Here is a 43,649-nt window from a genome sequence, read left to right on the forward strand (position 1 = left end):
TAGCTCTTTAAAAATGACGAAGCTTGCGCTTCATTCAAAAATTGTAAAACTTATTTTTGCCTCATCGTTCAGTTTTCAAAGTTCGTCTGTCGCTCATTGGCGACTCTTAAAATAATACAAGTCATCGACACAGTTGTCAACCACTTTTTTTATTCTTTTCCGCTGCCATCAGCGGCAACGTTTATTACTTTACCGCATCCCTAAATAGAACGCAAGAGTTTTTGCAAAAGTTTTTCTAAAAAAGTTTTTAGCCTCTTTAAACCGGCAACATTCTCCATAGAAAAACCTCTCGCCCGTAAGAGCGAGAGGTTAAAACGATTCTTTACTGTTGGTGTCTCATCGTCGGGAACAATAGAACATCACGAATCGATGGTGCATTCGTCAACAACATGACGAGGCGATCGATTCCGATTCCAAGACCACCCGTTGGTGGCATTCCGTATTCGAGCGCCTCAAGGAAATCGTTGTCCAATTCATGGGCTTCGTCATTCCCTGCTTCTTTCTCAAGAAGTTGAGCTTCGAAACGCTCACGCTGATCAATCGGATCATTCAATTCCGTGAAGGCGTTCGCATGTTCACGACGAACGATGAACAATTCAAATCGATCCGTGAAGCGTGGATCTGTATCGTTCTTTTTCGCCAATGGCGATACTTCGACAGGGTGACCTGTCACAAACGTCGGTTGTAACAATGTTTCTTCGACTTTCTGCTCAAAGAATTCATTGACGATGTGACCGAATGTCATGTGGTCTTGAATCTCGACACCGTGCTCTTTTGCAAGCGCACGTGCATCTTCATCAGACATCTGTTGCCAGAAATCGACGCCTGTTTCTTCTTTAACCAAGTCGACCATGTGCGCACGTTTCCAACCGATAGCCAAATGAATCGTATCTTCTCCATATTGAACGTCCGTCGTGCCAAGCACTTCTTGGGCTACGTGAGCTACGAGTTCTTCCGTCAAATCCATGATGTCATTATAGTCCGCATACGCTTCATACAATTCAATCATCGTGAACTCTGGGTTATGACGTGTTGAGATCCCCTCATTACGGAAGACACGGCCAATCTCATACACGCGCTCGAGACCACCGACAATCAAGCGCTTCAAATGAAGCTCGATGGCGATCCGCATATATAATTCCATATCAAGTGCATTATGGTGCGTCAAGAACGGACGGGCCGCCGCTCCACCTGCGATTGTATGCAACATCGGCGTTTCGACTTCCAAGTAACCGCGATGGTTCAAGAAATTCCGAATTTCCGAGATGATGCGGCTACGCAGAATAAACGTTTGACGCGAATCGTTATTCGTAATTAAATCCAAATAACGTTGACGATAGCGTTGCTCAACATCTTTTAAGCCATGGTATTTATCAGGAAGCGGACGAAGTGCTTTTGTTAAGAGTTCGAACTCTTCAACATGAATCGACAATTCGCCGACGTTCGTCTTGAACAACTTCCCTTTCACACCGACGATGTCACCAAGGTCAGATGATTTGAATAAATCGAACGGTTCGTCACCTACGTCATTTTTACGAACGTAAATTTGGATTTGTCCTGTGACGTCTTGGATGTGGGCAAAAAAGACTTTCCCTTTTCCACGTTTCGTCATGATTCGTCCGGCAAGCGTCACTTCGACGTCTTGTTCGGCCAAGGCTTCTTTTTCAATCGCCTCATATTGTTCATGTAATTCACCGGCGTGGGCAGAACGTTCGAACCGACGTCCGAACGGGTCAAGCCCTTGTTCACGCATCTCGGTCATTTTTTCAAACCGAACCTGCATTTGGTCGTTCATTTCCAACTCGTGACTCACTACTCCATTCACTCCTCTATACGTATTGGGGATGTCTAATAAAAAACTGTCAGCCTCACGGCCAACAGCACAGCCTAAACCGTTTGCTTGTGTGGTTCACTTTTTCGCCAAACAAGCTTACCACAAATCAATTTTTTTCACTAGTTCACACTTCTTGCATTTGTCGCTCGAGCTGTTCCACAAAATGATACAACACGATGCCAAAAGCATCTCGCGATTCCGTTTCGTTGATTTGCTTCCGAACCGGGCCGCTGCCTTTCAACCCTTTCAAGTACCACGCCGCATGTTGACGCATCTCGCGAACGGCCGTCACTTCTCCTTTGATGGCAATCAAGCGATCGAGGTGCAACATACAGATGTCGATTTTTTCACGCGCCGCTGGTTCTGGCGGAAGTTCACCCGTTTCCAAATACTGCACCGTTTGATACAGCATCCATGGGTTACCAAGTGCTGCCCGCCCGATCATGACGGCATCGACACCGTAGTGATCAATCGCATGTTTTGCTTCTTGAGGTGTCGAGATATCGCCGTTACCGATAATCGGAACCGTCGCAATCTTCTTGGCTTCGCCAATCCAATCCCAATTCGCTGTTCCTTCATATTGTTGAGACCGCGTACGACCATGAATCGCAATCGCCGCCGCTCCTCCAGATTGAGCCGCCCGAACATTGTCGAGAATATAAATATGGTCTTCGTCCCAACCGAGGCGCATTTTGACCGTGACCGGCTTATCGACCGCTTGCGACACGGCGTTCACCATCTCATAAACTTTATCCGGGTCAAGCAACCATTTGGCACCCGCCTCACACTTCGTGACTTTCGGGACTGGGCAACCCATATTGATATCAATGATGTCCGCATTCGTGTTTTGATCCACGTACTGGGCCGCTCTGACGAGTGTGTCTTTCGAACCACCAAAAATCTGAAGGCTGAGCGGTTTTTCCCGTTCATCGACGTAGAGCATCCGGAGCGTTCTTGCGTTCTCCAATAAAATCCCTTTATCGCTGACCATTTCAGCACAGACGAGTCCCGCGCCAAATTCTTTAGCGATCAAACGAAACGCAGGGTTTGTCACTCCGGCCATCGGGGCAAGGACGGCGCGGTTCTTTATATCGATATTACCAATTTTGAACCCTGACACTTCTCCACTTCCTTTGCTAACGTTAAACCGAGTTGACCAATGATTGTAACGGTCCGAGACGGACGACATCTTGCCGTTCCGACTCAGGGAGGGCTTCAAGTAATGCCCGCACCGTCATTCCCTTTACCTCGACCACCGGAGCAATCTCCGCGAACGGGGCAAGTACAAAAGCGCGTTCATGCATCCGTGGATGCGGAACAGTTAACTGCTTCGATTGTATATCTTCGCTGTTATAGACCAAGATGTCAAGGTCGATTGTACGCGGTCCGTTTTTAAATAACCGCTCTCTCCCTAGGTCCCGTTCAATCTGTTGGAGTTGAAGCAAGGCCGCTTCCGCAGAAAAGGACGGCTCGACTTCGACGACCATATTGTAGAAAGATGGCTGATCTGTGTATCCGACCGGAGCCGTCTCATATACGGACGACTCTTTCATCACCTGAAGACCGTTTGCCGCCATTGCTTGAATCGCTTCTGCCAGATAGTTGGCACGCTCCCCAATGTTCGATCCCAGCGCTACGTACATCATACGTTCCGTCTCCGTGTCATCTCGATTGCGACTGAGTCATAATGACCCGGGATGGGCGGGTCCGGCTTGATCACTTTGACGGTGACGCTTTGAATCTTGTCGCTGTGGGCCAAGACAGCCGTCGTGATGCGCTCGCCCAGCGTCTCGAGCAGATTGACCGGCTCCCCAGTGACGATGTCTTCCGTCAATTGATAGAGTCCCGCGTAACTGACGCCGTCTGCCAAATCGTCCGATTGTCCGGCCGGCGCCAAATCCAACTCACACATTAAATCGATGTTGAACCGTTGACCGAGTCGATTCTCTTCTGCAAACACACCGTGATAGCCATAAAAACGCATCCCATCCACAAACATCTTATCCAATTTGTCCGCCTCCCAGCATCGCGTCCATCATGAGTGACGCTCGTTTATTCTCTCGTACGTCATGGACCCGAATCCACGCACAGCCTTTCATGATACCTAGACACGTCGTCGCCAGTGTCCCTTCCAGTCGTTCTTCGGTCGGTAGATCAAGCGCTTGCCCGATGAATGATTTCCGCGACGTCCCGAGTAACACCGGATAACCGAGGTTCGTGATCACGTCGAGTCGATTCATCAGTTCCATGTTTTGCGCATAGTCTTTCGCAAAGCCGATTCCCGGGTCTAACCAAATCATCTCATCCGGCACACCTGCCGCTTGAGCGATTTCAATCGATTCATACAAGTCACCGACGACCTCCTCGATGAAATGTCCATAATTTCGATTGTCGCGATTGTGCATCAAAATGATAGGAACATTAAACGCCCGTGCCACTTGTGCCATCGATTGATCACCCCACTTCGAGCCCCAGACGTCATTGATGATATCGGCCCCGGCTTCTAATGCTGCCTTTGCCACCACCGGTTTGTACGTATCGATCGAGATGAGCACGTCGAGCTCTTGCTTCAGTTGACGAATGACAGGAATGACTCGCTCGATTTCTTCTTCCGCCGAGACGAACCGGGCTCCCGGCCGTGTCGATTCCCCGCCGATATCAATCGCGTCCGCTCCGTCTTGAACGAGTTGCTTGGCGTGAGCGACCGCCTGTTCGAGCGCCGTATACCGTCCTCCGTCCGAAAACGAATCCGGTGTCACATTTAAAATTCCCATGATTTTTGTCATCGCGTTCCTTCCCTTTCAATCGCATGCAACAAGACAGACCAACATGCTTTAAATTTTACTCCGTCTTTTCCTGGATAACTGTTCCCGGCATAGTCTGTGACCGGAGCAATCTGTTGAACCGAATTGGTCAACCAAATCTCGTCTGCCTGTGTAAGTTCAGCAAACGTCACATCACGTTCCTTCACATCAAACGTATCCATCACCCAACGTCGCGTGACCCCAGCCAGAGGTCCCGTCGCGAGCGGCGTCGTCCAAAGTTGGTCAGCTTCGACCCAAAAGACGTTCGAAACGAGCCCTTCTACGACATGTCCTGAGTCATCGGCGAACAGTCCTTCCGCCTCCCGATCAACGAGCATGCGCTTCCCTAATATATTGTTCATATAATGATGGGATTTTAAGCGGAATGCTGCTTCGGGCCGACTTCTCGGAAACGGGATGGCTTCCAGCCGTTTTTCCGTGGGCTGGAACGATTCCGGTAACGGCTTGACGAGCAGTGTCACGTTCGGACGAGTGTAGCGTCCGTCGTAGAGTCCAAGTGGCGCCACCCCCGCGGACACGTTCAAGCGCACATACAGGTTCGGGGTCCCGTTTTGACGAACGACGTCTTGAATCGCCTGCTCCATCTCTTGTTTCGTATACGGTAAATCAATCCATAGTTCCGCTAAGCTCTTTTCGAGACGTTCCCAGTGAAGATCAAACAAGAACGGGATGCCATTGAACGTTCGAAACGTCTCGAACAGGCCCATCCCATATAAAAATCCGTGATCTTCCACCGGAATCGTTACTTCAGAGCTGCCCCGCAGTTCGCCATTATGCCAAAGCCACATGACGATACACCTCGACGAAATTACGAATCATGTCTTTGCCGTGTTCTGTCAAAACCGCTTCCGGATGAAACTGCACCCCTTCAATCGGTAACGTTTCATGCCGGAGTGCCATAATCTCTCCTAGGCCCGTCTCGGCCGTGACTTTCAAGCACGACGGTAACGAATCTCGTTCGACCGCGAGCGAATGGTAGCGTGTCACGATCGTCTGTTGCGGGATGCCGTTAAACAGCGTGTTTCCGTCATGTTGAATCGCTGACGTCTTGCCATGCATGAGCCGCTCGGCATGGACGACTTTTCCGCCGAACGCTTGAGCAATCGCTTGATGTCCGAGACAGACGCCAAGAATTGGGATGCGACCGGCAAACGCCTGAATCGCATCGATGCTGATACCCGCCTCACTCGGTGTGCACGGACCAGGCGAAATGACGAGATAACTTGGGGCGAGCGCTTCAATTTCCTCGATCGTGATGTCATCGTTACGACGGACGACGAGTTGTTCACCGAGCTCCCCAAAGTATTGAACTAAATTGTATGTGAACGAGTCATAGTTATCGATGAGTAAAATCATACCGTCGCCTCCGTCATTTCTTTCGCCGTCCATAGCGCTTTCGCCTTGGAAAGTGATTCGGCGTACTCCGCTTCAGGATCCGAATCAATCACAATCCCGGCACCCGCCTGAACATGGGCGATTCCGTCCTTCGCGACCATCGTCCGAATCGTGATGTTGAACACGAGGTCATCATCCCAACTAAGCCAGCCGTATGAGCCGGTGTAAATCCCACGCCGGACCGGTTCGAGTTCCTCGATGATTTCCATCGTCCGGATTTTCGGCGCCCCGGTGATGGTGCCGCCCGGGAACATCGCGCCGAGTGCTTCGGCTCCCGATACGCCGTCCCGCATCAAACCGCGCACGTTCGAGACAATATGTTGGACGTGCGAGTACTTCTCGATGACCATCAGTTCATCGACATGCACTGTCCCGTAAGCCGCGACTTTGCCCAAGTCGTTTCGTTCAAGGTCGACGAGCATGACGTGTTCGGCCCGCTCTTTCTCATTGTCGAGCAGCGTCCGAGCCAGTTCCAGATCTTCCGCCTCATCCCGGCCTCGCGGTCTCGTTCCGGCGATCGGACGGGTCGAGATGGCGGCGCCATGTTTTTCAATCAACAGTTCTGGTGAAGCCGACACCATCGTGAGCGAGTCGTCAACGAAATAACCCATATACGGTGAAGGGTTCACTTTCCGGAGCGTGTCGTAGATGTGACGCGGGTGTGCGAGCAGCGGTTCCGACTGCCGGACGCTCAAATTCACTTGGAACACATCGCCCTCGACGATGTAGTCTTGAATCTTTTGCACGGCCGCAACGAATTCATCCTGTGACAGCGAACGGGATCGCTCGACCGTTCCGCTCGTAAGCGGCGGAAACGCATAATGTGTTTCTGTTCGCCAAAGGGCGGCAAAGCGCTCGAGCTTCGCCTCCGCTTGCTCATCGGCCGTGACCATCACGTATAAGAGCGATTCTTCTTCATCGAAGACCGCTACTTCATCGAACAGCAAGAATGAAACGTCCGGTGTTGCCAAATCGTCTTCCGCTTGCCGTGGTAAACGTTCGAGGGTACGGGCTACATCATAGCTCACATAACCGATCATCCCGCCGAAAAATGGGGGAGCACCAGCTGGCCGCTCGGTAGCGTAACGGGCTCGTACCGTTTCGACGATGTCGAGCGGCTCACCGTACAGTGTTTCGGTCGCCTCTACTGTGACGAACGTTCCGACCCCATCTTTCACGTGAAGCGTAGCGAACGGTTCGACACCGGCCATCGTATAGCGACCGACTCGTCCACTCTCTAGCCACGCGTAGTTGTTCTTTCCTTCGGTCAATGTCATGTACGTGTCGTACATTTTCTCTTTTGTCATGCGCATGGTTTTGAACGCTGTTTGTCTCACGCCACATTCCCCCGTTCCACTGATTCATGCCTTTAATTGTACACAAGAAAAGGCAGTTACCGAAAGAAGTTGTCTCCCGGTAACTGCCGTTTGTTTACGAGCGTACGCTATCTGATTCTTCATCGAATTGATAGAGCGGTGTGCTGAGGTAGCGTTCTCCGTTTGACGGGATAATCGCCAGCACGTTTTTCCCTTTGCCGAGACGTTTGGCCGTATCGACAGCGGCAGCGATCGCCGCCCCAGACGAGATGCCTCCGAGCACGCCGTTCGTTTTGGCCGCAAGACGTGCGTATTCGAACGCCTGATCGGTCGTGATTTGAAGGACACCTTCATAAATCTCCGTATCGAGAATCGACGGGATGAACCCGGCCCCGATCCCTTGGATTTTATGCGGGCCTGGTTTACCACCCGACAAGACCGGTGAATCGACCGGTTCGACCGCTAGGATTTGAACGTTCGGATAGTGGGCTTTCAACACTTTACCCGCTCCCGTGATTGTTCCACCTGTCCCGACGCCGGCGATGAACGCATCGACTTGAAGACCTGACGCATCGAACGCGTCGACGATTTCAGGTCCCGTCGTCATCTCGTGCACGTTCGGGTTGGCTTCATTGTTAAACTGCTGCGGGAGGAAATAACCGTTTTGTTCAGCCTCTTCCGTCGCACGGCGAATCGCTCCGCCCATCCCTTCAGGACCCGGCGTCAAAATGAGTTCGGCACCGTAGCCACGAAGCAAATTGCGACGTTCCATGCTCATCGTTTCCGGCATGACCAAAATCGCTTTATAGCCTTTGGCCGCACTGACCATGGCGAGACCGATTCCCGTGTTCCCACTGGTCGGTTCGATAATCGTATCTCCTGGTTTCAAGACCCCTTCTCGTTCCGCCGCTTCAATCATAGCGAGCGCAATCCGGTCTTTTACGCTAGAGCCCGGGTTCATATACTCCAATTTCAAGTAAACCGTGGCATCTTCAGCGCCAGTCAATCCATTCAACTTCACAATCGGTGTCTTTCCAATCAAGTCTGTTACTGAATCTACGATACGCATTTCATTTCCTCCTCCATAATTCCGACTATTCCGATATTGTAATCATACCCTATCAGATTCAAAATATGCAATTTGGAGCAAAGCGGTCAACGTGCTTGTTGTTTCATCGTTTCTAATTGTTCCGCCGAGAAGTGGTATTTCTCGCCACAGAAGTGACAAACCGCTTCAGCGCCGCCATCCTCTTCAATCATGTGACGAATCTCTTCGGCACCGAGCCCGATAATCGCGCTTTCCATACGGTCGCGACCACATGTGCAATTGAATTGGACCGGCTTTTGATCCAACACTTCGAGGCTGTCGCCAAGGAGCATATGGAGCATCTCTTCCGGTGTCTTCTCTTCTCCGATGAGCACCGACACTGGCGGGAACGTCTTGAGCGCCTGTTCAAGCGCTTGAATCGTCTCTTCTGACGCATCCGGCATCAATTGAACGATAATGCCACCGGCCGCAAGAATCGATTCATCTTCTGGAAGGACGAGCACACCCGCACCGACGACTGACGGTACTTGTTCTGACGTCGCAAAGTAGTACGTGAAGTCTTCGCTAATCTCACCCGTTTGAATCTCAGACGAGCCGCCGACAAAGTCTTTCAAACCGAGGTCTTTAATGACCGAGATCGTCCCGCGTCCGACGGCTTCACCGACTTTCAACTTCGTCAAACCGTGATCATTCACAAACGTGCCGCCTTCGACACGAGGATGTGACACGTAACCGCGCACGTCTCCCGCCGTATCGGCATCGACGATGATTTTCCCAATCGGTCCATCGCCTTCGACTTTGAGCGTCACGCGAGCGGCGCCTTTTTGCATCGCACCGATCATCGTCCCGATCGTCATCGTGCGACCGAGCGCTGCTGAAGCGACCGGTGTCGTCTGGTGACGGAGTTGCGTTTCAAAGATCGTTTTTGTCGTCCGGACGGCAAACGCGCGGACTTCCCCGTTGAACCCGAGGGCACGGACGAGGTAATCGGCTTTCATTTGGTCAAGTAATGCTTGTTGTTCTGGTTGAATCATATCGAGTAACTCCTTTAAGTTTATTTCTGGTTGCGCTCATAGATGAGACGAAGCCCATCGAGCGTCAAAAATGAATCGACGACATCAATCGTCTCGGCATGCTCGCTAATCAAACGCGCGAGACCGCCCGTGGCGATCACGGTTGCTTCTCCGACTTCACGCTTCATACGACCGACAATCCCGTCGACTTGTGCGACATAGCCGTAATACGTCCCGGACTGCATCGCTTGAATTGTATTTTTCCCAACGACCGTAGGCGGTGTCGCGAGCTCGATGCGCGGCAGCTTGGCCGCCCGTTGATAGAGCGCCTCGACCGAAATCATGATCCCCGGTGAAATGATGCCTCCGTGATAACGGCGGTTCTCATCAATATAGCAGTACGTCGTCGCCGTTCCGAAATCGACGATGATGAGCGGTCCATCATACTTGGCAATTCCAGCAACCGCGTTGACGATGCGGTCCGCTCCGACTTCACGCGGATTATCAACATGAATGTCGAGACCGGTTTTTACGCCGGGACCGACGACAATCGGTCGGACGTTAAAGTAGCGCTGCGACATCTGCTCGAGCGGAAAGATGACCGGCGGAACGACCGAAGACAGAATCACACCGTCAATCTGATCGAATGAGACGTTCGAATGATCGAACAGTGATTTCACGAGCATGCCGTATTCATCGGTCGTTTTCGTGCGGTCTGTCGAGATGCGCCAATGATGGACGAGTGTCTCGCCGTCATACATCCCAAGGACAATATTTGTATTCCCAACATCAATCACTAAAATCATGATAGCGTTCCTCACTTTGTTGTCAATTACAGTTCGCTCGAATTATAACACGAAAAAAGACGAATGCCTTGTTTAGGGCATTCGTCTCTTACACTTACCGTGATTCGTTGTTCGGGCGTTCCGTCGGTGTCGCTTCCGGCTTATCGCCTTCAGGGACAACATCCGGCTTCGCTTCTTGAACGACTCCAGGCTGATCGATGACTTGTCCGTGCTTGACGGCCGCCTCATCTTTCTTCGCTTCGTCGCTTGCATCATCTTTCGATGGTTCAGACGGCTCTTCCGGTTCGTGCGGAAGGTATTCGCGCGTCTTAATCAAGTGACGAATCTGTTTCGAATCGAGCGTCTCGACTTCGAGCAACGTCTTCGCGACGAGTTCGAGATCGTCTCTACGATCCGTCAAGATTTGTTTCGCTTTCGCGTAACAACGGTTGATGATATCACGAATCTCGAGGTCGATGTCTTGTGCAATCGCATCCGAGTAGTTCTGTTCCGTTTGGAAGTCACGGCCAAGGAAGACTTGTCCACCATGGTTTGACCCAAGTTGGAGCGGCCCGAGCTTGTCGCTCATCCCGTAATCCATGACCATCTTCCGGGCGATACCAGTCGCACGTTGGAAGTCATTACTTGCTCCTGTTGACACTTCACCGAAGATGACGTCTTCCGCCACGCGGCCCCCGAGGAGACCGACGATTTTATCTTCAAGCTCAGGTTTCGTCATGAAGTAGCGATCTTCTTTTGGAAGCATGACGACATAGCCGCCTGCGTTACCGCGAGGAACGATCGTCACTTTATGCACTTCATCTGCATTCTCAAGTTCAATCCCGATAATCGTATGACCCGCTTCATGATAGGCGACGATTTGTCGTTCTTTCTCCGAGATGACACGGCTCTTCTTAGAAGGACCGGCGATGACGCGGTCAATCGCTTCCTCAACATCCACGACTGATACCGCTGAACGGTCAGACCGGGCTGCGACGAGCGCTGCTTCGTTCAATAAGTTTTCAAGGTCGGCACCTGAGAATCCAGGTGTCCGCTGCGCGATCGACTTCAAGTCGACAGTCGAATCAAGTGGCTTGTTGCGCGCATGAACTTTGAGTACCGCTTCACGGCCTTTAACATCCGGACGATCAACCGTGATTTGGCGGTCAAAACGGCCTGGACGAAGAAGGGCCGGGTCAAGAATATCCGGACGGTTCGTCGCGGCAATCATGATAATGCCTTCGTTGTCACTGAATCCATCCATCTCGACAAGAAGTTGGTTAAGCGTTTGTTCACGCTCGTCATGGCCACCACCGAGGCCGGCGCCACGTTGACGTCCGACCGCATCGATTTCATCGATAAAGATGATACACGGTGCGTTCTTTTTCGCATTCTCGAACAAGTCACGTACACGTGACGCCCCGACACCGACGAACATTTCGACGAAGTCAGAACCTGAGATTGAGAAGAACGGTACACCGGCTTCTCCTGCAGCTGCACGAGCGAGCAATGTTTTACCTGTTCCCGGAGGACCGACAAGCAAGACACCTTTCGGAATCCGTGCCCCGAGTTTCGAGAACTTACGTGGGTCTTTCAAGAATTCAACGACTTCGATGAGCTCCTGCTTCTCTTCATCCGCTCCGGCAACGTCTTCAAACGTCACACGGCGCTTCTCTTGATCGTATAATTTCGCCTTCGATTTCCCGAAGTTCATCACACGACCACCACCACCGCCACCTTGGGCTTGGTTGAGCAAGAAGAAGAATAAGATGAAGATGATGATGAACGGTAAGATCGCGAATACGATGCTGAACCAGCTACCACTCGACTCTGCTTCTTCGATTTGGATGTCGGTATCCGCGCGAAGTGACGAGAGCACTTCGGCGTATTCGGCCTCGTTGGCCGGGATATTCGTTTCAAAACGCTGATCTTCGTCTCCTGTTAGATCTCCTGTAATTGAGATGGCTCCCGGAATTTCTTGTACGGTTGCCGTTTCAATCCGACCTTCTTCCACATATTCCAAGAACTTCGAATACGTAAGCGTCTCGCTCTGGCTATTCGGGTTTTGTAAATATTGAAGGAACAAGATCAAGGCTAGGAAAATCACACCGAAAACTAAGGTGTTTTTCACTGCACGATTCATTCTCTGCCTCCTATTCCGAGAAACGATGTTCTCGCCCATTCAGTATATGTGTATACTTTGGGTATTTCTTTTATCTTAACACGACGCATTTTCAAAAGAAAAACGTTAGCCCCCGTAAATGCTCGGCTTGAGCACACCGACGTACGGAAGGTTACGATATTTCTCTTCGTAATCGAGACCATAGCCGACAACAAACTCGTGCGGAATAACGAAACCGCTATAATCTGCCGACAATCCGTTCTTGCGGCCCGTCGGTTTATCGAGAAGCGTCACGATTTTAACCGATTTGGCTTTGCGGTACTTGAGCAGGTCGACGAGATAACCGAGCGTGAGTCCACTATCAATGATATCTTCTACAATCAAGATGTCGCGTCCTTCTACAGATGTATTTAAATCTTTTTCAATTTTAACTTCACCCGTCGATGACGTTCCGCCATGGTACGTCGACACGTCCATGAAATCCATTTCTAAATGGATGTCCATTTCTTTGACGAGGTCTGACATGAATGGCATCGCACCTTTTAACACGCAGACGAGGAGTGGAAACTCTTCTTTATATTCTTCGCTAAGTGTTGTAGCGAGTTCTTTCACTTTACCTTGAATCTCTTCGCTTGAAATCAGTACTTTCTCCATATCGTTCATTAATGACATCTTAAAATCCTCCTCTTTCTTATCCGACACAATCATCATTTTACCATTAATCGTGGGCACATCGCACCCGACTTATCCGGAAAATCGGAAACTCTTACCCCTACTATAGCGATAATCCGTCCCGTTGCGTCAACTACCAATGGGACAAAAGGCCGTTTTTCTCGCGGAATCTTCGCGTCAATGAAGATGCGGGCGACTTTTTTCGTCCCGATGGACAGTTTCATTGCATCTCCAGCCTCGACAGAACGGATGATCAACGGCAACTCGATCGCCTCGAGCGGGATGCCATGTGCCTCTTCGACGATTTCAAGTGAAAATCGACTCTCACCGAACGTTACGCATGCCGGGAACGTCGTCACCACTAGTTCAGTCGGGAGAGGCAGCGGTCGATCGGTTGTCTGCAATGACAAGTTTCCACCTTGTTTCCAAAGTTGCCACGGACCTTCTAAATCAAAGTGTCCTGACCCTCGTGGATTCTCAAGAAGACGTTCCATCGCTTCTCCTACCTCTACCCCATATCGAGTAGAGAGCAATCGCCCCACGACGTGTCGCTCAAACCGATCTAAACCGAGCACGTCGTCTAGTTTCACATGAAACGCTTTCATCTCAAAATGAACTGAGGTATCCATCCACATCTCCATCCGTCGATAACGAGCGTCCCATAGTTCGCGCTGGCGCCTTGCCGTCTCGCTCACGACGTAAACGAGATCCGGTCGAGCGGCGAGGAGTTGCGGGACGAGCTGATGCCGCAGCTTGTTTCGTAAGTAATCCGCTTCGGCATTGCTCGCATCTTCTCGCCATTCGAGACGATGTCGATTGGCGTAGGCAATCAGTTCCCGCTTCGGTTCCGATAAGAGCGGACGAACGAGTTCTCCTCCTGCGAACGGACGACGCTCAGGAATCCCCGTCACTTCGACGACGTTACGCTGCAGTTGAATGAGGACGGTCTCGAGTTGGTCATCCGCGTGATGGGCCGTCATCAGTTGTGTATAGTCGAACTTCTGCATAACCTGTTCAAAGAACGCATATCGTGCCGTCCGGTAACTCGCCTGCGAACCGCCGTTCGGGAAAGCGAGCCGTTTGCCATGAAATGGCACGTCGTACTTGTCGGCCAAACGTCGCACAAATTCATACTCTTCATCCGACTCGGGACGCAGTCCATGATGGACATGGGCCACGCCCACTTCCATACCGTTCCGAATGACCCGATCCAACAAGACGACCGAATCGATTCCACCGGACACGGCAACCAATACTCTCGTCATCCGTCCGCCTCCTTGATATAACAAAAGAAGCCATCTCGAGTGAGATGGCTTCTTTTCGCTTAGGTAAGTGACCCGTACGGGATTCGAACCCGTGTTACCGCCGTGAAAGGGCGGTGTCTTAACCGCTTGACCAACGGGCCTAAATAAAATGGTAGCGGCGGAGGGAGTCGAACCCACGACCTCACGGGTATGAACCGTACGCTCTAGCCAGCTGAGCTACACCGCCATGTTATTGTTGTGTCCTAAGCACATTTTCTATAATAACCAGTACCCACGCCAGTGTCAATTCTTTTTTAAAAGTTTTTTCACAAAAAAATCGTGTATAGTGTCGTCTTATCCACTATACACGATTTTCAGTTCGTTGTGCATCACGCTTCTGACGTCGTCAGCCGATATTTTTTCTTCCAAGCGATGCGGAAATATCCCCATAGCAGGAAGAAGCAAGCGGTTGAGACGAACGCCAAATAGATGATTGCTTGTTGCAGGTAGCTCCAGCCGTCCGCTGACAAGATTTCTTTATAGCCCGATACGGTGTATGTCATCGGCAACCAGGCGTTAAACGGTTGGAGGGCGCTCGGAATCAGTTCGAGCGGGAACGTTCCAGCCGACGTCGTCAATTGAAGGATCAATAAGACGATGGCTACGAAACGGCCCGGATTTCCGAGCGTCGTGACGAGTAGCTGCACGATTAAGAGGAACGTGATGCTGACGAGCCAACTGAATCCGAAGAACTGGAGTGGCGCCTCGACTTCAAGTCCGAGCAACATGACCATCGCCACATCCAAGACGAGCGCTTGAATAAATCCGATAACGAGCAACACACCTGATTTTGAGACGAGCCATGACAGGCTGCGTTTCGGTTTTCCAGCCGGATCGTACAGCGGATAGACGATCGAGAGCAAGAGCGCCCCGACGAATAGTCCGAGTGACATGAAGTACGGTGCAAAACCCGTTCCGTAGTTCGGGACCTTGTGAATCGATTCGTTGACGACCGTGACCGGTCCGGCCATCATGTCGACGTTATCGTCTCGGATGTCGATCGCGGCCGCTTCGGCCCCATCGGCGAGCGCGTCCCGTAACTTGCTGTTACCAGCCGCAAGTTCGGACACTCCGTCTGCGAGCTGGTCGCTACCTGACTGGAGGTCTTTACCGCCCTCTGCCAAACGTACAGCCCCGTTCGCGAGTGTATTCGTGCCCGCGCCGGCGCTCTTCGCCCCGTCTGCGAGTTTCGAACTCCCCTCTGACAAGGCGCCCGTCGCCTCGGTCAACTGCGTACTGCCGGACGCGAGTTCGGCGGTCCCGTCTTTCAACGCTCCGACGCCGGCGTTTAAGCGATTGCTTGCCGAAGCCAACTCTTTCGAACTCACGGCTGCCGTTTGCGCCCCTTGTTCCACTTGGGTCGACCCATCCGCCAACGCCTGTGCCCCGCTTGCGAGTTCGGCTTGTCCGTCACGTAACGTCACCAGTCCCGAAGCGAGTTCATTGGCACCAGCCTCTGCTTGCGTCAATCCGTCACCGAGCGCGGCCTGTCCTTCTTTCACACGCGTCGCTCCCGCGGACAGTGCATCGAATCCAGCGGCTGTCGCTGTTTGACCTTCCGCCAATTGGGCCACAATCGCCTGTAGCATCTCTGGTGAAGCAGGTTGCCCTGCCTCGGCGAGTGCTGACAGCTGGGTCATCAACTGATCTTGACTGGCCAACACTTCTGTTTTCATCTGACCGATTCCGGCCACGAGTTCCGTCTCTCCTGCCATCAAGGCGGCATTCCCTTCTTTCGCCGCCGTCATCGCGGCCGCCAATTCATTTGAACCGGCACTCAATTGCTCACTGCCGTCCTTCGAACGCTGAATCCCGGCCGCAAGTTGTTGAACGCCTTGATTGAGAGAAGCCGTCCCGCTGTGCAATTCCTCCAACTTCGAGGCGAACGTGTCTGTCCCTTCGACAAGTTGGCTCGTTCCGTCTTGAAGGGCAGACGCCCCGTCATTCACTTGACGTGCCCCGTCTGATAAGGCGGCGCTACCTGCATAAACTTGCTGGCTTCCCTTCGCCAACTCCGTCGTCCCTGTCTCGAGTTGGGCCACACCTTCATTCAGCCGACTCGCCCCGTCAGCCAATTCTTGTTGTTTTGAAGCGAGCAATGCGGTCCCGTCGGCCAATTGGGTCGCCCCCTGTTCGGCCGTCTGCGATCCATCTGCTAGTTTTCCCGCCCCAGCCGCCGCTTCATCGAGTCCAGCAGCGGCATCTTGAATCCCGTCACGCATCGCACTGACGTACTGTTTCGCGACTTCGGTCGACAGTTCACCTTTCACTTGCTCCATCGCGGAACCGCCGATTTGAGCCGCTAAAAAGTTATACGATTCATTGGCGATATATTTGAGTTCAAGCTTCTCAGGTTGTTCGCTGAGCGCCGTCGTCGCTTTTTCTGAGAAGTTTGCCGGAATCTCAATCGCCATGTAATAGTCATGATCGTTCAACCCTGACTCGGCTTCTTGTTTCGTCGTCTCGATAAATTCGAACGCCTCAGACGTCTTTAACTTCTCAACGAGTTCGTCCCCGACGGCAAGTTGCTCCCCGTCGAACGTCGCTCCCTGGTCTTCGTTCACGATCGCCACCGGCAAGTCTTTCATCTGTCCATACGGATCCCAAAACGCCCATAAGAACATCCCGGCATACATGAGCGGGACGAGTGCGACCGCGAGAATCGGGACCCAGACCCGAGGATTCTTCCCGATGCTTCTCCATTCCGCCAACCACAGTTTCCATCCATTCATTTTCATTCTCACCTTTCACTTATAAAACATAACTATTTTTTCATGTTCCCTATTGTGCTCGCTTCTCCGAAAAAATGCAACCCTTTTTAGTTATTTTTCATAACAAAAAAAGAATCAAAAAAAACCACAGACTATAAAAGTCTGTGGTTCGTCGTCTTCTTGAGGAAGACCGTCTATCGTTACGAGTAGAAGCTGATGGTTTACGAAGGGTTACCCGCGCTTGGCTCCACGTCCACCGCGTTTTGAGTCGGTTTGACGTTTTAACGTTGTCAAGCGCTCGTCGCTATCTTTCAAGAACTTGCTCATCAACGTATCGAACGTTTCTGGTTCACGGCGTACTTCACGACGTCCGCCGCCACCACGTGGACCGCCACCGCGAGGACCGCCGCCACCGCGTGGGCCACCTTGTCCTGGACCACCTGGGCGTGGGCCGCCTTGACCCGGGCCGCCTGGGCGTGGGCCACGAGAGAAACGCTCGCCGGCTGGGCGCTCTGGGCGTTCACTGACAGGACGATCGACGGCCTTTTTGATAGACAACCCGATTTTGCCATCGTTTTCGACGTTCAAGATTTTGACCGTCACTTCTTGACCGACCGTTAGAACCTCATTGATGTCTTTGACGTAAGAATCTGCCACTTCACTGATGTGCACCAAACCCGTTTTGCCATTTGGAAGCTCTACGAACGCTCCGAAATGCGTAATCCCTGTAACCTTACCTTGTACCTTGCTTCCTACTTCAATTGACATAAAATAATGTACTCCTTTTTTGATTGATTCCCTACAATTATACGAGTCGATTCGTCAACGGTCAACGAACCCACTTATTCCTCTGGTGAGAAGTAAAAAATAATCTCGCCATCTTTCGAGAACAACAACTCGTTGCGCGCTAGATTGGCGATGTATTCTTCGTCTTGTAAACGCTCGACCTGCTCTTTTAGTTCTGACTGTTCGTCCTTCGTTTCCCGAAGTTCGACTTGCGCTTCATTTTGTTTCCGTTCTTGCTCGGACACATATCCGACTTTCGAGAAGTAACTCTGACCGATGAAGACAATCATCAACAAAAAGAGAAGCGAGGCTGCAGCCAGGCGGCGTCGAAGATGGATACGTTGCCGGTTCTGTTCTTTTTCCAGCTGTTCTCTTCGTTCATCAAGAGCCCGAATCCGCTGTTTGCGTTCCATCGGGTTACGTCCATTCATCGAATCACCTTCCTCCTGTCCTGTTACGTTCAGTATACCTTTTTTTTACGCTTCCGTACCACTGTTCACCTTTTCTTCTTTGAGCAAGCGGTACATTTCTTTCGCGTCCTCTTTTCGAGCATGCTCGGCAATCGAGTCGATGACAACCGTGACGAGCTTGTTTCCGAAGCGAATTTGCAACTCGTCACCGACTTTGACGTCCGTGCTCGCTTTCGCCACTTGTCCGTTCAACTGAATTCGGCCTTGGTCGGCAACTTCTTTCGCCAATGTGCGCCGTTTAATCAAACGGGATACTTTCAAAAACTTGTCTAATCTCATAATCCCTTCTCCTTCGCTTCATCCCAGAGCCGATCCATCTCGTCGAGCGTCATCTCGTCGAGGGAGCCGTTCGCTTCAATGTATTCGAATCGTCTCTTAAATTTTTGGTTGGTCCGTTCGAGCGCCTGCTCGGCGTTCAACTTGAAATAGCGCGCCACGTTGACGATTGAGAAGAGGACATCCCCAAGTTCTCGTTCATCTTCAGGCTGACTTCTCCACTCGTGGAGTTCTTCTTCCAATTTCTCGAACGCACCTTGAACATCGTCCCATTCGAAACCGACTTGCGCAGCTTTCTTCTGCAATTGCTCGGCCCGCATCAAACCAGGTTGAGTCATGAGAACTCCATCTAGCTGCGATTTTCTCTTTTCCCCTTTTTCCACTTGTTTAATCGCATTCCAATTCGTCACGACGTCATCGGCATCGTTTACTGTCACGTCACCGAACACGTGGGGGTGACGGCGGACCATCTTCTCGCTGACGGCGCCAATGACGTCCCGGATATCAAAATAGCCTTCGTCCGCCCCGATTTGGGCGTGGAGCATGACTTGAAGCAAAACGTCACCGAGCTCTTCGACAATGGCATCATCGTCTTCCGCGTCAATCGCTTCAATCAACTCATATGCTTCTTCAAGCAAATATTTGCGGAGCGACTCGTGCGTCTGCTTCCGATCCCATGGGCACCCGTCCGGTCCGCGGAGCGTCGCAATGATATGCTTCAACGTCGAAAACTCGCGCGCCAAATGCGTCTCATCCATGAGCGGCGGCACATAGAGCGTCGTCAAGTTGTCGACTTCTGCCACGCGGTCCATCTCGTAGAGCGGGATTTCACTGACCCGCTCGCGTTTCGTCCCGGCGGCCGTCACGAGTTTAACGATGTGCTCATCTGGATAACGTTCCATCAACTGGACTTTCACGTCTCCGGCCACGAACCCGTCATACACTTGACCAATCAATACGTGTTGAGTCACTTGAATCCGTTCGACATCGAGCGCGGTCGCATCGAGTAATTGGAAGCCGTTGATGGGATCGATGCGGAGGGCTTGGAACATGGCGTCCAAAAAGCTCTGACCGCCGAGAAACGTGACGTCCGCACCTTGTTCGACGAGCAATTCGACCGTCCGCTCCGCCACGAACGGATGTCCCGGTACGGCATAGGTGATGGCTAGCTCTTCACTCTTTTCAAGCAACGTCTCAACGATTTGTCGGTAGACGTCCTCGAACGTGTCACTCGCTTCGTAAATCGCATCAAACGATTCGAACGTCACGCCTTCCGCCTCAAGTTCGCTGACGACAGGGTGTTCTTTCGTGCGCAACCAAACGAGCGGTTGCTGCTTCAAATGACGATAGACACCGAGCGGTAGTTGATCAAGTTCGCCAGACCCGAGGCCGACGACCGTAATTCCGTAACTCATATCAGTTCTCCTTTTTTTCTAGCAGATTGATGAGACGACCTCCGAACGGGATCATTTCCCACTCGTCTATCGTCAAGATTTGTTCTTTCCATAACCGCCAGACATAAATGCCGGCCCCGAGCACGAGCATGAAGACGAGCCAGATGAGGGCATCGAGACGATTTGGCAGCCAGTTCATTATGATGACATTCAAACCGAACAAGACACCTCCCATTGGCGCCACCGTTTTGATGAGACGCCCATAGTGTCGAAATCGGAGCATGCCAAGCGGAATAATTTGATCGAGCCGATTGAAATTGAAGGCGGCCATCGTTAAAAAGGCAAGGGATGTCCCGAGGGCAGCCCCTTCGATGCCATAGGGAGGGACGAGCCACAGATTGCTGACGAGTTTAACACCGATCGCGAGGATCATACCGACAGTGGCCGTCCGTTCCCGGTCAATCGCCTGTAGGCACGTCATACTCGCCACGGCAAGCGAAGCAGCAAACGTACTTGTCGCCAACAGAACGAGTGCCATTGTCCCAGCGGCATTTTCGAATAAGGCAATGTTTAATGGAAGCATGACACCCATCAAGCCGATTGTGGCCGCAGCGGCGACCGTTGTCGTCACGCGAATCATCGAACTGAGTCCGGAAGAGGTCGCTTCGATACGACCGGCACGATAATGCCGCACCAAGTTCGGGACGTTTGCCATTCCGAGCGCCGTCGTGAAAAGAATCGCGAATTGAACGAGCGGATAGCCTCGGTCAAATACCCCTTTGCCGACTTTCGCGGCGTAGTCCCCACCCATTAGATTGACAATCGTGAACGAGTCGACGAGTTGCATCCATAAAATCCCGAGCGAGGCGAAGCCAACGGCAAAGCCGGTCGTCAGTAAAATACGAAGGACAGACCGCAACGTCGCACGTTGGACCGGGACGACCCGCAGCTTCTTCGTCCACAACGATAAGATGATAATCGCCACCACACCTCCGACGAGCGTCGCCGCGTACGCGTACCGGCTCAGCGTATAGGCGTCTTGTCCAAAGCGGACACCAATCAACAGAGCGACGAGCAGAACTGTGACACGGACAAGGTTCTCGAGCACTTGCGAGATGGCGCTCGGCCTTAAGTCATCGACCGATTGGAACGAACCGCGGAGCACCGCCAACGCGGGCATAAGCAAATAGCTGAGGCTGATCACGCGTAACGTCGGTGCGAGCTGCATGTCACCGAGAAGACGGGCAATCGCCGGTGCGAGCATCCACATCGCGACGACAAGGGCGAAGCCGAGGCCGAGTAAGACATAAAAACTCCCCCACAACACCTCGAGCTTGCGTCTTGGCCCTTGGGCCCCGACACCAATTTTCGCAATCACGACCGGCATCGCATACATGCCGAGCGAGGCGACGATCGCAGCAAACGGGTATACCGTCTGATAGGCGTATAAGCCAAAGTCTCCCGCGATGTTTTGGTACGGGACCCGATAAGCGAAGCTGATGAATTTTGAAAGATAGCCCGCAAGCGCAAATAAGACGACCCCGGTCGCAAATTTACTTGGCGACCGCATGCGCCAACCTCTTCACAAGCTCCTCGAGTACCGTATCGGCATCGTTCAACAGTTCGATGACCGGCATCCTGCCGCTAAGCGACAACTTGAGAGCACCGTTGTCTTGACCGACGCCAAGTTTCCGACCGAGCGGCATCGTCCATTCCATGAACGACGGCACGTCGAGCGCTGTCGTCGATTCGAGCGACAATACCATCTCAATGCGACCCGGCGTCTGTTTGATGCGGGCCACTTTCGCCATTTCCCCATAAATGCGCAGACGCGTCAGTTGGATGAGGAGGGCGACAGGCTCCGGGAATTCCCCGAACCGTTCGATCAACTCGTCTTGGAGGGCGAACAGCGCCTCTGGTGTATCGACATATTTGAAGCGTTTGTACATCTCGATTTTCAATTCGCTGTCTGACAAATACTCGTCCGGGATATACGCGTCCGCTTGGAACGCGATCTCCGGTTTGAAGACGACTTGTTTCGCCTGGCCGCGCATCCGGTCTTTCCGTTCTTCGATGGCTTCGGACAACATTTGCGAGTATAAGTCGAATCCGACCGAATCGATGAACCCGGACTGTTGGGCCCCGAGCAGATTGCCGGCACCGCGAATCGATAAGTCGCGCATCGCAATCTTGAACCCGCTCCCGAGCTCCGTGAACTCCTTGATGGCCTGTAGCCGGCTCTCCGCGACCTCGGTTAAGCGTTTATCTTTCCGATACGTGAAGTAGGCGTAGGCGATTCGGTTGGAACGGCCGACACGACCGCGCAACTGGTACAACTGTGACAGTCCCATCTTGTCCGCATCGTGGACGATGAGCGTGTTCACGTTCGGAATATCGATGCCGGTCTCGATGATCGTCGTCGAGACGAGCACGTCGGCTTCTCCTTCGAGGAAGCTGATAAGCTGGCTCTCGAGTTCGGTCTCGGTCATCCGACCGTGTGCCGTCGCGATCCGTGCTTCCGGTAACAAAGCGCGAATCTCTTCAGCCTTCCGCTCGATACCTTCGACCCGGTTATAGAGGAAGAACGCCTGCCCGCCTCGCGCGAGTTCACGCTCGAGTGCCTCACGCAAGACGATACCGTCGTATTCCATGACGTACGTCTGCACCGGGTAGCGGTTCTCCGGCGGTGTCTCGAGGACCGACAAGTCCCGAATCCCAATCATCGACATGTGGAGCGTCCGCGGGATCGGTGTCGCCGTCAGCGTCAAGACGTCGATATTTGTCTTCAACTGTTTGAGCCGTTCTTTATGTTTGACCCCGAACCGTTGCTCTTCATCGATGATGACGAGTCCGAGGTCGGCGAACGTCACATCTTTCGACAAGACGCGGTGCGTCCCGACGACGACGTCAATCGTCCCTTCCTTTAGACCTTTCTTTGTTGCCGCCATCTCGCTTTTTGAGCGGAAACGGCTCATGACCGAGACGTTGATTGGAAACTCACTGAACCGTTCGAGCATCGTCTCGTAGTGCTGTTGTGCGAGTACGGTCGTCGGCACGAGGAACGCGACTTGCTTCCCAGCGAGCACGGCTTTGAACGCGGCTCGAATCGCCACTTCCGTCTTTCCGTAACCGACATCGCCACAAAGGAGACGGTCCATCGGCCGTGATCGTTCCATATCGGCTTTGATCTCGGCGATGGAACGGACCTGGTCTTCTGTCTCTGCGTACGGGAACGAGCTTTCAAACTGACTCATCTCCTCGTCATCGGGCGGGAACGCATAACCGACGGACGCTTCCCGCGCCGCGTACAGCTTGATCAGCTCGTCGGCGATATCTTCGACCGATTTGGCGACTTTCGATTTGACCTTCTTCCACTCGGTCCCACCGAGTTTATATATCTTAGGCTCTTTGCCTTCCGCCCCGACGTACTTTTGGACGAGATCGATTTGGTCGACCGGGACGTAGAGCGCATCGTCACCGGCATAGACGAGATGTAAGTAGTCTTGATGAATGCCGCCGACTTCAATCGTTTTGATGCCTAGGTACTTCCCGATCCCGTGATGGATGTGGACGACGTGGTCGTTCGGCTTCAACTCTTGATAACTTTTAATCCGTTCGGCGTTCGTCAAATTCTTCGTCTGACGTTTTCGCTTCGTGACGCGTTTGAACAGCTCTTCTTCGGAGACGACGACGAGGCGACTCGTCGAGAGCTCGAATCCGCCCTCGATTTGTCCAATCATGACGTGGACATGACGCGGCAACAACTCGCCGTCCACATTTGTGAACGTTGACGAGATGCCATAGTCTTCAAGTAATGCTACCACCTTGTCGGCCCGCGTTTGATCCCCTGCTAAGAAGACGAGACGATGGTCACCTTGTTGCCAACGTTCGACTTCTTGCTTCAGCAAGTGCATCTGCCCGTGAAACGCCGGGAGCGGACGGCAACTGAGGTGGACCGTGTTCGTTTCCGGAATCCCCGACCGTCTCGACGGGAGGAGCGAGAACGCCACTTGCTTCAAATCACGAAACACTTTATGCATCGGGACGGCAAGCGTATAGTTGCTGACGGATTCCCCGCGTTCGATGAGCGACGAGAACCATTCGGCTTCCTCGCGATCTTGCACGTCGGCGGCGTCTTCAATCCGGGCCACTTCATCTAAAATCAAAACAGCATCCGGTCCGACATAGTCGAGGAGTGTCGAGCTATATAGCAGCGGCGTGTACTTTCCAACTTTTTCGGGCGCCTCACCTCGGCCGAACTGTTCGATGTCCCGGGCAATCCCGTCCTCGAGTGCTTGACGAATCGTCTCCGTCTCAATCAACGAGAGCGTCCGATCATATTGACGTTCGAGTGCCTGTCTAGCTTTTTTCAATTGTTCTGTCGAAGCGATAAACTCGGTCGCCGGGGGAATGACCGCTTCGGCGACGACCCCTAGTGAGCGTTGTGTCTCAGCATCAAACGTAAAAATCGAATCGACCTCGGTGTCGAACAAATCGATGCGATACGGACGCGCCTCCGTGAGCGGATAGACATCTAAAATGCTACCGCGGACGGAGAATTCACCCGGTGCGGTGACGGTAGCCGTTCGTTCATATCCGAGCGTGATCAGCGTCTCGGCAAACGGCTTCAAATCAAGCTCTTGACCTGGTTTGATGACTCGATGGCTTGCCCGCCAGTCCGTCGGGCTCGGAATAAAGCGACGTAACCCACCGAGTGGCACGACAAGGACGCCTCCCGTTTCGTCAAGGAGACGTGTTCGAGCTTCAATCCGTGCGGCAAGAAGTTCTGGGCTCGATGTGAGTGACAGTTCTCCAGCGAGCGTCTCATCGATCGGATAAAGCAATGTTTGACTCGGGCCGACGAGCGACTCGAGCTGATCGTACATTTTTTGGGCTTGGTACATGTTATGTGTGACGACCACGAGACGTCGGGGCGAATTTTTCGCCAAACCTGCCAACACGAGCGCTTTGGCACTCGTCGTCAATCCGGTGACGAGTTGACGATCAACTTTTGGCAACCGCTCCCGAATCACATTCGTCTCAGGCAATGCCAACATGAATTTCTCTAAAGCATTCATTTTGATTTCCTCCACCTCATACGACAAAAAAGGGTACGTTGACCCTTTAGTTATATCGATTCATGAGCGCGATCCATTCCGTGTCCACAAAATCAGTCGCGGCGGACACCGCTTGATCGAGCGTATCATTCAATTCTGCCATATCTTCTTTCCGGTAGTTCATGAGCACCCAATCGACGACTTTAATCGGATGCGGCGGACGACCGATGCCGAGTTTCAGACGTTTGAAATCTTGGGTTCCCAGGTGTCGAATCAGCGACTTGATGCCGTTATGTCCACCGGCACTGCCTTTCGGACGGAATCGCAGTTTCCCTGGCACCATGTCCAAGTCGTCATAAATGACGAGCAAGTCATCAATCTCAATCTTATAATAATCTAAAATCGGACGTACCGACTCCCCTGATAGATTCATGTAGGTGAGCGGTTTGACGAGGACGACACGTTCTCCATTGATTCTTCCCGTTCCGATCAATGCTTTAAACTTGGCTTCATCAAGTTGAATCCCATGTTTGTCAGCTAAGCGATCAATCGCTAAAAAACCGACGTTGTGACGGGTCATCTCATACTTTTTGCCTGGATTCCCGAGGCCGACGATACATTTCATCTTATTCCTCCTGAACAAAAAAGCCCAAAGGCGAACGCCTTCGGGCCTCGTTTTTTAATCGAACAGCGTGCTCACCGATTTGTGCTCGTGGACACGCATGATCGCTTCCCCAAGCAAACGGGCAACCGACATCTGCTTGATTTTGCTCGAACATTCGCGACCTTCTAAATCGATTGTGTTCAAAACGACGAGTTCTTTGATTGACGAGTTGTCGATCCGTTCCATCGCCGGTCCAGATAAGACTGGGTGTGTACACGAGGCGTACACTTCTTTTGCACCAGCTTGGACGATGGCATCGGCCGCAAGCGTGATTGTTCCAGCCGTATCGATGATGTCATCAATCAAGATGGCCGTCTTGCCTTCAACGCTGCCGACGATGTTCATGACTTCAGCCACGTTCGCTTCAGGACGACGCTTGTCGATGATGGCGATTGGAGCCTTCAAGCGTTCGGCAAGCTTACGGGCACGCGTGACGCCACCGTGGTCCGGTGAAACGACGACAATGTCTTTCGCTTTAAATTCATCTGTCTCAAAATACGTCGAGATGAGTGGAACACCTAATAATTGGTCTACTGGGATATTGAAGAAACCTTGGATTTGAGCAGCATGCAAGTCCATCGTGATTAAACGCGTGGCACCTGCAACCGTCAATAAATCAGCGACAAGTTTCGCTGTGATCGGCTCACGTGAGCGCGCCTTGCGGTCTTGGCGAGCGTAACCGTAGTATGGCATGACCACGTTAATCGTCCGAACCGATGCTCGTTTCAACGCATCGATCATGACGAGTAACTCCATGAGCGTTTCGTTCACCGGTGAGCTCGTCGATTGAATGATGTACACATCATCGCCTCGCACGCTCTCCTCGATGTTGATGTAAAGTTCTCCGTCGCTAAACCGCTTCACTTGGCAATCGCTGAGCGGGATGCCAATTTCCTTGGCAATCTCTTCGGCGAGTGGGCGGTTTGAGTTTAAGCTAAATAGGCGAATTTCACGTTCATATACAGTAGACATGTTTAGGATTCTCCTCCATCGTTTTCCATAATAATAGGCAGCAACTTATCGTTTCGTGTAACCTTCTTTATTTGTTTGGCGTTCGCGTGCAATCGCAAGCGCCTCTTCAGGAACGTCATCCGTGATCGTCGAACCGGCTGCTACAATTGAGCCTTTCCCGACTTTCACCGGAGCAATCAAGTTCACATTGCAGCCGACGAATGCATCGGCTTCGACGACCGTTTCGAACTTGTTCTTGCCGTCATAGTTGACCGTGATCGAGCCACAGCCGAGGTTGACTCGTTCCCCGATCGAAGCATCTCCGATATAGCTGAGATGTGATGCTTTCGCACCGTCTCCGAACGTTGATTTTTTGATTTCCACGAAGTTACCGACGCGCGTATTCGCGCCGAGGACTGCTTGTTGACGAAGGTGGGCGAACGGCCCGACCTGTGCTTCAGTTCCGACACGGCTGTCACTCACGACCGATTGACGAACCGTCGCACCGTCTTCGATGACGCTATTGCGGATATCTGAATTTGGACCAATCACGCACTCTGAACCGATAATCGTTTTCCCGAGAATGACCGTCCCTGGATAGATGATCGTATCCGAACCAATGACGGCATCTGGTGAGATGTATGTCGAAGCTGCATCCATGAATGTGACACCTTCACGCATGAGGCGTTCGTTCGTCCGCTTGCGCATGACCGCTTCAGCTTGTGAAAGAGCGACACGGTCGTTGACGCCGATCGTTTCATCGAATGTCGGCGCCGTGTATGCTGCCACGACTTCGCCTGCTTCTTTCGCAATCGAGATGACGTCCGGCAAGTAGTACTCACCTTGAGCGTTGTTGTTCCCGACTTGCTTCAATGCATCAAACAAGAGCTCGTTATCGAACACGTACGTGCCTGTGTTGATTTCACGAATTTCTAGTTCAGTGTCAGACGCATCTTTATGCTCGACGACTTTTGTGACGTTTCCGTCTTCCCCACGGATGACGCGACCATATCCTGTCGCATCGTCAGCGATGGCTGTCAGTACTGTCACTTTCGCTTGCTGGGCTTCATGATGAGCCAACAGCGCCTCGAGCGTTTCCGCTGTCAACAGTGGTGTGTCGCCGCAAACGACGAGCGTTGCGCCCGGTTTGCCTGCGAGTTCGCTTTCTGCCATCTGCACTGCATGACCTGTCCCGAGCTGTTCTTCTTGGACCGCATATTCCACGCGTGAGCCCAACGTCTCTTGTACCGCTTCAGCCCCATGGCCGACGATGACGATTTGACGACTGACCCCGATTTTGTCGAGTTGATCGACGACGTGTTCGACCATCGGTTTTCCGAGGACCGGATGAAGCACTTTATATAGCTTCGACTTCATGCGGGTCCCTTTACCTGCTGCCAAAATGACTGCAAAACGATCCATTCTTGATTCGCTCCTATCTCATATCGACTGTAATGTACTCAATTGTTCGGTTTTCTTCTACATTCAAATCTTATTTACACCGTATCTACTATATCGAAACCGTGACGTGGTTTCAACCGTTGTAACCATTCGTAACCAATGAAACGTAAAAAGGCAGCGGAAGGGTCCCCATCCGCTGTCAAAGATTACTCATTCATGGCATTGTATCGTGCTTGCGTCTCGGCAATAGCGACGTCCTCTTGGCCGTACGCCTCTAGAACAGCCGCCTCGACTTTTTGACGCATATCTCCATTAATCGGGTGAGCGATATCGCGGAAAATCCCTTCTGGCGTCCGCTTGCTCGGCATCGCTACGAAAAGACCGGTACTCCCTTCAATGATTCGAAGATCGTGTACCACAAATTCATGGTCGAGTGTAATGGAGGCCAGTGCCTTCATTCTACCTTCCGTCGCGACTTTGCGAATTTTTACGTCTGTGATCTGCATGTTTTGCATCCCCTTTTCATCGTTGTCTAGACCGTGGTGTACCTTCTAAAAGGTTGAGATGATTCCAAGCGAACCGATTGACTTCGTACGAATCTTATACCCTTTCATCATAAAACGAAATCAAATTTTTGCCAATCACTTTAAGAACTGTTCGACGTTTCCTCGCGAAATGGTGACGAGTCCTTCATCCGAATCGACGTTCGTCAATTTCATCAAACTGACGTATTCGCTTACCATCTTCTTCTCGGCGCCTTCCGCTTCCATGAGGACACCGACACCCGCGAGGTTCGCCTCGAACTCATTCAAGAGACTCATCATCCCGCGAATCGTACCGCCCGCTTTCATGAAATCGTCAATCAACAAGACGTTCGCGCCACGCGGCAAGCTGCGACGAGCGAGCGCCATCGTGCGAATCGCCTTTGACGAGCCTGATACGTAGTTGATGCTGACCGTCGAACCTTCGGTGACACGACTGTCAGAACGAACGATGACGAACGGGACACCAAGTTGCTCGGCGACAGCGTACGCGAGCGGAATCCCTTTTGTCGCGATCGTCATGACGACGTCAACTTTACGATCGGCGAACACAGAGGCGAAGACTTGCCCCATCGGCTTCACTTGACGCGGGTTCCCGAGGACATCTGTCAAATAGAGATAGCCTCCCGGAAGCAACCGTTCCGGTTTCGACAATTGCTCACATAGGCCGTCAATCATCGAGAGCGACTTTTCCTTGCTCCAGCCTGGAATGAACATGACGCCGCCGGCTGCCCCTGGCACTGTGACGAGTTTTCCCGTGCCATCATGCGAAAGCATTTCACTGACGATGACCAAATCTTCACTGATGGATGATTTGGCTGCTTTATAACGACTCGAAAACATCGATAATGAGACGAGCTGGTGTGGATGGTCCAGCAAATAACGGGTCATATCGACTAGACGACCACTTCTACGAATTTTCATACGGATTCCCCTTCACTTCTTCAATAATAGACGAATGTTCTAAACAGAATATATCATTCTCATTCGTCTTTGTTCAATGTTTTTTGCCGAGAATCCGAACGACGAACACTTCAGAACAAAATCCCTTCAGTCCATTATAGACACGATGTGCTTTTTGCTCGTGCTCAATCAATGCGAATACCGTTGGACCGCTGCCGCTCATGAGGACACCATCCGCTCCGCAGTGCAGCATCGTCTCTTTGATTTGGCGAACTTCCGGATGAAGTTCGAGCGTGACCGCCTCGAGGGCGTTTCCGAGATGTGAGCAGATGCCAGCGAAATTTCGATGCCGAATCGCCGTGACCATCGCCTCGGTGTTCGGATGCACAATCTTTTCCATCTGCACGGCACGATAGACGTCAGCCGTCGACACTCCGATTTTCGGCTTCGCCAATACGACGTAGCACGGCGGCGGTGACGGAATCGTCTCCAGCTGTTCGCCGCGTCCGCGCGCGATGGCAGTTCCTCCCATGACACAAAACGATACGTCCGATCCGACGGCGGCTCCGAGTTCGGCCAACTCTTCTAACGAGAGGCCAAGGTCGAACAATTCGTTCATACCCCGAAGTGTAGCCGCCGCATCGCTCGAGCCGCCAGCTAACCCTGCCGCCACTGGGATTTGCTTATCTAATACAATTTCGACACCCTGTTTGATATTGAATCGCTTCCGTAACAGCTCAGCCGCACGATAAGCCAAATTTCGATGGTCGTTCGGCACGTAGGCATGCTCGGACTGAATCCGAATCTCATCTGTATCGAGCACAGTCAATTCTAACCGGTCCGATAAGTCTACTGTCGTCATTACCATTTCCACTTCATGATAGCCATCTGTCCGCTTCCCAAGGACATCGAGCGTCAAGTTGATTTTTGCCGGCGCTTTCACACTGATCGTGCGCATATCGTTCACCCTTCCCATGTATCTCCTGTTCGCCATTGTACCGTAAACGAGCGCACAAAAAAAGAAGCAGCTGCCAATGCATCCGCCCCTCATTTATCGTTCAATTACTGAATTCAATTTTAACTGTATCCGTTAGGACATCAGCGTAGCTATATGAGACACGTTCCACGTTATGATGGTCTTCATCCAATTTGACGACGAACACCGCGGGATACGTCTCAACGAGCGTTCCAAACCGAGTAACGACTTTCTTACGACCGCCGTTTGCTTTCAACGTCAATCGTTCTCCAACATGCGATTCGAGTTTCTGTCTGATTTCTTGCAACGTCTTTGGCATACGCTTCACCTCACTGCTACAAGTATAACACATTCAAAAACAAAAATAAAGATTAATATTATATCGATTCGTTATCCGGTCGTCAACTGTTTTTAAGTGGTAAAATTGTGTCAGCTAACCGTGCAAACTCCTCAAGCGAAAGCGTTTCGCCTCGCCGTTTCGGGTCGATTCCGGCTTCACCTAAAAACTGTTCGATTTCCATTTTTTTGTCTTTCCCGAGGTGATTCGTCAAGTTATTTAAGATCGTTTTTCGACGTTGTGCGAAACTGGCCCGGGCAAGCTCGAAGAAGAAGGCTTCATCTTTCACGTCGACCGCCGGTTTGGGACGCATCTTCAACGTGATGACCGCTGAATCGACGTTCGGGGCCGGCATGAACACGCTTTTTGGAACAATAAAGCTCACGTTCGCCTCCGCGTAATATTGGATCGCAATCGAGAGAGAACCGTATGCTTTCGTCCCAGGCTTCGCTCCAATGCGCTCGGCAACTTCTTTTTGAATCATCATGACGAGTGAACGGAACTTGATTTGGCTTTCCAGTAAGCGCATGATAATCGGCGTCGTCACATAATACGGCAAGTTCGCCACAACCGAGATGTCTTCGATTCCTTGACTGAAAAACTCACGCTCGACGATGTCTTGAATATCGAGCTCGAGGGCATCGCCGTGGATGACATGCACATGTGGATAAGGAGACATCGTATCTTGCAGAATCGGAAGCAGACGTTGGTCGATTTCGAGGGCGACGACCTTTTTAGCCCGCTTGGCAGACTGTTCCGTCAATGACCCGATGCCGGGACCGATTTCAAGAACCCCGCTCGCCTCTCCCAGCTCCGCGGCATCCACGATTTTATTCAAAATATTTAAATCGATTAAAAAGTTCTGCCCAAGCGACTTTTTGAAAGAGAAGCCGTGACGTTCTAGAATTGATTTCGTGCGTTGGATTGTTGCAATGTCTTTCAATGATTTTCCTCCTCTAACTGAGCCAGTGCCCGTTCCCATTCCTCAATCGTGACCCGTAACGCTTCCACGCGCTTTACAAACTGTTTGGCGTTCGGTTCACCGATTCGGAGTAACACGCCGAGCCGTTTACGACGGCGCGCAGCGTCCGCTCCGCCAATCAAATCGGCTTCGAGCACCATCTGGCGGGTGACGAGCGGCATGTCAGTCTCAACTCGCTGTTCATACACCGCTTCGAGTACACGGCGAATCGTTGCCGGTGAAGCATGCTCGACCCCAATCTTACCACGTTTATCTTTCGCTTCGGCCCGAGGTAAATAGGCATGCTTACATCCTTTAACCTGCTCCTCGACGATGGCCCGGATTCGGTCACCCGGGTAGTCTGGGTCCGTCAAAATGATAACGCCGCGCGTTTCTTGGGCGCGTTTGATTCGTTCGATCGTCTGTTTCGAGACGGCAGATCCGTTCGTTTCAATCGTATCGACGTCATATACTTCTTGAAGCCGCGTCGTGTCATCTCGACCTTCGACGACAATCACCTCTTGTATTTTTTCACGCATCATCGTTTCCTTCTTTCTCTTCTTGCTTCGGGATAACCCAAATCGTGAGCGGCTGACGCCCAAACGTTACCGCTTCTTCTTTCGTGTCCATCATCAAGTCAATTTTATGACCTTTGATCGCACTGCCTGTATCTAAAGCAATCGCCATGCCAAACCCTTCAACGTACACACGTGTGCCAAGAGGAATAATAGCGGGGTCGACAGCAATGATTCGCATCCCTTCATACAAAATCGTATCCGTCACATCATAACCACTACGGGTCAGAACCCTGTCATCAAATGTGACCGTGTCTTCTGCATTGTTCGTATACGCGGTCGCTTCGACGAGAAGTTGTTTCGCGGAAGTGAAGTCCAGCGCATCCTCGGCACGAGGTGTCTCTTCGATTTTAATCTCTGCTTCCTCTCGAAACGGACTCGACGGTTCGGCCGTGGCGGTCGTTTCTTGATTCGTTGCCGGTTCAATCTCCGGTTCGGCCACGACTTTCGTCCCACGTTTAATGATTTGAGGGCGTACGCTTTGTAGCGTTTCCACGCTCGTTTCGGTCCGATTTGTAATTGTACCATTTTCCACTGTCAGTGCATACCGCGTCCGTTCGAGTCCCGGGATGCCGACTTGCACGACTTCGGTCTCTCCAAATTCGAGCGTATCGTCCTCTTCCATGACGATTTCAAACGGGATGAGACGACTCTCATATTGTACGACGTCTCGACTCACATTGACGCTGATGGTCATTCCATCCCGTACCGGTGTCGTGAGAGCCGGGACGACCGTATCTTGGTCAGAAACCGTCACATTCGCCTCCCGTAACGCCTGTTCGACAGTTTGAGCCATCGTATACAAGGTCTTCGCCTCGTCCCCGACGATGACATCGAGGGCGACGACAGGCTGGTAGCGAATCGTCATCCCTGATGTGACCGGTGCACGTACGCCCGGGTACACGTCGTCCCCTTCGCGTACACTCACTCCATAACGAAGCAACACGTCTTTGACGGTCCGTTCACGCGTCTCGATCGTCTCGACCTGGCCATAACCGATTTGAAGCGACACGGTACGAGCTCGTTCGATATGAATCACTCGATCCGTCGGGACGTCGGCACTTAAGGCGGGAGTCACCATATCCGCCTCGTCGATCACGATACCGGTCTCGTCAAGCACTTCTAGCACCGAATCGCCGCGGCTTTCATGCACGGTTGTCACGCCGTCGTCGACGATGGTGATCGGTTCAGGCTGCATCGCCATATAGGCGAACACTGCCGTCGCTACGACACCAATACTCAAGATGATGCGCCTGAACATCATGGGAGACGGAATAGGCGCTTCGCATTGGCTGTCGTTGCTTCAGCGAGCGCGTCGTAGGACATGTCACGTAGCGATGCAATCTCTTCGGCGACGTACGTGACGTAAGCGGGTTCGTTCCGTTTACCACGGAACGGCGTCGGCGTTAAATACGGGCAGTCCGTCTCGACAAGGAGCCGATCGAGCGGGACTTGTTGCGCCACCGCCTTCGGGACTTTAGCGTTTTTGAACGTCACTGGTCCTCCGAGAGAGATATAGAAGTTCAAGCGCAGACAGCGTTCCAACAATTCGACGGACATGCTGTAACTATGGAACACGCCGCCTACCTCTTCGGCATGTTCTTCCTCTAAAATATCGAGCACGTCGGCTGTCGCTTCCCGATTATGAATCACGATGGGCATGTTCGTCCGCTTCGCGATAGCGATTTGTTGCCGGAACACGCGTTGTTGGATATCTTTCTCCGACTTGTCCCAATGGTAATCGAGACCAATTTCCCCGAGCGCCATCACTTTCGGATGAGCCATTAGCGTCTCGATTCTCTTCAAATCAGCATCCGTACAATCGACGGCATCAACCGGATGCCAGCCAACGATGGCATAGATATCCTCATACGTTTCCGCGAGCTCGATTGCCCGCGTGATGGTCGGGTTATCGAATCCGACGACGAGCATCGGGGAAACGCCCGCGGCACGAGCCCGCTCGATTGTCGCCTCGACATCCTCATTGAACTGCTCGGCATTGATATGGGTATGCGTATCAATCAACATGGTGCTTCCTCCTTATATAGACAAAGAGGGAGACCGAAGTCTCCCCCAAACGATTATTTGACGACGGCCCCGTTCGGCATATTCTCAGATACGGTCGCAAGCTCAAGCTTGCCGTCTTTATCAGCCGCTAAAATCATCCCTTGTGACAACTCGCCACGTAGTTTGACCGGCTTCAAATTGGCGACGACGATGACTTTCTTCCCGACCAAGTCTTCTGGCGCATACCATTCGGCAATGCCTGAGACGATTTGACGTGTCTCGCTACCAAGGTCGACTTGAAGCTTCAACAGCTTCTTCGCCTTCTTGATTTTATCGGCCTCGACGATTTGACCGACACGGAACTCGACTTGGTCAAAGACGTCAATCGTGATTTCTGGACGGACGTCCTCATCCTCAGCATCGCTCGCCTCCACTTCGGCTTCCTCGACACGTGCTTTCGATGCTTGACGCATCATTTCCTGAATTGCATCGATCTCTTCTTTTACATCACGACGTGGGAAAATCGGTGTCCCGTCGGTGACGACCGCTCCATCGAAGGCCGCAAACGTATCGAGCGCTTCCCATGACATGTCTTTTCCTTCAAGACCGAGCTGGCGGAACATTTCTTTCGGTGCCCGTGTCATGAACGGTTGAATCATGACCGCCACATGGCGAAGTACGCCGGCCAGATGCGTCATCACGGATGCGAGTTCACCACGCTTCGCTTCGTCCTTCGCAAGGACCCACGGTTGCGTCTCATCGATATATTTATTGGCACGGCTCACGAGTTGCCAAATGCTTGTGAGCGCGACGGAAAACTCCATGTGTTCCATGGCCGCTTCCGTCTTCTCTGTCGTCTCATTGACAACTTGAAGAAGCGAGGCATCAAACGCTGTTACGTTGCCCGCATAAGCAGGGATCTCGCCATCGAAATACTTCTTAATCATGGCCACGGTCCGGTTGAGCAGGTTACCGAGGTCATTGGCAAGGTCAAAATTCAAGCGATCCACAAACGCTTCCGGTGTGAACGTGCCGTCCGCTCCGAATGGAACTTCACGAAGAAGATAGTAGCGGAGTGAGTCGAGTCCGTAGCGATCGATCAGTGGAATCGGGTCGACGACGTTGCCTTTTGATTTCGACATTTTGCCGTCTTTCATGAGCAACCAACCATGTGCGAAAACTTGTTTCGGTAATGGAAGGTCTAGCGCCATGAGCAACGCCGGCCAAATGATCGTATGGAACCGGACGATTTCTTTTCCGACCAAGTGCACGTCGGCTGGCCAATAGCGGTTGAACAACTCGTCGTTGTCCGACCCATAGCCGAGGGCAGAGATGTAATTCGTGAGAGCATCGACCCATACATACACGACGTGTTTCGGGTTCGATGGCACTTGGACACCCCAGTCAAACGTCGTCCGTGAGACGGCCAAGTCTTGGAGGCCCGGCTTCAAGAAGTTGTTGATCATCTCGGTTTTGCGCGATTCTGGCAAGATGAAGTCAGGGTGCGACTCGAAGTACTCGATTAAACGATTGGCGTACTTGCTGAGACGGAAGAAATAGCACTCTTCGCGTACAAGCTCGACCGGGTGACCGCTGTCAGGGCTCTTCCCATCAACGAGCTGTGACTCCGTGTAATACGTTTCATCAGGGATCGAATACCACCCTTCGTATTCACCGAGATAGATGTCATCGTTTTTCAGAAGCGTCTCGAATACGTGCTCGACGACGGCCTTGTGGCGGGCATCGGTCGTACGAATATAATCATCGTATGAGATTTCAAGACGGTCCCATAACACTTTGATGTCTTTAACGACTTCGTCGACAAACGCTTGCGGCGTCACGCCAGCTTCTTTCGCTTTTTCCTGAATTTTTTGACCGTGCTCGTCTGTTCCCGTCAAATAACGGACGTCAAATCCTTTCAGACGCTTATAACGTGCGATTGCATCGCCAGCCACCGTCGTATAGGCGTGACCGATGTGTAGTTTGGCACTCGGATAGTAAATCGGAGTCGTAATATAAAAAGTAGGCTTCGCCATTGTATGTTCTCCATCCTTTCGACATTTGCAATTTCCATTATACACGGTTCGACAAAAGAATTTCCAAACCAATTGTTTGGAATTATTTTGTTATTACCTCATAAAAAATGTTCCAAAAAAACCCTTTCTTTGTTTCATGTCCTAACTTTCGGGGAATTTTAGGTATATATCGTTCTCATATCGCCAATTTTCGAAAATCTAGATTTCCAATAGTAAGCAGTTGACTGCAATTGGAAAGTTTAGTATGCTTTTTGCTGTAGTAACATTGTCGAATTTTGACGACTCATGTCACCAAGAGATTTCGACACCATTGGAGGAGGAAACACAAAATGAAATCTACAGGTATCGTACGGAAAGTTGATGAGCTCGGTCGTGTCGTCATTCCAATCGAATTGCGCCGCACACTCGGGATCGCTGAGAAAGACGCTCTTGAAATCTACGTCGACAACGATCAAATCGTGTTGAAAAAATACAAACCGAACATGACTTGCCAAGTGACGGGCGAAGTATCGGATGACAACTTCAAGTTGGCTGACGGTAAATTGATCCTTTCACCAGAAGGCGCACAACGCGTTCTCGTCGAGTTGAAAAACATGCTCGAAAACTACTACAGCGAAGAGTAAGTAAGGAATTCCTTGCTTACTCTTTTTTGTCGACTTGATGATAGGCGTCGTACACCTCGCCACGTGATAAACCGCGCTCTTTAGCAACTTGTTTGATAGCGGCGTTCGGCTTCAATCCGTCTTCGATATAACGATCGACGTGTTCGAGCGGCGATAACGCCTCCCACCAATCGTGTGTCGGTGCTATTTCCGTCGAACCAGCCACCATGACGACGAACTCACCACGTACCTCACCTTCACACCAAACAAGCGCTTCTTCTACCGTCCCGCGTAAAAACTCTTCAAACGTTTTCGTCAACTCTCGTCCGAGAACGAGTTGCCGATTGCCGAACGCGTCCTGAATCCCGGTCAGCATCTCTTTTAACCGATGTGGCGCTTCATAAAAAATGATGGTGCCCGGTTCATATTGCAAAGAAGATAACACATCGAGCCGCTCTTTCTTTTTACGTGGCAAGAATCCGTAATACAAAAACCGCTCGGTCGCAAGACCAGAGGCGACAAGAGCCGTCAACGCCGCGTTCGCTCCAGGAAGCACGACGACAGGGAGCTTCGCTTCAATGGCCAATCGCACGAGGTCACTCCCCGGGTCCGAGATCCCCGGCATGCCCGCGTCTGAGACGACGGCGACTGATTTGCCGGCCTCGATGTCTTCGATTAAGCGCGGGCCACTCACGTGCTTATTGTGCTCATGGTAGCTGACTAGTTTCGTCTCAATGCCGAAATGGCGACAGAGCTTCATCGTTTGGCGTGTGTCTTCGGCCGCAATCAAATCAACTTCTCCTAGAATTCGAACCGCTCGATACGTCATGTCTTCTAGATTTCCAATCGGCGTCGGCACAACATAGAGCGTGGGCCCATCAGTCTGATAACTTTTCTGTGAGTTCATTACTCGTTCCCTCCATCAATTGCTGTTTTTGAGCCCGCGTGAGTTGTTTGATGGACCATTCGTACTGCATGGCTTCACGTTTGGTCGCAAACGACCTGACATATCGTAACGTCACCGGGAGACGCGCTCGCGTATATTTCGCACCTTTACCGCTGTTGTGCACGTCCATCCGCTTATCTACATCCGTCGTATATCCGGTATAGTATGTGCCATCGCTACACTCGAGAATATAGGCAAAGTGCTTACGCATCGAGGATGGCCCGCATGTCGCTCGTATACGTGTCATCTTCCTCATAAACGACAAACGGAGGTAAGATTGTGAGCCCTGCTTTTCCATCTTTCGACCCCTCTATTAAAAGTGTATTTGCGTCTCGGCCTTGTTTCGGGTAAACGAGTTGCATTCGTTTCGGTTCAATCCGATACGCCCGCATGAGCGTTAGAATATCGAGTAATCGCTCCGGTCGATGGACGAAGGCTACCTTCCCACCCGGTTTGACGAGTTGACTGGCTGAGCGGATACAGTCTTCTAACGTGCAAAGCACTTCATGACGTGCAATCGTATGATGTTCATTTTGATTACGGAGCGAAGTTTCGTTTGCTAAAAAATAAGGTGGGTTGCACGTGACAACGTCATAACGAGCATGCCCTAGTACGCTGGTCGCATGTTTCACATCGCCTTCAAGGATGTGCAGTCTGTCACTTAAATCGTTAACGGCAATGCTTCGATTCGCCATATCAACGAGACGGGGCTGGATTTCAAGTCCTGTCACCGTTCCTTTCGTCCGATACGATAAAAAGAGCGGAATAGCCCCCGTACCGGCGCATAAATCAACGAGTCTTCCTTTTTGAATCGGGACCCACACAAATTCAGCCAGCAACACCGCATCCAATGAAAACGAAAATACATCATCACTTTGAATGATTTTTCCGGGACGTCCTAACAAATCATCAAGACGTTCACCTTGTTTTACAGTCACGCCATTTCCCTCCTACATAACGTACAAAGGCGACGGACGAGTATATACCCGTCTATCGCCCCTTATTAATGTTTATTTAGCATTGACATACAGAAGAGACAATCCCCGTCTTTCCTGACTTGTCCATAGTGCAAATTGCAGATATGAAACCCTTCTTGGTATAACGCCGCCAAGTTATTTTGTCCTTTTCCAGACAAGGCAATTTGAGGATCTCCGTTAGGTGTCTCGACTTCTGCGAGTTGTTCTACTTTTTCGCGCAGATGATGGTTCTCGAGATACATGTGTTGGTTTTCTTCGAGCAAATAGGCGAGTTGCTCTTTGAGCACCCCTAAATGCTCCGTCAACAATTGCATCTGTTGCTCGATCGCATCGACCCGCATCATGACTTCCTTTTTATCCATTCTTTCCACTGCTCAGCACCCCATCACTGTTTCGACGGTTTTCGTTTGACTGCACCGACTTCGACGAGTTCGTCGATTGTATACGTCACAACACGGGTCCGATCATTCAACTCGACTTGAATCAATTGATCCAAGATGTTGAGACCGATGACACGTCCGTCACCTTCTGGAATTTTGATTCGTTTTCCGACGTCTGGCAAATCCCGCTTTAATTCTTCATACGTATCGTTCTCGTATTTTAGACAGCACATGAGACGACCGCATACACCGGAGATTTTGTTCGGGTTCAAGGATAGGTTCTGATCCTTGGCCATCTTAATGGATACCGGTTCAAATTCCCCTAAGAACGAGGAGCAACACAACACACGGCCACAAGGTCCGATTCCGCTCAGCAGTTTCGCTTCATCTCGAACCCCGATTTGGCGAAGCTCGATTCGAGTCCGAAACACACTCGCTAAATCTTTAACGAGCTCACGGAAATCAACACGGCCTTCTGCCGTGAAATAAAAGATGACTTTATTACGATCGAATGTATACTCAACATCTACTAACTTCATCTCAAGTCGATGTTCACGAATTTTTTCTTCACAGACGGCGTGAGCGTCAAAAGCGGCCAATCGATTATCTTGTACGATTTCGGCATCTTTATGATCAGCGACACGAAGGATTGTCTTTAGCGGTAAAACCACTTCGTCTTCACCTAGTTGTTTACCAACTTGGACGATTTCACCGTACTCGATGCCTCGTACCGTCTCTACGATGACATGGTCCCCACGTTCAAGCGTTGCTTCGCCTGGTGAAAAGTAATAGATTTTTCCCGCTTCTTTAAAACGGACTCCGACTACTTCAAGCACGCTCTCCTATCCTTTCTGCAAATCGAACGTTAACCGTTCGAACGTTAATTGAGGATTGACGTTTGCCTCTAGTCGTCGAATCGCCTCATGGACAGATTCAATAGCATGGACGATTTTATGAACCGGACGATCTTTTACAAACGCGGTATATAGCGCTTGTTCTCTCGTAAACAACTCCGGGACATAGTCTGTTCGCACTTTGAAGTGGAGCGCTTGCTCCAACCAATTTCCGAACAGCTCGAGACCGACTCGCAATTCATTCCGCCCTTTAAAATGACCGAGCCATTTTTCTTGGGCGAATAAAAGCAATTCTTGCGGGCGTTTTGTCAATACTTCAACTAATTGTACCACTAGCCCATACGCCTGTACAAACCAGTCGTTGTGAAGCGCCTCACGCGCGTCTTCGAATTTCGGATATGTCTCTAAAGCAAGACGCGCTAAATCGCTCGTACATTGCACGTCTGCGACCAACGTTTCCACAAGCCGTTCTCGATCAATCGGTCGGAATACTAAATGCTGAGCTCGCGAACGAATCGTCGGTAAGAGAAGTTGTGGCTGAGTTGTTACCAAGATGGCTAGTTTCCCTACACCTGGCTCTTCAAAGAACTTCAATAGGCTGTTGGCGGCTTGTGGCGTCATCTTATGGGCTTGGTGAATCACATACACTTGACGGTCACCTTCTGCACCACGTAAAGACAAGTCACTCAATAACTGTTGCACCTGTTCTTTCTTAATGCTGGCTCCATCCGGTTCGACTTCCATGTAGTCGACAAGGTTTCCCGAATCCATTCGTCTACAGTTTCGACAGTTACCGCAGGGTTCTACCCCGTCAGGCGACTCGCAAAAAAGGGATTTCGCAAACAGCTGTGCCGTTTCAATCAAGTACGGTTCATAGTCACCTGAAAAGATATATGCATGACCGACCTTTTGAGCAACGATCGAGTTTTCAATCACTTTCGCAATAACCGTTTGAGATTTTGATAACTCCTGAAAACTCATGTTCGTGACCTTCCCCATTAAAACTGATGAAATCCTTCAATCGGCAAGACAAACACAGTCGCTCCGCCAACTTGGACTTCTACAGGATAAGGAATGTATGAATCAGCGTGTCCACCCATCGGTGAAATCGGCGTGATCATTTGATCCCTGCTCGAGCAGTTTGATTTGATTAACGCAAGTAGGTCATCTAACCGCTCTTTCGGTACACCAATCATAAACGTGGTGTTTCCTTCTTTCAAAAAACCTCCCGTTGTGGCTAATTTCGTTGCACGGAAGTCCTCTTCAATCAAAGCATCTGATAAGCGGGCACTGTCCTTATCATGTACAATCGCGATTACCATCTTCATCATTGCATCACTCCTCTTTCTTTTAATCGTTCTAACGTAATATCTAACACTTCATCCTGAATGGTTTCAATCGAGGCGTTCGCATCAATACGTACCATTCGTTCTGGATGTTGCTCTAATAATATTTGAAATCCTTCGTATACGCGTTGATGGAAAGACTCATCACGGCTCTCGATTCGATCTAATTGGCCTCTATCTTTCATGCGATGGCTCGCTTGATCCGGGGTCAAGTCAAAGAGAAACGTCAAATCTGGTTTGATCCCAGCAGTCGCCCAGTCGTTTAACGACAAAATTTGTGACAAATCATATTGGAGCCCATAGCCTTGATACGCAATCGAGGCATCCACAAATCGATCACATACGACAACTGCTCCACGGTGGAGAGCCGGTCGAATCACTTGGTCAATGTTTTGAGCTCGGGATGCGGCATAGAGCATCATTTCGACTCGAGGCGTCATCTCATCATGTTGTGGCGAGAGCAAGACTTCTCGAATACTGTTTCCGACCTTCGTTCCCCCTGGCTCTCGGGTGACGACCACTTCATACCCTTGTTCAGTCAATGACTGAACTAACAATTGTAGCTGTGTTGTTTTCCCAGAACCATCTGGTCCTTCCACAGTAATAAACATACCTTTCACGCTTAAAACTCCTCTACGATAACATCAATTTGTTTCATCATAACATGTCTACTTGCCTGCAGGTTCCGTCCTAATGAAATCCATTCATTCAAAACTCGGATTTTCTCGTCTGTGATGACTTCTCCTCTTAGAATCCAGGGAATCCCCGGCGGATACGGAATAACGGTCTCTGCCGCAACAGAACCAATCGCTTGCTCAAACGGTAGACGTTCAATATCAGCGTCGTCCGATATAGAACGCAACAACGAAACGCGTTCAGTCATCGGGTAAGGATAGATTGTCTCATCTTCAACAATGAGCGGGACGTGCTGCGATGCATTTTTAATCAGTTTGACCCAATGTTGAATCTCTTGGTTTTTTAATTCCCTTAACGGCAAGCAGAATAACACGTGATCTTCTGCAGCCAGTTCCACGTCAATACCGATTGACGCTAAATGCTGGCTAAAGATCAGACCATTTTTAGGGTATGTTAACACAGTCATCTTGGTGAAGTCATCGCCCACTTTGATTGAAAACCCAGCACGTCTCATTTCCATGATGAATGAAAAATGACTCGTTTGAATATGAGTCCAATCCCGGTCACTCAAGTTTTCGAGGTACTCTCGGGCGTAATCAAGCGAGGCCATAATCAAGTAAGATGGGCTAGATGTTTGGAAAGATGAAAGCGCATGAAAGAGACGTTTTTCATCGATTTCTTCTTTATAATGAATCCATGCCCCCATCGTGAGAGCGGGCAATGTTTTGTGGGCTGATTGTACGACTGCGCTAGCCCCCTCGAAGATAGCTGATCGCTTTGGAAATGTAGGATGAATCAAATGAGCGCCGTGTGCTTCATCTACTAATAGGGGAATATTTAACGGACGCAAGTAAGCACTGATTTGCTGAATGTTTGCCATGTCTCCGTAATAAGTGGGAGATGTTAGGAGAAGCGCTTTTCCTCCTGGATACTGCAAGACAGCATCCTGAATTGTTTCTAGTGAAATGACAGTAGGCAAACTACTTCCTCTGTCTAATTCCGGTGTGAGTAAAATCGGTTCTAGACCAAGCCACTCAATGGCGTTCCAAACCGATTTGTGGGAATTACGTTGTACATACACTCGTTCTCCCCGTTTTACGGTTGCTGCTAATAGACTCCAATTCCCTGCAGTAGAGCCGTTTACCAACCATTTGCTTTTACTCTGGTAAAGGGATCCTAATGCCTTTTCACCTTCTAAAATAATACCTTCCGCATGGTGTAAATCATCCAAGTGACCAAGCTCTGTTAAGTCATATGGCATAATTTTTTGGAAGGCCGTTGGAAGCTTTTCATCTCTCACCGTTCCATTGTGATGGCCAGGTACATGAAAAGAAACCCGTCCTTCTCGCACATGTTGCTCAAGCGTCTCCATAAATGTAAAAGGATTATGTTTAGGTTTTCGAGTCATTTAGACACCTTCCCATCCGAATTAAATACGACATATATATACAAAAAGAGACGACCAAGCGGATGCTTGATCGTCTTTCGCGTTGGCCTGGCAACGTCCTATCCTCACAGGGGGAGACCCCCAACTACTTTCGGCGCTG

The 43,649-nt window shown here is 51.0% G+C and carries 43 protein-coding genes and 2 tRNA genes; 1 reads left to right on the forward strand and 44 read right to left on the reverse strand.

The features are described from left to right. Positions 1-322 precede the first annotated feature (322 nt). The 35 genes from lysS to metG all read right to left on the reverse strand — a co-directional run bounded on the left by lysS (position 323) and on the right by metG (position 36,361). Complete coding sequence (gene lysS, locus KNP06_RS14255) at positions 323-1,813, reverse strand: lysine--tRNA ligase (protein ID WP_214764656.1); 1,491 nt, start codon at positions 1,811-1,813, stop codon at positions 323-325. A gap of 145 nt (positions 1,814-1,958) precedes the next feature. Then, positions 1,959-2,897 (reverse strand): tRNA dihydrouridine synthase DusB, encoded by a 939-nt coding sequence (dusB, locus tag KNP06_RS14260; RefSeq protein ID WP_233005531.1) that lies wholly within the window; start codon positions 2,895-2,897, stop codon positions 1,959-1,961. 79 nt (positions 2,898-2,976) lie between these two features. Continuing rightward, positions 2,977-3,480 carry a 2-amino-4-hydroxy-6-hydroxymethyldihydropteridine diphosphokinase gene (gene folK, locus KNP06_RS14265; protein WP_214709908.1) on the reverse strand — a complete coding sequence of 168 codons (504 nt, stop codon included), beginning with the start codon at positions 3,478-3,480 and terminating at the stop codon, positions 2,977-2,979. Then, positions 3,477-3,842 (reverse strand): dihydroneopterin aldolase, encoded by a 366-nt coding sequence (folB, locus tag KNP06_RS14270; RefSeq protein WP_214709906.1) that lies wholly within the window; start codon positions 3,840-3,842, stop codon positions 3,477-3,479. The genes folK and folB overlap by 4 nt, the downstream gene beginning before the upstream one ends. Continuing rightward, a complete protein-coding gene (folP, locus tag KNP06_RS14275; RefSeq protein WP_214709904.1) occupies positions 3,835-4,620 on the reverse strand; it encodes a dihydropteroate synthase in 786 nt (261 codons plus the stop codon). Before folP ends, folB begins: the two co-directional genes overlap by 8 nt. Next, complete coding sequence (locus KNP06_RS14280) at positions 4,617-5,447, reverse strand: aminotransferase class IV (protein ID WP_214764659.1); 831 nt, start codon at positions 5,445-5,447, stop codon at positions 4,617-4,619. Before KNP06_RS14280 ends, folP begins: the two co-directional genes overlap by 4 nt. Beyond that, on the reverse strand, positions 5,431-6,015 hold the full coding sequence (gene pabA, locus KNP06_RS14285) for an aminodeoxychorismate/anthranilate synthase component II (RefSeq protein WP_214789459.1): 585 nt from the start codon (positions 6,013-6,015) through the stop codon (positions 5,431-5,433). The genes KNP06_RS14280 and pabA overlap by 17 nt, the downstream gene beginning before the upstream one ends. Next, a complete protein-coding gene (locus tag KNP06_RS14290; RefSeq protein ID WP_214789462.1) occupies positions 6,012-7,391 on the reverse strand; it encodes an anthranilate synthase component I family protein in 1,380 nt (459 codons plus the stop codon). Before KNP06_RS14290 ends, pabA begins: the two co-directional genes overlap by 4 nt. A gap of 94 nt (positions 7,392-7,485) precedes the next feature. Continuing rightward, on the reverse strand, positions 7,486-8,439 hold the full coding sequence (cysK, locus tag KNP06_RS14295; RefSeq protein WP_021068192.1) for a cysteine synthase A: 954 nt from the start codon (positions 8,437-8,439) through the stop codon (positions 7,486-7,488). 86 nt (positions 8,440-8,525) lie between these two features. Continuing rightward, on the reverse strand, positions 8,526-9,452 hold the full coding sequence (gene hslO, locus KNP06_RS14300) for an Hsp33 family molecular chaperone HslO (RefSeq protein WP_051627654.1): 927 nt from the start codon (positions 9,450-9,452) through the stop codon (positions 8,526-8,528). A gap of 20 nt (positions 9,453-9,472) precedes the next feature. Further along, complete coding sequence (locus KNP06_RS14305) at positions 9,473-10,237, reverse strand: type III pantothenate kinase (RefSeq protein WP_021068190.1); 765 nt, start codon at positions 10,235-10,237, stop codon at positions 9,473-9,475. A gap of 94 nt (positions 10,238-10,331) precedes the next feature. Further along, positions 10,332-12,359, reverse strand: coding sequence for an ATP-dependent zinc metalloprotease FtsH (gene ftsH, locus KNP06_RS14310; protein WP_021068189.1), 2,028 nt, complete (start codon positions 12,357-12,359; stop codon positions 10,332-10,334). Between the two features lie 105 nt (positions 12,360-12,464). Next, positions 12,465-13,010, reverse strand: coding sequence for a hypoxanthine phosphoribosyltransferase (hpt, locus tag KNP06_RS14315; RefSeq protein ID WP_021068188.1), 546 nt, complete (start codon positions 13,008-13,010; stop codon positions 12,465-12,467). A 35-nt stretch (positions 13,011-13,045) separates the two neighbouring features. Next, positions 13,046-14,275, reverse strand: a complete 1,230-nt coding sequence (tilS, locus tag KNP06_RS14320; protein WP_251129765.1) for a tRNA lysidine(34) synthetase TilS — start codon at positions 14,273-14,275, stop codon at positions 13,046-13,048. A 68-nt stretch (positions 14,276-14,343) separates the two neighbouring features. Further along, positions 14,344-14,415: transfer RNA gene (locus tag KNP06_RS14325), tRNA-Glu, on the reverse strand. A gap of 9 nt (positions 14,416-14,424) precedes the next feature. Then, positions 14,425-14,501 (reverse strand) — tRNA-Met (locus KNP06_RS14330). A 142-nt stretch (positions 14,502-14,643) separates the two neighbouring features. Continuing rightward, on the reverse strand, positions 14,644-17,046 hold the full coding sequence (locus KNP06_RS14335) for a YhgE/Pip domain-containing protein (RefSeq protein WP_058765139.1): 2,403 nt from the start codon (positions 17,044-17,046) through the stop codon (positions 14,644-14,646). Positions 17,047-17,256: 210 nt separating this feature from the next. Further along, a complete protein-coding gene (locus tag KNP06_RS14340) occupies positions 17,257-17,793 on the reverse strand; it encodes a S1 domain-containing RNA-binding protein (RefSeq protein ID WP_034781804.1) in 537 nt (178 codons plus the stop codon). A gap of 74 nt (positions 17,794-17,867) precedes the next feature. Continuing rightward, a complete protein-coding gene (locus tag KNP06_RS14345) occupies positions 17,868-18,242 on the reverse strand; it encodes an FtsB family cell division protein (RefSeq protein WP_034781803.1) in 375 nt (124 codons plus the stop codon). 45 nt (positions 18,243-18,287) lie between these two features. Continuing rightward, positions 18,288-18,560: an RNA-binding S4 domain-containing protein gene (locus KNP06_RS14350; protein WP_021065741.1), complete on the reverse strand. Its 273-nt coding sequence runs from the start codon at positions 18,558-18,560 to the stop codon at positions 18,288-18,290. Next, positions 18,557-19,972, reverse strand: a complete 1,416-nt coding sequence (yabN, locus tag KNP06_RS14355; protein ID WP_214712679.1) for a bifunctional methyltransferase/pyrophosphohydrolase YabN — start codon at positions 19,970-19,972, stop codon at positions 18,557-18,559. Before yabN ends, KNP06_RS14350 begins: the two co-directional genes overlap by 4 nt. Position 19,973: 1 nt before the next feature. Beyond that, positions 19,974-21,521, reverse strand: a complete 1,548-nt coding sequence (locus tag KNP06_RS14360) for a polysaccharide biosynthesis protein (protein WP_214712685.1) — start codon at positions 21,519-21,521, stop codon at positions 19,974-19,976. Next, the gene (gene mfd / locus KNP06_RS14365; RefSeq protein ID WP_214789467.1) at positions 21,505-25,029 is read right to left on the reverse strand and encodes a transcription-repair coupling factor; all 3,525 of its coding nucleotides are present in this window, start codon (positions 25,027-25,029) and stop codon (positions 21,505-21,507) included. The genes KNP06_RS14360 and mfd overlap by 17 nt, the downstream gene beginning before the upstream one ends. Before the next feature lie 46 nt (positions 25,030-25,075). Further along, positions 25,076-25,633 carry an aminoacyl-tRNA hydrolase gene (pth, locus tag KNP06_RS14370; protein ID WP_214712689.1) on the reverse strand — a complete coding sequence of 186 codons (558 nt, stop codon included), beginning with the start codon at positions 25,631-25,633 and terminating at the stop codon, positions 25,076-25,078. Between the two features lie 54 nt (positions 25,634-25,687). After that, on the reverse strand, positions 25,688-26,644 hold the full coding sequence (locus KNP06_RS14375; RefSeq protein ID WP_021065746.1) for a ribose-phosphate diphosphokinase: 957 nt from the start codon (positions 26,642-26,644) through the stop codon (positions 25,688-25,690). A gap of 45 nt (positions 26,645-26,689) precedes the next feature. Beyond that, complete coding sequence (glmU, locus tag KNP06_RS14380; RefSeq protein WP_214712691.1) at positions 26,690-28,045, reverse strand: bifunctional UDP-N-acetylglucosamine diphosphorylase/glucosamine-1-phosphate N-acetyltransferase GlmU; 1,356 nt, start codon at positions 28,043-28,045, stop codon at positions 26,690-26,692. A 185-nt stretch (positions 28,046-28,230) separates the two neighbouring features. Next, the gene (gene spoVG / locus KNP06_RS14385; RefSeq protein WP_034781793.1) at positions 28,231-28,530 is read right to left on the reverse strand and encodes a septation regulator SpoVG; all 300 of its coding nucleotides are present in this window, start codon (positions 28,528-28,530) and stop codon (positions 28,231-28,233) included. Positions 28,531-28,665: 135 nt separating this feature from the next. Then, complete coding sequence (gene purR / locus KNP06_RS14390) at positions 28,666-29,490, reverse strand: pur operon repressor (RefSeq protein WP_114165389.1); 825 nt, start codon at positions 29,488-29,490, stop codon at positions 28,666-28,668. Between the two features lie 73 nt (positions 29,491-29,563). Further along, complete coding sequence (gene ispE / locus KNP06_RS14395) at positions 29,564-30,427, reverse strand: 4-(cytidine 5'-diphospho)-2-C-methyl-D-erythritol kinase (RefSeq protein ID WP_214712693.1); 864 nt, start codon at positions 30,425-30,427, stop codon at positions 29,564-29,566. 100 nt (positions 30,428-30,527) lie between these two features. Then, a complete protein-coding gene (locus KNP06_RS14400; protein ID WP_021065751.1) occupies positions 30,528-30,764 on the reverse strand; it encodes a Veg family protein in 237 nt (78 codons plus the stop codon). An 82-nt stretch (positions 30,765-30,846) separates the two neighbouring features. Further along, entirely contained in the window at positions 30,847-31,725 is an 879-nt protein-coding gene (rsmA, locus tag KNP06_RS14405; RefSeq protein WP_214712694.1) for a 16S rRNA (adenine(1518)-N(6)/adenine(1519)-N(6))-dimethyltransferase RsmA, read from the reverse strand. After that, positions 31,722-32,282: a ribonuclease M5 gene (rnmV, locus tag KNP06_RS14410; protein ID WP_034781784.1), complete on the reverse strand. Its 561-nt coding sequence runs from the start codon at positions 32,280-32,282 to the stop codon at positions 31,722-31,724. Before rnmV ends, rsmA begins: the two co-directional genes overlap by 4 nt. Beyond that, complete coding sequence (locus KNP06_RS14415; protein ID WP_251131606.1) at positions 32,275-33,561, reverse strand: 3D domain-containing protein; 1,287 nt, start codon at positions 33,559-33,561, stop codon at positions 32,275-32,277. Before KNP06_RS14415 ends, rnmV begins: the two co-directional genes overlap by 8 nt. Positions 33,562-33,578: 17 nt before the next feature. Beyond that, positions 33,579-34,346 carry a TatD family hydrolase gene (locus tag KNP06_RS14420; protein ID WP_214712699.1) on the reverse strand — a complete coding sequence of 256 codons (768 nt, stop codon included), beginning with the start codon at positions 34,344-34,346 and terminating at the stop codon, positions 33,579-33,581. A gap of 53 nt (positions 34,347-34,399) precedes the next feature. Further along, positions 34,400-36,361, reverse strand: a complete 1,962-nt coding sequence (metG, locus tag KNP06_RS14425; protein WP_214712703.1) for a methionine--tRNA ligase — start codon at positions 36,359-36,361, stop codon at positions 34,400-34,402. A gap of 329 nt (positions 36,362-36,690) precedes the next feature. Here metG and KNP06_RS14430 point away from each other — a divergent pair, with 329 nt between their 5' ends. After that, complete coding sequence (locus tag KNP06_RS14430; protein ID WP_012727742.1) at positions 36,691-36,984, forward strand: transition state genes transcriptional regulator AbrB; 294 nt, start codon at positions 36,691-36,693, stop codon at positions 36,982-36,984. Between the two features lie 16 nt (positions 36,985-37,000). Here KNP06_RS14430 and rsmI read toward each other — a convergent pair whose 3' ends face one another. The 9 genes from rsmI to KNP06_RS14475 form a co-directional block, all read right to left on the reverse strand. Further along, the gene (gene rsmI / locus KNP06_RS14435) at positions 37,001-37,870 is read right to left on the reverse strand and encodes a 16S rRNA (cytidine(1402)-2'-O)-methyltransferase (protein ID WP_214709874.1); all 870 of its coding nucleotides are present in this window, start codon (positions 37,868-37,870) and stop codon (positions 37,001-37,003) included. Continuing rightward, positions 37,842-38,120: a GIY-YIG nuclease family protein gene (locus tag KNP06_RS14440; RefSeq protein WP_034781773.1), complete on the reverse strand. Its 279-nt coding sequence runs from the start codon at positions 38,118-38,120 to the stop codon at positions 37,842-37,844. Before KNP06_RS14440 ends, rsmI begins: the two co-directional genes overlap by 29 nt. Beyond that, entirely contained in the window at positions 38,113-38,847 is a 735-nt protein-coding gene (locus tag KNP06_RS14445; protein ID WP_034781771.1) for a tRNA1(Val) (adenine(37)-N6)-methyltransferase, read from the reverse strand. Before KNP06_RS14445 ends, KNP06_RS14440 begins: the two co-directional genes overlap by 8 nt. A gap of 65 nt (positions 38,848-38,912) precedes the next feature. After that, positions 38,913-39,248, reverse strand: a complete 336-nt coding sequence (gene yabA / locus KNP06_RS14450) for a DNA replication initiation control protein YabA (RefSeq protein ID WP_034781768.1) — start codon at positions 39,246-39,248, stop codon at positions 38,913-38,915. 23 nt (positions 39,249-39,271) lie between these two features. After that, on the reverse strand, positions 39,272-40,102 hold the full coding sequence (locus tag KNP06_RS14455) for a PSP1 domain-containing protein (RefSeq protein ID WP_214712704.1): 831 nt from the start codon (positions 40,100-40,102) through the stop codon (positions 39,272-39,274). Positions 40,103-40,108: 6 nt separating this feature from the next. Beyond that, positions 40,109-41,101 carry a DNA polymerase III subunit delta' gene (locus tag KNP06_RS14460; protein WP_214712705.1) on the reverse strand — a complete coding sequence of 331 codons (993 nt, stop codon included), beginning with the start codon at positions 41,099-41,101 and terminating at the stop codon, positions 40,109-40,111. A 17-nt stretch (positions 41,102-41,118) separates the two neighbouring features. Further along, positions 41,119-41,448, reverse strand: a complete 330-nt coding sequence (locus KNP06_RS14465; protein WP_029594397.1) for a cyclic-di-AMP receptor — start codon at positions 41,446-41,448, stop codon at positions 41,119-41,121. After that, the gene (tmk, locus tag KNP06_RS14470; protein ID WP_214789473.1) at positions 41,448-42,086 is read right to left on the reverse strand and encodes a dTMP kinase; all 639 of its coding nucleotides are present in this window, start codon (positions 42,084-42,086) and stop codon (positions 41,448-41,450) included. Before tmk ends, KNP06_RS14465 begins: the two co-directional genes overlap by 1 nt. A gap of 2 nt (positions 42,087-42,088) precedes the next feature. Further along, on the reverse strand, positions 42,089-43,510 hold the full coding sequence (locus tag KNP06_RS14475) for an aminotransferase class I/II-fold pyridoxal phosphate-dependent enzyme (protein WP_251131607.1): 1,422 nt from the start codon (positions 43,508-43,510) through the stop codon (positions 42,089-42,091). Positions 43,511-43,649: the final 139 nt, after the last annotated feature.

Source organism: Exiguobacterium sp. s21 (assembly GCF_018617975.1).
GTDB lineage: Bacteria > Bacillota > Bacilli > Exiguobacteriales > Exiguobacteriaceae > Exiguobacterium > Exiguobacterium mexicanum_A.

Excerpts from the sequence above, each read along its gene's own strand:
- folK (WP_214709908.1), bottom strand. The coding sequence starts at position 3,480 with ATGATGTACGTAGCGCTGGGATCGAACATTGGGGAGCGTGCCAACTAT.
- dusB (WP_233005531.1), bottom strand. The coding sequence starts at position 2,897 with ATGGCCGGAGTGACAAACCCTGCGTTTCGTTTGATCGCTAAAGAATTT.
- yabA (WP_034781768.1), bottom strand. The coding sequence starts at position 39,248 with ATGGATAAAAAGGAAGTCATGATGCGGGTCGATGCGATCGAGCAACAG.
- KNP06_RS14400 (WP_021065751.1), bottom strand. The coding sequence starts at position 30,764 with ATGCCAAAGACGTTGCAAGAAATCAGACAGAAACTCGAATCGCATGTT.
- KNP06_RS14430 (WP_012727742.1), top strand. The coding sequence starts at position 36,691 with ATGAAATCTACAGGTATCGTACGGAAAGTTGATGAGCTCGGTCGTGTC.
- KNP06_RS14460 (WP_214712705.1), bottom strand. The coding sequence starts at position 41,101 with ATGAGTTTTCAGGAGTTATCAAAATCTCAAACGGTTATTGCGAAAGTG.
- cysK (WP_021068192.1), bottom strand. The coding sequence starts at position 8,439 with ATGCGTATCGTAGATTCAGTAACAGACTTGATTGGAAAGACACCGATT.
- KNP06_RS14420 (WP_214712699.1), bottom strand. The coding sequence starts at position 34,346 with ATGTTGATTGATACGCATACCCATATCAATGCCGAGCAGTTCAATGAG.
- KNP06_RS14345 (WP_034781803.1), bottom strand. The coding sequence starts at position 18,242 with ATGAATGGACGTAACCCGATGGAACGCAAACAGCGGATTCGGGCTCTT.
- yabN (WP_214712679.1), bottom strand. The coding sequence starts at position 19,972 with ATGAGTTACGGAATTACGGTCGTCGGCCTCGGGTCTGGCGAACTTGAT.
- hslO (WP_051627654.1), bottom strand. The coding sequence starts at position 9,452 with ATGATTCAACCAGAACAACAAGCATTACTTGACCAAATGAAAGCCGAT.
- KNP06_RS14360 (WP_214712685.1), bottom strand. The coding sequence starts at position 21,521 with ATGCGGTCGCCAAGTAAATTTGCGACCGGGGTCGTCTTATTTGCGCTT.
- glmU (WP_214712691.1), bottom strand. The coding sequence starts at position 28,045 with ATGGATCGTTTTGCAGTCATTTTGGCAGCAGGTAAAGGGACCCGCATG.
- KNP06_RS14340 (WP_034781804.1), bottom strand. The coding sequence starts at position 17,793 with ATGTCAATTGAAGTAGGAAGCAAGGTACAAGGTAAGGTTACAGGGATT.
- KNP06_RS14475 (WP_251131607.1), bottom strand. The coding sequence starts at position 43,510 with ATGACTCGAAAACCTAAACATAATCCTTTTACATTTATGGAGACGCTT.
- spoVG (WP_034781793.1), bottom strand. The coding sequence starts at position 28,530 with ATGCAGATCACAGACGTAAAAATTCGCAAAGTCGCGACGGAAGGTAGA.
- hpt (WP_021068188.1), bottom strand. The coding sequence starts at position 13,010 with ATGTCATTAATGAACGATATGGAGAAAGTACTGATTTCAAGCGAAGAG.
- KNP06_RS14335 (WP_058765139.1), bottom strand. The coding sequence starts at position 17,046 with ATGAATGGATGGAAACTGTGGTTGGCGGAATGGAGAAGCATCGGGAAG.
- tilS (WP_251129765.1), bottom strand. The coding sequence starts at position 14,275 with ATGACGAGAGTATTGGTTGCCGTGTCCGGTGGAATCGATTCGGTCGTC.
- metG (WP_214712703.1), bottom strand. The coding sequence starts at position 36,361 with ATGGCGAAGCCTACTTTTTATATTACGACTCCGATTTACTATCCGAGT.
- rsmI (WP_214709874.1), bottom strand. The coding sequence starts at position 37,870 with ATGAACTCACAGAAAAGTTATCAGACTGATGGGCCCACGCTCTATGTT.
- mfd (WP_214789467.1), bottom strand. The coding sequence starts at position 25,029 with ATGAATGCTTTAGAGAAATTCATGTTGGCATTGCCTGAGACGAATGTG.
- KNP06_RS14280 (WP_214764659.1), bottom strand. The coding sequence starts at position 5,447 with ATGTGGCTTTGGCATAATGGCGAACTGCGGGGCAGCTCTGAAGTAACG.
- ispE (WP_214712693.1), bottom strand. The coding sequence starts at position 30,427 with ATGCGCACGATCAGTGTGAAAGCGCCGGCAAAAATCAACTTGACGCTC.
- KNP06_RS14465 (WP_029594397.1), bottom strand. The coding sequence starts at position 41,448 with ATGAAGATGGTAATCGCGATTGTACATGATAAGGACAGTGCCCGCTTA.
- KNP06_RS14375 (WP_021065746.1), bottom strand. The coding sequence starts at position 26,644 with ATGTCTACTGTATATGAACGTGAAATTCGCCTATTTAGCTTAAACTCA.
- KNP06_RS14305 (WP_021068190.1), bottom strand. The coding sequence starts at position 10,237 with ATGATTTTAGTGATTGATGTTGGGAATACAAATATTGTCCTTGGGATG.
- purR (WP_114165389.1), bottom strand. The coding sequence starts at position 29,490 with ATGAAAATTCGTAGAAGTGGTCGTCTAGTCGATATGACCCGTTATTTG.
- folP (WP_214709904.1), bottom strand. The coding sequence starts at position 4,620 with ATGACAAAAATCATGGGAATTTTAAATGTGACACCGGATTCGTTTTCG.
- KNP06_RS14350 (WP_021065741.1), bottom strand. The coding sequence starts at position 18,560 with ATGAGATTAGACAAGTTTTTGAAAGTATCCCGTTTGATTAAACGGCGC.
- rnmV (WP_034781784.1), bottom strand. The coding sequence starts at position 32,282 with ATGCGTGAAAAAATACAAGAGGTGATTGTCGTCGAAGGTCGAGATGAC.
- pabA (WP_214789459.1), bottom strand. The coding sequence starts at position 6,015 with ATGATTTTACTCATCGATAACTATGACTCGTTCACATACAATTTAGTT.
- pth (WP_214712689.1), bottom strand. The coding sequence starts at position 25,633 with ATGAAATGTATCGTCGGCCTCGGGAATCCAGGCAAAAAGTATGAGATG.
- KNP06_RS14440 (WP_034781773.1), bottom strand. The coding sequence starts at position 38,120 with ATGCGTAAGCACTTTGCCTATATTCTCGAGTGTAGCGATGGCACATAC.
- ftsH (WP_021068189.1), bottom strand. The coding sequence starts at position 12,359 with ATGAATCGTGCAGTGAAAAACACCTTAGTTTTCGGTGTGATTTTCCTA.